The 57,671-nt window shown below is 73.8% G+C and carries 45 protein-coding genes, 1 tRNA gene, 1 pseudogene and 1 CRISPR repeat array (1 of these 48 running past the window's edge); of the genes and pseudogenes, 37 read left to right on the top strand and 10 right to left on the bottom strand.

The window, feature by feature from the left end; translation table 11 throughout:
• On the bottom strand, positions 1-244 hold the 5' end (the start) of the coding sequence (locus DNL40_RS11485; RefSeq protein WP_111251459.1) for a zinc-dependent alcohol dehydrogenase. Its footprint begins 902 nt before the window's first position; the window shows 244 of its 1,146 coding nt (coding positions 1-244); it begins with the start codon at positions 242-244; its stop codon lies off the left edge, out of view.
• 248 nt (positions 245-492) lie between these two features.
• Here DNL40_RS11485 and DNL40_RS11480 point away from each other — a divergent pair, with 248 nt between their 5' ends.
• Together DNL40_RS11480 and DNL40_RS11475 are read left to right on the top strand one after the other, a co-directional pair.
• The gene (locus DNL40_RS11480) at positions 493-738 is read left to right on the top strand and encodes an acyl carrier protein (RefSeq protein ID WP_111251399.1); all 246 of its coding nucleotides are present in this window, start codon (positions 493-495) and stop codon (positions 736-738) included.
• Positions 739-899: 161 nt separating this feature from the next.
• Complete coding sequence (locus DNL40_RS11475; RefSeq protein WP_111251458.1) at positions 900-1,868, top strand: hypothetical protein; 969 nt, start codon at positions 900-902, stop codon at positions 1,866-1,868.
• Positions 1,869-1,939: 71 nt separating this feature from the next.
• Positions 1,940-4,108: direct repeats of the CRISPR family, unit length 29 nt; unit sequence GTGCTCCCCGCGTAAGCGGGGGTGATCCC.
• Positions 4,109-4,683: 575 nt separating this feature from the next.
• On the opposite strand, the gene DNL40_RS11470 is transcribed toward DNL40_RS11475, so the two are convergent.
• Positions 4,684-4,768 (bottom strand) — tRNA-Leu (locus DNL40_RS11470).
• Positions 4,769-4,941: 173 nt separating this feature from the next.
• Here DNL40_RS11470 and DNL40_RS11465 point away from each other — a divergent pair.
• From DNL40_RS11465 to DNL40_RS11440, 6 genes are all read left to right on the top strand, one after another.
• Complete coding sequence (locus DNL40_RS11465; RefSeq protein WP_425450778.1) at positions 4,942-6,171, top strand: AI-2E family transporter; 1,230 nt, start codon at positions 4,942-4,944, stop codon at positions 6,169-6,171.
• Between the two features lie 86 nt (positions 6,172-6,257).
• On the top strand, positions 6,258-6,896 hold the full coding sequence (locus DNL40_RS11460) for a GNAT family N-acetyltransferase (protein WP_111251398.1): 639 nt from the start codon (positions 6,258-6,260) through the stop codon (positions 6,894-6,896).
• A 234-nt stretch (positions 6,897-7,130) separates the two neighbouring features.
• On the top strand, positions 7,131-8,690 hold the full coding sequence (locus tag DNL40_RS11455; protein WP_111251397.1) for an ABC-F family ATP-binding cassette domain-containing protein: 1,560 nt from the start codon (positions 7,131-7,133) through the stop codon (positions 8,688-8,690).
• Between the two features lie 9 nt (positions 8,691-8,699).
• Complete coding sequence (locus DNL40_RS11450; RefSeq protein WP_111251396.1) at positions 8,700-10,799, top strand: M3 family metallopeptidase; 2,100 nt, start codon at positions 8,700-8,702, stop codon at positions 10,797-10,799.
• Complete coding sequence (locus tag DNL40_RS11445) at positions 10,796-12,133, top strand: M20/M25/M40 family metallo-hydrolase (RefSeq protein WP_111251395.1); 1,338 nt, start codon at positions 10,796-10,798, stop codon at positions 12,131-12,133. Before DNL40_RS11450 ends, DNL40_RS11445 begins: the two co-directional genes overlap by 4 nt.
• 97 nt (positions 12,134-12,230) lie before the next feature.
• Complete coding sequence (locus DNL40_RS11440) at positions 12,231-13,874, top strand: RecQ family ATP-dependent DNA helicase (RefSeq protein ID WP_111251394.1); 1,644 nt, start codon at positions 12,231-12,233, stop codon at positions 13,872-13,874.
• On the opposite strand, the gene DNL40_RS11435 is transcribed toward DNL40_RS11440, so the two are convergent.
• Complete coding sequence (locus tag DNL40_RS11435; protein WP_111251393.1) at positions 13,871-14,695, bottom strand: fructosamine kinase family protein; 825 nt, start codon at positions 14,693-14,695, stop codon at positions 13,871-13,873. The genes DNL40_RS11440 and DNL40_RS11435 overlap by 4 nt on opposite strands.
• Before the next feature lie 7 nt (positions 14,696-14,702).
• Positions 14,703-14,930: a DUF5703 family protein gene (locus tag DNL40_RS11430; protein WP_111251392.1), complete on the bottom strand. Its 228-nt coding sequence runs from the start codon at positions 14,928-14,930 to the stop codon at positions 14,703-14,705.
• Between the two features lie 76 nt (positions 14,931-15,006).
• On the opposite strand from DNL40_RS11430, the gene DNL40_RS11425 reads away from it, so the two are divergent.
• A complete protein-coding gene (locus DNL40_RS11425; RefSeq protein ID WP_111251391.1) occupies positions 15,007-15,300 on the top strand; it encodes a primosomal protein in 294 nt (97 codons plus the stop codon).
• 75 nt (positions 15,301-15,375) lie between these two features.
• On the opposite strand, the gene DNL40_RS11420 is transcribed toward DNL40_RS11425, so the two are convergent.
• A complete protein-coding gene (locus DNL40_RS11420) occupies positions 15,376-16,308 on the bottom strand; it encodes an aldo/keto reductase (protein WP_111251390.1) in 933 nt (310 codons plus the stop codon).
• 26 nt (positions 16,309-16,334) lie between these two features.
• On the opposite strand from DNL40_RS11420, the gene DNL40_RS11415 reads away from it, so the two are divergent.
• Together DNL40_RS11415 and mshC are read left to right on the top strand one after the other, a co-directional pair.
• Positions 16,335-17,204, top strand: coding sequence for an undecaprenyl-diphosphate phosphatase (locus tag DNL40_RS11415; RefSeq protein WP_111251389.1), 870 nt, complete (start codon positions 16,335-16,337; stop codon positions 17,202-17,204).
• Between the two features lie 34 nt (positions 17,205-17,238).
• Positions 17,239-18,522, top strand: a complete 1,284-nt coding sequence (gene mshC / locus DNL40_RS11410) for a cysteine--1-D-myo-inosityl 2-amino-2-deoxy-alpha-D-glucopyranoside ligase (protein ID WP_111251388.1) — start codon at positions 17,239-17,241, stop codon at positions 18,520-18,522.
• 103 nt (positions 18,523-18,625) lie between these two features.
• On the opposite strand, the gene DNL40_RS11405 is transcribed toward mshC, so the two are convergent.
• From DNL40_RS11405 to DNL40_RS11395, 3 genes are all read right to left on the bottom strand, one after another.
• Positions 18,626-19,540 carry a PAC2 family protein gene (locus DNL40_RS11405; protein ID WP_111251387.1) on the bottom strand — a complete coding sequence of 305 codons (915 nt, stop codon included), beginning with the start codon at positions 19,538-19,540 and terminating at the stop codon, positions 18,626-18,628.
• Positions 19,541-19,601: 61 nt separating this feature from the next.
• Positions 19,602-20,390 carry a 5'/3'-nucleotidase SurE gene (surE, locus tag DNL40_RS11400; RefSeq protein ID WP_111251386.1) on the bottom strand — a complete coding sequence of 263 codons (789 nt, stop codon included), beginning with the start codon at positions 20,388-20,390 and terminating at the stop codon, positions 19,602-19,604.
• Between the two features lie 47 nt (positions 20,391-20,437).
• Complete coding sequence (locus tag DNL40_RS11395; RefSeq protein ID WP_111251385.1) at positions 20,438-21,391, bottom strand: PfkB family carbohydrate kinase; 954 nt, start codon at positions 21,389-21,391, stop codon at positions 20,438-20,440.
• Between the two features lie 108 nt (positions 21,392-21,499).
• On the opposite strand from DNL40_RS11395, the gene DNL40_RS11390 reads away from it, so the two are divergent.
• A complete protein-coding gene (locus DNL40_RS11390) occupies positions 21,500-22,237 on the top strand; it encodes an HAD family hydrolase (protein WP_245885863.1) in 738 nt (245 codons plus the stop codon).
• A gap of 51 nt (positions 22,238-22,288) precedes the next feature.
• Here DNL40_RS11390 and DNL40_RS11385 read toward each other — a convergent pair whose 3' ends face one another.
• A complete protein-coding gene (locus DNL40_RS11385) occupies positions 22,289-23,989 on the bottom strand; it encodes an alpha/beta fold hydrolase (protein WP_179951054.1) in 1,701 nt (566 codons plus the stop codon).
• A 127-nt stretch (positions 23,990-24,116) separates the two neighbouring features.
• Positions 24,117-25,103: a RecB family exonuclease gene (locus tag DNL40_RS11380; RefSeq protein ID WP_111251383.1), complete on the bottom strand. Its 987-nt coding sequence runs from the start codon at positions 25,101-25,103 to the stop codon at positions 24,117-24,119.
• A 69-nt stretch (positions 25,104-25,172) separates the two neighbouring features.
• Here DNL40_RS11380 and DNL40_RS11375 point away from each other — a divergent pair, with 69 nt between their 5' ends.
• The 25 genes and pseudogenes from DNL40_RS11375 to DNL40_RS11255 form a co-directional block, all read left to right on the top strand.
• Positions 25,173-26,306 carry a site-2 protease family protein gene (locus DNL40_RS11375; protein WP_245885862.1) on the top strand — a complete coding sequence of 378 codons (1,134 nt, stop codon included), beginning with the start codon at positions 25,173-25,175 and terminating at the stop codon, positions 26,304-26,306.
• An 11-nt stretch (positions 26,307-26,317) separates the two neighbouring features.
• The gene (locus DNL40_RS11370; RefSeq protein ID WP_111251381.1) at positions 26,318-27,520 is read left to right on the top strand and encodes a tRNA (adenine-N1)-methyltransferase; all 1,203 of its coding nucleotides are present in this window, start codon (positions 26,318-26,320) and stop codon (positions 27,518-27,520) included.
• Positions 27,521-27,687: 167 nt separating this feature from the next.
• Positions 27,688-29,364 carry a proteasome ATPase gene (gene arc / locus DNL40_RS11365; RefSeq protein WP_245885861.1) on the top strand — a complete coding sequence of 559 codons (1,677 nt, stop codon included), beginning with the start codon at positions 27,688-27,690 and terminating at the stop codon, positions 29,362-29,364.
• Positions 29,365-29,392: 28 nt separating this feature from the next.
• The gene (dop, locus tag DNL40_RS11360; RefSeq protein WP_111251454.1) at positions 29,393-31,081 is read left to right on the top strand and encodes a depupylase/deamidase Dop; all 1,689 of its coding nucleotides are present in this window, start codon (positions 29,393-29,395) and stop codon (positions 31,079-31,081) included.
• A 93-nt stretch (positions 31,082-31,174) separates the two neighbouring features.
• Positions 31,175-31,375 (top strand): ubiquitin-like protein Pup, encoded by a 201-nt coding sequence (locus DNL40_RS11355; RefSeq protein WP_111251380.1) that lies wholly within the window; start codon positions 31,175-31,177, stop codon positions 31,373-31,375.
• A 73-nt stretch (positions 31,376-31,448) separates the two neighbouring features.
• Positions 31,449-32,285, top strand: a complete 837-nt coding sequence (gene prcB / locus DNL40_RS11350) for a proteasome subunit beta (RefSeq protein WP_111251379.1) — start codon at positions 31,449-31,451, stop codon at positions 32,283-32,285.
• Complete coding sequence (prcA, locus tag DNL40_RS11345; RefSeq protein WP_111251378.1) at positions 32,282-33,004, top strand: proteasome subunit alpha; 723 nt, start codon at positions 32,282-32,284, stop codon at positions 33,002-33,004. Before prcB ends, prcA begins: the two co-directional genes overlap by 4 nt.
• Before the next feature lie 28 nt (positions 33,005-33,032).
• The gene (gene pafA, locus DNL40_RS11340) at positions 33,033-34,394 is read left to right on the top strand and encodes a Pup--protein ligase (protein ID WP_111251377.1); all 1,362 of its coding nucleotides are present in this window, start codon (positions 33,033-33,035) and stop codon (positions 34,392-34,394) included.
• Positions 34,395-34,407: 13 nt separating this feature from the next.
• A complete protein-coding gene (locus DNL40_RS11335) occupies positions 34,408-35,328 on the top strand; it encodes an FKBP-type peptidyl-prolyl cis-trans isomerase (RefSeq protein WP_111251376.1) in 921 nt (306 codons plus the stop codon).
• On the top strand, positions 35,325-36,095 hold the full coding sequence (gene hisF / locus DNL40_RS11330; protein WP_111251375.1) for an imidazole glycerol phosphate synthase subunit HisF: 771 nt from the start codon (positions 35,325-35,327) through the stop codon (positions 36,093-36,095). Before DNL40_RS11335 ends, hisF begins: the two co-directional genes overlap by 4 nt.
• A gap of 85 nt (positions 36,096-36,180) precedes the next feature.
• The gene (locus DNL40_RS11325) at positions 36,181-38,109 is read left to right on the top strand and encodes an ABC transporter ATP-binding protein (protein WP_111251374.1); all 1,929 of its coding nucleotides are present in this window, start codon (positions 36,181-36,183) and stop codon (positions 38,107-38,109) included.
• A complete protein-coding gene (locus tag DNL40_RS11320; protein WP_111251373.1) occupies positions 38,106-39,917 on the top strand; it encodes an ABC transporter ATP-binding protein in 1,812 nt (603 codons plus the stop codon). Before DNL40_RS11325 ends, DNL40_RS11320 begins: the two co-directional genes overlap by 4 nt.
• Positions 39,918-40,034: 117 nt before the next feature.
• Positions 40,035-40,418, top strand: coding sequence for a phosphoribosyl-AMP cyclohydrolase (hisI, locus tag DNL40_RS11315; RefSeq protein ID WP_218926049.1), 384 nt, complete (start codon positions 40,035-40,037; stop codon positions 40,416-40,418).
• Positions 40,415-41,980, top strand: a complete 1,566-nt coding sequence (locus tag DNL40_RS11310; protein WP_111251372.1) for an anthranilate synthase component I — start codon at positions 40,415-40,417, stop codon at positions 41,978-41,980. The genes hisI and DNL40_RS11310 overlap by 4 nt, the downstream gene beginning before the upstream one ends.
• On the top strand, positions 41,977-42,642 hold the full coding sequence (locus DNL40_RS11305) for a Trp biosynthesis-associated membrane protein (RefSeq protein WP_111251371.1): 666 nt from the start codon (positions 41,977-41,979) through the stop codon (positions 42,640-42,642). Before DNL40_RS11310 ends, DNL40_RS11305 begins: the two co-directional genes overlap by 4 nt.
• 48 nt (positions 42,643-42,690) lie before the next feature.
• A complete protein-coding gene (locus DNL40_RS11300) occupies positions 42,691-42,966 on the top strand; it encodes an HGxxPAAW family protein (protein WP_111251370.1) in 276 nt (91 codons plus the stop codon).
• A 166-nt stretch (positions 42,967-43,132) separates the two neighbouring features.
• Positions 43,133-43,957: an indole-3-glycerol phosphate synthase TrpC gene (gene trpC, locus DNL40_RS11295; protein ID WP_111251369.1), complete on the top strand. Its 825-nt coding sequence runs from the start codon at positions 43,133-43,135 to the stop codon at positions 43,955-43,957.
• 73 nt (positions 43,958-44,030) lie between these two features.
• Positions 44,031-45,323 carry a tryptophan synthase subunit beta gene (gene trpB / locus DNL40_RS11290; protein WP_111251452.1) on the top strand — a complete coding sequence of 431 codons (1,293 nt, stop codon included), beginning with the start codon at positions 44,031-44,033 and terminating at the stop codon, positions 45,321-45,323.
• On the top strand, positions 45,320-46,147 hold the full coding sequence (gene trpA / locus DNL40_RS11285) for a tryptophan synthase subunit alpha (protein ID WP_425450777.1): 828 nt from the start codon (positions 45,320-45,322) through the stop codon (positions 46,145-46,147). The genes trpB and trpA overlap by 4 nt, the downstream gene beginning before the upstream one ends.
• A complete protein-coding gene (lgt, locus tag DNL40_RS11280; RefSeq protein ID WP_111251368.1) occupies positions 46,147-47,121 on the top strand; it encodes a prolipoprotein diacylglyceryl transferase in 975 nt (324 codons plus the stop codon). The genes trpA and lgt overlap by 1 nt, the downstream gene beginning before the upstream one ends.
• 115 nt (positions 47,122-47,236) lie before the next feature.
• Positions 47,237-51,811, top strand: a complete 4,575-nt coding sequence (gene gltB, locus DNL40_RS11275) for a glutamate synthase large subunit (protein ID WP_111251367.1) — start codon at positions 47,237-47,239, stop codon at positions 51,809-51,811.
• Positions 51,804-53,270: a glutamate synthase subunit beta gene (locus DNL40_RS11270; RefSeq protein WP_111251366.1), complete on the top strand. Its 1,467-nt coding sequence runs from the start codon at positions 51,804-51,806 to the stop codon at positions 53,268-53,270. Before gltB ends, DNL40_RS11270 begins: the two co-directional genes overlap by 8 nt.
• A gap of 174 nt (positions 53,271-53,444) precedes the next feature.
• Positions 53,445-54,875 carry a pyruvate kinase gene (gene pyk, locus DNL40_RS11265; RefSeq protein ID WP_111251365.1) on the top strand — a complete coding sequence of 477 codons (1,431 nt, stop codon included), beginning with the start codon at positions 53,445-53,447 and terminating at the stop codon, positions 54,873-54,875.
• A gap of 387 nt (positions 54,876-55,262) precedes the next feature.
• Entirely contained in the window at positions 55,263-56,900 is a 1,638-nt protein-coding gene (locus DNL40_RS11260; RefSeq protein WP_111251364.1) for a glycosyltransferase family 2 protein, read from the top strand.
• Positions 56,893-57,671 (top strand): annotated as a pseudogene (locus tag DNL40_RS11255) (hypothetical protein); the annotation flags it as partial. The gene DNL40_RS11260 and the pseudogene DNL40_RS11255, both read left to right, overlap by 8 nt.

The raw sequence follows: 57,671 nt of genomic DNA, 5'->3' as shown, positions 1-57,671 counted from the left end.
CGCGGTCGCCCACCGAGAGGTTGCGCACCGACGGCCCCACCTCCTCGACCACGCCGATGAACTCGTGGCCGAACGTGTGACCCACCCGTGTGTCGGGCATCAGGCCGTGGTAGAGGTGCAGGTCCGAGCCGCAGATCGCGGCGAGCTGCACACGCACGATCGCGTCGTTCGGGTGCTCGATCCGCGGCGGGGCCTTCTCCTCCACGCGGACCCGGTAGGGCCCGCGGTACACCATGGCTCGCATCGCTGCTCCCTCGCTCGTGTCGTCGATCCCGGTCAGCGTGGCACCGGCCCCGGTGGCTCGCACACGGCCGGGAAGGACCGCCGAGCCCCGCCCGGACCGTCGCCGAGAAGGGGCGCCCTGACGGGTGGTGAGTGGCCGCACACCGTCCGACGGTGAAGGGGCGCGCCCGTCGTCGAGCGTCGGCGGGCGCGTCCATCGGCCCGCGCCGCACGGGCGGCGGGCACCGAGCAAGGACGGAGGTGACCGGTATGGCCACCGGTGAGACCGGATTCGACGACGTGACGTTCGACCTGATCTCCGTGCAGTACCACTCGCTCAAGGCTGGCCACGACTACGGCCAGTACGTGCGTGACGCCCGCAACGCAGGCCAGGAAGAGATCGCCCAGTTCTTCGAGCAGGTCATGGCGGAGGACTCCCAGCGGGCGCAGCGCTGTCACGAGTTCCTCAAGCAGCTCGGCGGCACCGACAACACGACGCCGCCTCCGGGGACCTGATCGACGGGACCTGACCCACCTGAGCCCTGACGTGCAGGCCCTGGACCGGACCCCCGGCCCAGGGCCTGTGCTGTGCCCCCGGGTGCCCGCCCGCTCCCGCCTCGGCGGTGCCGGTTGCCCGCCCGCGGCGTGGCCGCCGCCGTCGTGCCAGGGTGGGCAGCGTGAGCGAGACCGACACCGACGCCCTGGTGGATGCTCTCTACGCGGGCCCGCTCGAGGAGTTCGTCGCCGCACGCGACGCCGCCGCCAAGCAGGTGGCCGCCGGCGGCGACCGCGTCGGGGCCGCCCGCGTCAAGAAGCTCCGGCGGCCCACCGTGGCCGCCTGGGTGGTCAACCAGGTGGCCCGCCGGCACCCCGACGAGGTGGCGGCGCTCGCCTCGCTCGGAGACGAGCTGCGCGCCGCGACGGCCGACCGCGACCGCGGACGGATCACCGCCCTCGACCGTCTGCGACGCGAACGGACCGACGCGCTCGTGGGGCAGGTGCGTGAAGCAGGGGATATCGACGGGCGGCCCGTGTCCACCGACGCCCTGGACCGACTCGCCGAGACCCTGACGGCGGCGGTCATGGACCCCGACGCCGCAGCCGCAGTACGCGGCGGTCGGCTCGCCCAGGCGCTCCAGCACGTCGGCTTCGGCATCGTGGACGAGGGCGGCGACACGGCCGACGTCGTCGCCCTGCGCCGCGAGGCGGGGGACCCACCGCCCACCGAGCCGGGCGGCGGAGCCAAGCCGGCGACCAGGCCCGAGCCCGAGGCAGGTCCCGAGCGGGAGGCGGACACCGTGCCCGAGCCGCCGGCCGAGGCGCTCGCGGACGCCGAGCGGGCGGTGCAGGAGACGGCCGACGGGGTGGACCGGCTGGAGGCCCGGCGCGACGACCTCGACCAGGCGTTCCAGGCGGCGCAGGCTCAGGTGCGGCAGCGCGAGGCCGAGGTGGGCCGTCTGGAGGAAGAGATGCAGCGTCTCCTGACGGCACGCGACGAGGCGCGCGCCGCGCTGCGGGAGGCTCAGGCGGCGCAGGAGGAGAGCCGTGCCGCGCTGGACGCCGTGGACGCCGAGCTCGACGCCGCCGAGGGGCGTGCTGCGGCCGCGCGGAGACGACGTCGGGATGCGCGCCGCACGGACACGTGACCGAGGTCGGCCGAACGCTCGGACTGAACGCGAATGGGAGATCGGCTGGGTATCGTTGCTGGTCAGGAAGTGTGCTCCCCGCGTAAGCGGGGGTGATCCGGCGCAGGCAGGCCGCCTCGGCAACCGGCTCGGGTGCTCCCCGCGTAAGCGGGGGTGATCCCTTCGCCAGCAGTGACGCCACCTGCGCCTCGTGGTGCTCCCCGCGTAAGCGGGGGTGATCCCTCGCCGCCTGTGTGCGCCTGCGTGAGCTGCACGTGCTCCCCGCGTAAGCGGGGGTGATCCCCACACCGCCGTCCTCGACTGGATCGACCTGTGGTGCTCCCCGCGTAAGCGGGGGTGATCCCGCTCAGGTGCGGGCGAGCGCCTGCGCGGCCCGGTGCTCCCCGCGTAAGCGGGGGTGATCCCCCTCGTGGCCGTACCCACGCAGGCCACCTCGTGTGCTCCCCGCGTAAGCGGGGGTGATCCCCAGCGGCCCGTCGCCGGGTCGACCACCTCAAGGTGCTCCCCGCGTAAGCGGGGGTGATCCCTCGAGGCGGGGTAGAACGTCTGGTTGATCGGAGTGCTCCCCGCGTAAGCGGGGGTGATCCGCTCGCCATGGCAGGGAGGCCAACGCGATGACCGTGCTCCCCGCGTAAGCGGGGGTGATCCCCTCGTGGACTTCCGTCAGGTGCAGGAGTCCACGTGCTCCCCGCGTAAGCGGGGGTGATCCGGAGACCCACCATGGCAACGCTGACCACCGGGGGTGCTCCCCGCGTAAGCGGGGGTGATCCGAACGGCAAGTCCACGCTCTCGGGCGGGATCGCGTGCTCCCCGCGTAAGCGGGGGTGATCCCGAGGCGACGATGCGGGCGACCTTGATGCCGACGTGCTCCCCGCGTAAGCGGGGGTGATCCCACCCCGCCGTAGTCGGGGTGCTCGAGCACGCGGTGCTCCCCGCGTAAGCGGGGGTGATCCCGGCCGGTACCAGCCGCGCAGACGCAGGTCGATGTGCTCCCCGCGTAAGCGGGGGTGATCCCTCGATCATGTCGACCGGCACCAGAGCGATGCGGTGCTCCCCGCGTAAGCGGGGGTGATCCCAAGGTCAAGGCCCTGTCGGGCAAGATCGCCCAGTGCTCCCCGCGTAAGCGGGGGTGATCCCGCAGCGAGGGCAGCCTCTGCCCTCAGCGCAGCCGTGCTCCCCGCGTAAGCGGGGGTGATCCGTTCCCGTTCGCGGTCATGCCGCGGCGGGAGTTGTGCTCCCCGCGTAAGCGGGGGTGATCCGGACTACAAGGCCAACAACCGCACCACTTCGCCGTGCTCCCCGCGTAAGCGGGGGTGATCCGTGTCGGCGGCGCTCATCGGTCGCCTCCCGCTTGTGCTCCCCGCGTAAGCGGGGGTGATCCTCCCGCACGCCCCGATGTCGCGGAAACGCTCTTGTGCTCCCCGCGTAAGCGGGGGTGATCCCGTCGACGACCTCGAGACCAAGGCGCGCCAGGCGTGCTCCCCGCGTAAGCGGGGGTGATCCCTTCGACAGCGGCCTGTTCGCCTGGCTCGGCGCGTGCTCCCCGCGTAAGCGGGGGTGATCCCTGCGCGGTCCCACCGCTGTTGCGGCGGACGAGGTGCTCCCCGCGTAAGCGGGGGTGATCCCGTGTAACGGGACGGTCGCAGGTTCAAGTCCTGGTGCTCCCCGCGTAAGCGGGGGTGATCCCGGCGCCGCGTCGAAGATCGCTCTCGACTACGTGTGCTCCCCGCGTAAGCGGGGGTGATCCGTGCCATGTGCGGGCGACGCGCACGCCGGGGGTGTGCTCCCCGCGTAAGCGGGGGTGATCCCCGTGTGGTGGTGAACAACACGGAGTACGCGGGGTGCTCCCCGCGTAGGCGGGGGTGATCCGTCGCACCCGTACCTGTCCCTGCTGCTGCCTCAGTGCTCCCCGCGTAAGCGGGGGTGATCCCCCGTAGTCGCGGGGGTCCAGGGCGCCCAGATTGTGCTCCCCGCGTAAGCGGGGGTGATCCCACGATGTCGCGGTTGAACTCGGTGACCTTCTTGTGCTCCCCGCGTAAGCGGGGGTGATCCCGACAGCGGCCCCCGCCTCCTGATGGAGGCAGGGTGCTCCCCGCGTAAGCGGGGGTGATCCCCTCGTCCGTCACGCCCTGGACCAGGCCGGGGTGTGCTCCCCGCGTAAGCGGGGGTGATCCCACCCGGGTCGGCGGTCATCAGCCGTACACCGTCACGGTGCTCCCCGCGTAAGCGGGGGTGATCCCCGGCTTGTCCCGAGGTCAACGGCTCAGGACGCGTGCTCCCCGCGTAAGCAGGGTGATCCCGCTCTCGTGCAGTTGAGGCGGCGCGACGTCGTGGTGCTCCCCGCGTAAGCGGAGGTGATCCTCCCCATATGGGCCTCTCGACCACGCTCAGGCCGTGCTCCCCGCGTAAGCGGGGGTGATCCCGCCCGCTTGGCGGCGCGTACTGCCGTAGCGGGGTGCTCCCCGCGTAAGCGGGGGCCATGCGAACGGGTCGAAGTCGGCTCAGGTGAAGGCCGGAGCCCTTCTTTCGAGGCTCAATCGCCTCGCGGTCGCCCCTTCGCGCGGCAAGGTGCGGCGTACATCTGCTCCCAGAGCAAAGGTCCGCGCGAACGAGGGCTCAGGGCGCACCGTGGGGGCGGCAGCAGTGCACGGGCCCCTCGTGAGTTCGAGCTCTACTACGACGTGTGAGCACAGTCTCGCGTGCCGGAGAGCAGGGGCGCATGGGTGCTCGCTGGGTGCCGCGGGGCCGGGGTGAGGGTACGAAAAAAGCCCCTGGTTGTGGACCCAGGGGCTTCGTTCGTCGCTGTCTCAACGAGTGTCCGGAGGGGGACTTGAACCCCCACGCCCGATAAAGGGCACTAGCACCTCAAGCTAGCGCGTCTGCCATTCCGCCACCCGGACAGGTGACCCGTTCCGGCGTTTCCGCCGTCTCGGTGCGGGGAAGAACATAGCACGTCACGGGGGTCGGCCTGAAATCCGCTGCGGCCTGGTGCCGGGCGGCGGCGCAGGGTGCAGACTGAGGCGCACCAGGCGCCAGACGGGCGTGCGCGACCGCATCGGTGGAGGTGACAGCGTTGACCGAGGGGGACCGGCCCACGCTGAGCCCGGAGGCGCGCCGGGTGGTCCAGGCTCGCCGCGAGGGCGGCGAGGTGGCGGCGAGCACGGAGAACGTGCCGGTCTGGTTGCGCACCGCAGCCGGGTGGTCGTGGCGGTTCGTGGCCGTCGTGGTGGCGGTGTCGCTGATCGTCTATGCCACGGTGCACGTGCAGCTGGTGTTCGTGGCGGTCTTCCTGGCTCTGGTGCTGACGTCGGTGCTCAAGCCGGTCACGGACTTCTACGCCCGGGTGATGCCTCGACCGCTGGCGGTGGCGTTGGCGTTCCTGAGCGCGTTCCTGGTGTTCGGGGGCTTGCTGACGTACGTCGTGGCATCGGTGGCGGGGCAGTGGGAGCGGCTGGCGGACCAGTTCACGCGTGGCATCGACCAGATCGTCGACTGGTTGCAGCACGGGCCGCTGCCGGTGGACGTGTCGTGGGACCAGATCAACGAGGCGATCGACGCGGGGCGGCGCTGGGTGACCGACAACAGCGGTGACCTGGCGAGCCAGGCGGTGGCGAGCGCAGGGACGGTGGCCGAGGGCTTCGCCGTGATCGCGCTGGCGATCTTCTGCACGGTGTTCTTCCTGGTATCGGGCGGCTCGATGTGGCAGTGGTTCCTGCTGCAGGTGCCGGAGCGTCACCGGGAGCGCTGGAGCGCCGCGGCGGGGGCGGGCTGGTACAGCTTCTCGGGATATGCGCGGGGCACGGTGATCATCGCGATCATCGACGGGATCCTCGCGGGGGTGTTCCTGACCGTGCTGGGGATCCCGTTGGCGGCGCCGCTGGCGGTGCTCGTGTTCATCGGGGCGTTCATCCCGCTCGTCGGTGCGCCGGCCGCGATGATCGTGGCCGCGGTCGTGGCCCTGGCCGCGGAGGGGCCGGTCCAGGCGCTGGTGGTGATGATCGGCATCGCGCTCATCGGGCAGATCGAGGGTCACCTGCTGCAGCCGCTCATCATGGGCAAGCAGGTGTCCCTGCACCCGGTGGTCATCGCTCTCGGTGTGACGGGCGGCACGGTGCTGGCGGGCATCCTGGGCGCCGTCGTCGCTGTGCCGGTGCTCGCCGTCGCCTGGACCGTCTACGCCACGCTGCGGCGTGGCTCGCCGGTGCCCGACGACGCGGCGCCGGTGGTGCAGGGGGCGTCCGACGACGGCGAGGGCGGCGAGGGCGACGAGGCCCCGCCGGTCCCGGTGACCGAGGGCCGCTGAGCGAGGACGCTGACCGGCCCGGGGCCGGTGCGCGGTCCGGCGAAAAGGTGCGGCGGCCCGGGCCCGGGCCCTGGCATGCTGCGGTCATGAAGCCGTTCGTCCTGGCCAACGAGCACGTCCGCCTCTCCGCGCCGACCGAGGCGGACGTCGACGCGATCACCGAGATCTGTCAGGACGCGGAGATCCAGCGCTGGACCACCGTTCCCAGCCCGTACCTGCGCGAGCACGCGGAGGGGTTCGTCCGGGAGTACTCGGACGGCGGTTGGGCGGACGAGAGCGCGCTCACCTGGGCGGTGCGGGTACCGGGGGACGTGCTGCCGGGCGAGCCGGAGCCGCCCGTGCTGGGCATGGTCGGCCTGACCCTGGACCGTGCTCCCGAGGGGCAGCGTTCCGGCGAGATCGGCTACTGGGCGGCACCGGACGCGCGGGGGCGCGGGCTGCTCACCGAGGCGGTGCGCCTGGTGGTGGACTACGGGCTCGACCCGGAGGGCCTGGGCCTCGCACGGGTCGAGTGGCGTGCTCAGGTGGGCAACTGGCCGTCACGGCGTGTGGCCTGGAAGACGGGGTTCCGCCTCGAGGCGCAGGTGCGGGGCCTGCTGCTGCAGCGCGGTGAGCGCGTCGACGGCTGGATCGGCACCCTGCTGCCCGGGGACCGGCGCGAGCCGGGCGAGCCGTGGCCCGCCGACGTCGCGCCCGTGCCGGGCCCCCGGCCGGTGCGCGTCTAGCACGGGCGCCCGGGGGCGTGGCGTGCCAATACCGTTGCACGCCGCCAGCGCCGCGTGAGACGCTCGCAGGCGTCCCCGTGGCTGCCGCCGCGTGTGAGAGGGGACGGCCGCCGAGCTGCGAAGGACTGAGGGATGACGGGTTTCCGGGCCGCCGCCTGACCGCGCGCCGCGAGGGCTCCCCGCTGTGACGGGTCGAGCCGTCGGCGCACCAGCCGACACCCCGGAGACTCCCGCATGCCTTCCGTCGTCCTGAACGACCTCACTTTCGCCTGGCCCGACGGGGCCACCCCGATCGACCACGTGTCGGGCGCGTTCGGCCGTGGCCGCACCGGCCTGGTCGGCGCCAACGGCGCTGGCAAGTCGACCTTGCTGCGCCTGGTCGCGGGCCTGCTGCACCCGACGTCGGGCAGCGTGACCGTCGACGGCGTCGTCGACCACCTGCCCCAGCGCCTCACTCTCGACGTCGAGCTGACGGTCGCCGACCTGCTCGGCGTGCGTGCCGTCGTCGATGCGGTGCGAGCCATCGAGTCGGGGGACGTGCGGCCCGAGCTGTTCGACGTCGTCGGCGACGCCTGGGACGCCGAGGAGCGAGCGGTCGCGGCGCTCGCCGCGACCGACCTGCCTCACGATCTCGACCGGCGGGTGGGGACGCTGTCGGGCGGCGAAGCGGTGCTCACCGCGGTCACGGGCATCCGCCTGCGCGGCGCCGACGTCGCGCTGCTGGACGAGCCCACCAACAACCTCGACGGTGGTGCCCGTGAACGCCTGCACGAGCTCGTGCGGACCTGGCGGGGCGCGCTCGTCGTCGTCTCCCACGACCGTGCGCTGCTGGAGCTGGTCGACGAGACGGCCGAGCTGCGGGCCGGCGCGCTGACCACGTATGGCGGCACCTACTCCGTCTACGAGCAGCACCTGGCCGCTCAGCAGGAGGCGGCGCAGCGGGCGCTGCGCGACGCGGAGGCCGTGCTGCGCCGCGAGAAGGCGGAGCGCATCAAGACGGAGGAGCGCATCGCGCACTCCGAGCGGCGCGGCCGCAAGGACGTCGCCGAGGCCCGCTACGTCAAGGGGGCGATCAACGAGCGGCGCAACGCCGCCGAGAAGGCGCAGGGTGCGCGCCGAGGGCAGGCGGCAGGCAAGGAGGACGCGGCACGGGCCGCGGTCGAGGCCGCGGAGCGGGCGGTGCGCGACGACGACCGCATCGTGGTGGACCTGCCCGACCCGGCCGTGCCGGCCGGGCGCCGCCTGGCCGTGCTGCGCGGCAGCGGCGGGGGAGAGCACGTGGTGCAGGGCCCCGAGCGGCTCGCCCTGACCGGGCCCAACGGCGCCGGCAAGACGACGCTGCTGGAACGGCTCGTGGCGGGTGACGGGCTGCTGACCGACCGGGTGGGATACCTGCCGCAGCGGCTCGACCTGCTCGACGACGCGGCGACGGTGCTCGACGCGGTGCGGGCCGGTGCCCCCGACGTCCCGCCCGGTGCGCTGCGCGGACGTCTCGCACGGTTCCTGGTGCGGGGCGACGCCGTCGACCGGCCGGTGGCCACGCTCTCGGGCGGCGAGCGGTTCCGGGTGACCCTGGCCCGCCTCCTGCTGGCGGACCCCCCGGCCCAGCTGCTGGTGCTGGACGAACCGACGAACAACCTCGACATCGCGAGCGTCGACCGGCTGGTCGAGGCGCTCGGCGCCTACCGGGGAGCGCTGCTCGTGGTGAGCCACGACCAGGTGTTCCTCGCCCGGCTGGGCCTGGACGCCGAGCTCGCTCTCGACCGGCACGGCAGCCTCGGACGGGTGCGCTGAGGGTGTTGGATGTCACGCATGACCACGCCGTTCGACGCGCCGTCGACCCTGCCCTACGAGCTGCCCGACTACACCGCGATCCGCCCCGAGCACTACGAACCGGCGATCGTGGCGGGCATGGCCGCCCAGCGCGAGGAGGTAGAGGCGATCGCAGCCGACACCACCGCGCCGACGGTGGAGAGCACGCTCGAGGCCCTCGAACGCTCGGGTCGCCTGCTGCACCGTGCTCTGACCGCGTTCTTCAACCAGCTCAGCGCTGACGCCACCCCGTTCCTGGAGGACGTCCACGAGCGGCTGGCGCCGCAGCTGGCGGCGCACCACGACGCGCTGACGATGGACGGCCGGTTGTACGAGCGGCTGCGGGCGCTGCAGCAGCGTGCGGAGGCGGGGGAGGTGGAGCTCGCCCCGGACGCTGCTTGGCTGCTGCGCCGCCGGCTGGCCGAGGCCCGCCGGGCCGGCGTCGAGCTGGACTCCGGCGCCCAGGCTGCGCTGCGTGACCTCAACGCGCGGCTGACCACCCTGGAGGCGCAGTTCGGCCGCCGGCTGCTCGCCGGGGCCAACGCCGCCGCAGTGCTGGTGACCGACGAGGCCGAGCTCGACGGCCTGCCGGACGACGCACGCGCCGGTGCCCGTGCGGCGGCCGAGGCCCGCGGGCAGGAAGGCTGGCTGATCGAGCTCCAGCTCCCCACGCACCAGGGCCTGCTCTCCTCCCTGACGAACCGTGACCTGCGCGAGCGGGTCCAGCAGGCGTCGGAGTCGCGCGGCGCGGACGGTTCCGAGCACGACACCCGGTCGGTGCTCCTGGAGATCGTGCGCCTGCGCGCGGAGCGGGCCCGTCTGCTCGGCTACCCGCACCACGCCGCGTACGTGGCGGAGGACGCCACGGCGCGCACCCCCGAGGCGGTGGCCGACATGCTGGGCCGCCTGGCCCCCGCGGCGGTCGCCAACGCGCGCGCCGAGGCAGCCGACCTGGAGGTGGCGCTGCGGGCCGAGCACGGCCCCGACGCCGTGCTGCGGGCCAGCGACTGGGCGTTCTACGCCGAGCGGGTGCGCCAGGAGCGCTACGCCCTGGACGACGCCGCCCTGCGGCCGTACCTGGAGCTGGAGCGGGTGGTGCACGACGGCGTCTTCAAGGCCGCCCACCTGCTCTTCGGGCTGTCGTTCGCCGAGCGGCCGGACCTGACCGGCTACCACCCGGACGTGCGCGTGTTCGAGGTGTTCGACTCTCCTGAGCCCGGCCGCCCGGACGAGGGTCTCGGCCTGTTCCTGGCCGACTGGTACACGCGCGAGTCCAAGCGTGGCGGCGCGTGGATGAACAACCTCGTGGACCAGAACCACCTGCTCGGCCAGCGGCCCGTGGTGGTCAACAACCTCAACATCGTCAAGCCGCCGGCCGGCAGCCCCACGCTCCTGTCGTGGGACGAGGTGATCACCCTCTTCCACGAGTTCGGGCACGCGCTGCACGGGCTGCTCTCGGACGTACGTTACCCGTCGCAGTCGGGCACCGAGGTGCCGCGCGACTTCGTGGAGTACCCGTCCCAGGTGAACGAGATGTGGGCGTGGGAGCCGCAGATCCTGCGCTCGTTCGCCGTCCACCACGTCACCGGGGAGCCGATGCCCGAGGAGTGGGTGGCCACGATGCTGGCCTCGCGCCGCTACGGCGAGGGCTTCGCGACGACGGAGTACCTGGCCGCGGCTCTCCTCGACCAGGCGTGGCACCGCCTGACGCCCGAGGACGTGCCGGCCTCGGTCGAGGATGTGGTCCCGTTCGAGCGGGCCGCGCTCGAGCGGGCGGGCGTGGCGTTCGACCCGGTGCCGCCGCGCTACCGCACCACGTACTTCAACCACGTGTTCGGCTCCGGGTACTCGGCCGGGTACTACTCCTACATCTGGTCCGAGGTGCTCGACGCCGACACGGTGGGCTGGTACGTGGAGAACGGCGGGTTGACGCGCGAGAACGGCGACACGTTCCGCCGCCGTCTGCTGGCTCGGGGCGGTTCCCAGGACCCGATGGACTCGTTCCGCGACCTGCGTGGCGCCGACCCCGAGATCGGGCCGCTCCTGGCCCGCCGGGGCCTGGACACCACGATCGGTACGGTGGACGCATGACGGACACCACCGCCCCCGCGCCCGCCCCTGTGACCGCGCAGGACGAGGTCGCCCGCATCTGCCAGGACCTGCTGCGGATCGACACCTCCAACTACGGCGACGGGACCGGGCCCGGCGAGCGTCTCGCCGCCGAGCACGTCGCAGGCCTGCTGACGGAGGTGGGGCTCGACGTCGAGGTGTTCGAGGCGAGCCCCGGCCGCACGTCCGTGGTGACCCGCATCGAGGGCGCGGACCCGTCGCGGCCGGCGCTGGTGCTGCACGGGCACACCGACGTGGTCCCGGCGCGAGCCGAGGACTGGAGCGTCGACCCCTTCGGCGGCGAGGAGATCGACGGCCTGCTGTGGGGCCGCGGCGCCGTCGACATGAAGGACATGGACGCGATGATCGTCGCGGTCGTGCGACAGCTCGTCCGCGAGGGACGCAAGCCCGCGCGCGACGTCGTCGTGGCGATGTTCGCCGACGAGGAGGCCGGCGGTGTGCACGGCGCACAGTGGGCCGTGGCGAACCGCCCCGACCTGTTCGAGGGCGCCACCGAGGCGATCAGCGAGGTGGGCGGGTTCTCCGTCGAGGTGGGCGGTCGGCGCGCGTACCTGCTGCAGACGGCGGAGAAGGGCCTGGCGTGGCTCCGCCTGGTCGCCGACGGCCGCGCCGGCCACGGCTCGGCGGTGAACCTGGACAACGCGGTGACGGCGCTGGCCGAGGCCGTCGCCCGCATCGGCCGTCACGCCTGGCCGTACACGCTGACCCCCACGGTGGAGCAGCTGCTGCGCGGCGTCGCCGACCTCACCGGCCTGCCGTTCGACGCGCAGGACCCGGCCGCGGTCGACGCCCTGGTGCGTGCCCTGGGCCCGGCGGCACCGTTCGTGGGCGCCACCGTGCGGCACACCTCCAACCCCACCGGGCTGAGCGCGGGGTACAAGGCGAACGTCATCCCGGGCCGTGCCGAGGCGACGCTCGACGTGCGCCTGCTGCCGGGGCTGGAGGAGGAGGGCATGGCCACGCTGCGCGAGCTGGCCGGCCCGCAGGTGCGCATCGAGACGATCCACCAGGACGTCTCGCTCGAGGTGCCGTTCTCCGGCTCCCTGGTGGACGCGATGGTCGACGCCGTCACCGCGGAGGACCCGGGCGCGGCCGTGCTGCCGTACACGCTCTCCGGCGGCACCGACAACAAGTCGCTGTCGCGCCTGGGCATCACCGGGTACGGGTTCGCGCCGCTGCGCCTGCCCGCCGACCTCGACTTCGTGGGCATGTTCCACGGCGTCGACGAGCGCGTGCCCGTCGATGCCCTCCGGTTCGGCACACGGGTGCTGGACCGCCTGCTGATGAGCTGCTGAGGCACGCCGCCGCGTGGAGGCACCCGCCCCGCGGGTGAACGGACGGGGCCTGGACCATGATGGCCAGGCCTCGTCCCCGTCCCACAGGAGCCGTCGTATGTCCCAGCCCGTCGCCACCCTCCGAGACGTGCGCCGCACGGCCCGAGACGTCTTCGGCTGGGATCACCTGAGGCCCGGGCAGGCCGAGGCGATCAGGGCTGTGCTCGACGGTCACGACGTGCTGCTCGTGCTGCCTACCGGTGCCGGCAAGTCGGCGGTGTACCAGCTGCCCGGCATCGAGCTCGAGGGGCCGACCGTGGTGGTTTCGCCGCTCATCGCCCTGCAGCAGGACCAGGTGCGCTCGTTGCTCGAGCTGGGGGACGAGGACGTCTCGGCGCGGGCCATCAGCTCGGTGGCGGGCGAGCGGGAACGGCGCGAGGCGCTGGACGCCGCCGCCCGCGGCGAGCTGGAGTTCCTCTTCCTGGCGCCCGAGCAGCTCGCGAACGACGAGGTGCTCGACGCCGTGCGGGCCGCCCGTCCCAGCCTGGTGGCCGTGGACGAGGCGCACTGCGTCTCGGTGTGGGGCCACGACTTCCGCCCGGAGTACCTGCGGCTGGGGGAGCGCATCGACTCCCTCGACCCGCGGCCCCGGGTGATCGCGCTGACCGCGACCGCCTCCCCGCCCGTGCGTGACGACGTCGTCCGGCGCCTGCACCTGCGGGACGCCACCGTGCTGGTCCGGGGCTTCGGCCGCTCCAACCTCGCACTGCAGGTGCGCCGCGCGGTCGGCGGGGCGGACAAGGACCGCGCCGTGGTGGAGCACGTGGAGGCCGAGGCGCGGCGGGCCGCAGACGGGAGCGGCCCCGGCGGCAACGGCATCGTCTACGTGGCCACGCGCCGGCGCACCACCGAGCTGGCCGAGGCGCTCGCCGCCCAGGGCCTGAGCACGGCGGCGTACCACGGCGGCATGCGACGGGCAGAGCGCGACGAGGCGCAACGCCGGTTCACCGACGGTGAGGTCGACGTCGTCGTCGCCACCTCCGCCTTCGGCATGGGGATCGACAAGCCTGACGTGCGCTTCGTGGTGCACGCCGACGTGCCGGACTCGCCGGACAGCTACTACCAGGAGGTGGGCAGGGCGGGCCGTGACGGTCACGACGCGACGGCGGTGCTGTTCTACCGGCCGGAGGACCTGGGGCTGCGCCGGTTCTTCGCGACGGGGGTGCCGTCGCGCGACGACGTGCTGGAGGTGGCCCGCGCGCTGCCGCGGGGGCGGCGGGCGCCGTCGGGCCTGCCGCGCCGGCTGGCGCGGCTGCGCTCGCTGGTGGAGGACGCTCGTGCGCTCACCCGGGAGGGAGCGCGGCCGACCACCGTGGCCGACGCCGCCGTCGAGCTCGCCGAGGAACGGCGGCGGGTCGACGAGTCCCGGCTGGAGATGATGCGCGGCTACGCCGAGACGGAGCAGTGCCGCACCCAGTACCTGCTGGCCTACCTGGGCGAGGAGCTGGACGGCCCGTGCGGGCGGTGCGACACCTGCCGGTCCGGCAGCGCCGCCGAGCACGACGTCGCCGAGGCCGACCGCCCGTTCGACGTGGGGGCCGCCGTGCAGCACCCGGAGTTCGGCCACGGCACGGTGATGGGGTACGAGGCGGACGACCGGGTCACCGTGCTGTTCGACGCCCACGGGTACCGCACCCTGGAGCTGGCCACGGTGCTCGACCACGGCCTCCTGGAGGAAGCGGGCGAGGAAGAGGCGGGCTAGGAGCCGGCGAGCCGGCGCAGCAGGGTGCGGGTCTGGTCCACGTAGCCGCCGCCGAAGAGGACGGCGTGCACCGCCAGCGGGTAGAGCTGGTGCAGGCGCACCCGGTGCTGCCAGCCCGGGGTGAGCGGGTGGGTCTCGGCGTACCCGGAGAGCACCTCGTCCAGGTGGGGAGCGCCGAAGAGGGCGAGCATGGCGAGGTCGGCCTCGCGGTGCCCGCCGTGCGCCGCAGGGTCGATGAGCACGGCCTCGACGCCGTCGCAGCTCCCTGGGCTCGCAGAGCGCTCGGCACCCTCGGCGGTGGTCCACATGACGTTCCCGGACCACAGGTCGCCGTGCAGCCGTGCGGGCCGGTCGTCGCCGGCCGGTCCGATCAGGTCGGGCAGCCGTGCGGCGACCGACTCCACGAGCCGGGCGTCGGCACCGTCGAGGACGCCGCGCTGCCGGCCCTGCTCCAGCAGGGGCCGCAGGCGCCCCTCGCCGTAGAACGTGGGCCAGTCCGGCCAGGTGCCGCCCGGCATGGGCAGCGGGTCGTCCAGGGGCCCGAAGAACCCGCTGCCGTCACCGTACGACGGTGGCAGCGCGCCCCAGGTGGGCGCCCCGGCGTCGTGCAGCGCGGCCAGCGCCCGGCCGAGCGCGCGGGCCGCCGACGGCGTGGGCCGGGCGGGGGAGAGCCGCTCGAGGTCGAGGTGGTCGGAGCCGACGCCGAGGACCCGCACCACCCGCGGGCCGCCCGGTGCTGCGGCGAGCCACGCCAGGCCCGCCGCCTCGCAGGCGAAGAACCCGGGCGGCGCACCGGCACGGGACTTGCGGAAGACGGGCACGGGGACCTCAGAGGGTCGAGGCGACCTTGATGATCTTGCGCCGCAGCCACACCTTGCGCTCGCCGCCCACGTAGAGCCGGGTGCGCGCGAGCTCCCAGCGGCCGTACTCGGCCTCCTCGGTGAGCATGCGGCGGGCGTCGGGGACGCTCGTGGCCCGGTCGATCGTCACGACCCGGTACTCGTACTGCCCGTGGGTGCGCCAGGCCGACACCGGGGCCGACGTGCTCCTCGCCATGGTCACCGTCCTCTCGGGGGCTCCTGTCGGGTGTTTCGCCTGCCCATTGTGCCCCTGTCGGCGGTAGCGTCGGACCATGACCGCAGACCCGCGTGCCGCGCTGGACCGCCTGATCGCCGCTCTCGAGGCCCACTACACCGCGGTCTCGACCCGCCGGTCCGACGAAGACCCCCGTGTCGACGACGCGTACGACGTGCTCGCCGACGCTTTCGAGGTGTACGACGACGCCCTGGCGCGGGTCTACGGCGAGGTCACGCCGTTCGTCCTCGAGGAGGAGGACGACGAGGACGATGATGACGACGACGAGGACGAGGACCTCGACGACGAGGACGCCGACCACGCGGACGAGCTCGACGCGCAGCGCGGCTGACCCCTCAGGCGGCGTCGCCCCGGACGCGGTGCCCGCGCCGACGCGGGCTCCGGTGCGGTGACGACCCGCCGGCCGCTACCACCGTTCGGGGTAGCCGACCTCGATCGCCGAGACGTCGTCGAGGGCCGCGTGCACCTCGGCGGGCAGCTCGAGGTCCGCCGCGGCCACGCTCGTGCGCAGCTGTGCCGAGGTGCGGGCGCCCACGACGGCGGCCGCGACCTCGTCGCGCGCCAGCAGCCATGCCAGCGCCACCTCCGCGGGGCTGCGGCCCAGGCCGTCGGCGGCCGTGGCGACCGCCTCGACGACGGCGGCCGAGCGGGCGTCGAGGTACGGCTCCACGAACCCCGCCAGGTGCGGGGATGCGGCGCGGGAGTCGGCAGGCACCGTACGCCGGTACTTGCCCGTCAGCACGCCACGCCCCAGCGGGGACCACGCCAGCAGCCCCATGCCGAGCGCCGACGCCGCGGGCTGCACCTCGCGCTCGACGCCGCGCTGCAGCAACGAGTACTCCACCTCCAGGGCGGTGAGGCCCACGTCGTCCAGGAGGGACGCCGCCCGCGCGCTCGCCCACGCCGGGTGGTTCGACAGGCCCACGTAGCGGGCGCGCCCGGACGTCACCGCGAGCCGCAGCGCCGACGCGGTCTCTGCCAGCGGCACCGACGGGTCGGGGCAGGCGACCAGGAACAGGTCGACGTGGTCGGTGCCGAGCCGCTCGAGAGACCCGTCGAGGTCGGAGAGCAGGTCGCCGCGCGCCGCGGACCGCCCGCTCTTGGTGCACAGCACCACCTCGTCGCGCGAGACCTTGCCGCGCAGGAGGGAGCCCACGAGCCGCTCGGCGTCACCGCCGCCGTACGTCGCCGCGGTGTCGAGCAGCGTGCCGCCGGCGTCCAGGAACTCGCGCAGCTGGTCGCCCGCGTCGAGCTCGTCGGTGTCCCGGCCCCAGGTCATCGTGCCGAGGCCCAGCGCCGAGACGCGCAGACCTGAGGTGCCGACGCGTCGCTCCTGCATGACCGCAGGCTATAGGGTCTCGGCTCGTGAGTGCGTGGGAAGCGATCCTCCTCGGCCTGGTGCAGGGACTCACCGAGTTCCTGCCGATCTCCTCCAGCGCGCACCTGCGCATCGTGGGTGAGCTGCTCGGCTCCTCCGACCCTGGTGCCGCCTTCACGGCGATCACGCAGATCGGCACGGAGGCGGCCGTGATCCTGTACTACCGCCGCACCATCAGGGACATCTGCGTGGACTGGTGGCAGGCGCTGCGGGGAGACGACGGCACCGACCGTGCCGCCCGCCTCGGCGCGCACCGCGAGAACGCGCGCATGGCCTGGTACATCGCGCTGGGCTCGGTCCCGATCGTCGTGTTCGGCCTGCTGTTCCAGGACTGGATCGAGACGTCGCTGCGCAACCTCTGGATCACCGTGACGATGCTGGTGGTGTTCGCCCTGATCCTGGGCTGGGCGGACAAGCACGGTGCGCGCCGGCGCACCCTGGGCGAGCTGACGCCGCGGCGGGCGGTGCTGTTCGGTCTGGCCCAGTCCCTCGCGCTGGTACCGGGCGTGTCCCGCTCCGGCGGCACGATCACGGCCGGCCTGCTCATGGGCTTCACGCGCAAGGCGGCCGCCGACTACTCGTTCCTCCTGGCGATCCCCGCGGTGCTGGGCTCGGGCTTCTACCAGCTCGGCAAGTCGATCGGTCAGCCGGTCCCGGGCGGCCCGGGCGCGATGGCCACGTTCATCGCCACGCTCGTGGCCTTCGTGGTGGGCTACGTGGTGATCATCGGGTTCCTCAAGGTGGTCTCGACGTACTCCTACCGGCCGTTCGTGCTCTACCGGCTCGGCCTGGCCGCCGTCGTGGTGATCCTGCTGCTGACGGGTGTGCTCTCGGCCACCGGCGGCATCGTCGTCTGACGTCGGGGCCCCGGCCGGCCGGTATCGTGGGCGCGTGCGCACCTGGCAGGCCCCCGACGTCCCGCAGCTCCCTCGACCGGCCGTCGCGGTGCCCGTCCGGGTGCACGACAGCACCACGCGGGAGCTGGTCGAGGCGGCTCCCGGCCCCACGGCCCGGCTGTACGTGTGCGGCATCACGCCCTACGACGCCACCCACCTGGGGCACGCGAACACCTACCTCGCGTTCGACCTGCTGCAGCGGGCCTGGCTCGACGCCGGCAAGCAGGTGGTGCACACCTCGAACGTGACCGACGTCGACGACCCGCTGCTGGAGCGGGCCGCCGCGACCGGCGTCGACTGGCGCGACCTGGCCGCCGAGCAGACCGAGCTGTTCCGCACGGACATGACCGCGCTGCGCATGCTGCCGCCCGCCACGTGGACCGGGGCCGTGGAGTCCGTGCCCGCGGTGGTCGAGGCCGTCGAGCGGCTCCTGGCCGCCGGCGCCGCCTACCGCGTGCCCGTCGAGGCCGGCGAGCTGGCCGAGGAGGCGCAGGGCACGGCGGACCTCGGAGACGTCTACGCCGACCTGTCCGCCGACGCGTCGTTCGGGCAGGTGTCACGCCTCGACGAGGCCACCATGGCCGAGCTCTTCGCCGAACGGGGCGGCGACCCCGGCCGGGCGGGCAAGAAGCACCCGCTCGACCCGTTGCTCTGGCGCCGCGCGCGCGTCGGCGAGCCCGCATGGGACGGCGGCACGCTCGGCAGCGGACGGCCCGGCTGGCACATCGAGTGCGCCGTCATCGCCCGGGACGGGCTAGGACTGCCGTTCGACGTCCAGGGCGGGGGAGCGGACCTGCTGTTCCCGCACCACGAGATGTCCACCTCCCACGACCGGCTGCTCGCGCCCGACGGCGCGCACGGCGCACCCCGTGTCCACGTCCACGCGGGCCTGGTGGCCTACGACGGGGCCAAGATGAGCAAGTCGCGCGGCAACCTGGTGCTCGTCTCGCGCCTCCGGGAGTCCGGCGTCGACCCGATGGCCCTGCGCCTGGCGCTGCTCGCGCACCACTACCGCGACGAGTGGGAGTGGACCGACGCCGACCTCGAGAGCGCCGCCGAGCGGCTGGCGCGGTGGCGTGCCGCCGTCGGGCAGCTGGCCGGGGCCGCTCCCGTCGCGGAGCCCGGAGCGGTGCTGGCAGGGGTCCGTGCCGCCCTGGCCGACGACCTCGACGCCCCTGCGGCGCTCGCCGTCGTGGACGCCTGGGCCGCCGACCCGGCGAGCGACGACACCGCGCTCGTCACCGCCGCGCTCGACGCGCTGCTCGGCGTGCGCCTCTAGCGCCGCCGACGGGGATCGGCCCGCGCCCGGAGCGCCGGCAGGCCCCTGAGACGCAGGACGCCGCGGGCCCTCCGGCCCGCGGCGTCCCGCGTCCCCGACCCGCTCACGGCTTGTCGGGCGGGCTCCCGTCCGGCTTGCCCGTGTCGCGCCGGCGCAGCCAGCGCTCGAACTCCCGCGCGATGGCCTCGCCGGACGCCTCGGGGAGGTCGGCGGTGTCCTTCGCCTCCTCGAGCTGCTGCACGTACTCCTGGATCTCGGCGTCCTCGCTCGCCAGCTCGTCCACCCCGTGCTGCCACGCCTCGGCGTCCTCCGGCAGGTCACCGAGCGGCACCGGCTCGCCCAGCAGCTCCTCCACCCGCGCGAGGATCGCGAGCGTCGCCTTGGGCGAGGGCGGGTTGGCCACGTAGTGTGGCACCGCCGCCCACAGCGACACCGACTGCAGGCCACGGTCGGCCGCCGCGTGCTGCAGCACGCCGACGATGCCGGTGGGGCCCTCGTACGTGTTGGGCTCGACGTCGAGGACGGCCCGAAGCCCGTCGCTGTCGCTCGTGGCCGTCATCGGGATGGGACGCGTGTGCGGCACGTCGGCCAGCAGCGCGCCGAGCGTCACCACGGTGCGGACCTCGCTCTCCTCCGCGATGTCGAGCAGCTCGTTGCAGTAGCTGCGCCAGCGCATCGACGGCTCGATGCCGTGCACCAGCAGCACGGTGCGGTGCGGCAGCTCGGCCACCCACACGGAGGTGGTGGGCCAGGTGATCCGCCGCACGCCGTCGGTGTCGGTGCTCACGATCGGGCGGTTGACCTGGAAGTCGTGGTACTCCTCCGGGTCCAGGTCGTGGATCTTGCGCGCGCCCCACACGTCCGCGAGGTGCTGCAGGGCGGCCGTCGCCGCCCCGCCGGCGTCGTTCCACCCCTCGAACGCCGCCACGAGGACCGTGTGGCGCACGGGGCTCTGCGCGGTGTGGCGGCCGACGGGCGACGGCTCGGGCACGGTGGCGTCCGGGTCCGGGGTACTCATCTCCCCAGCCTATGACCTGGGTGCGGGCGCCCGCCGGATCACCGGGCGCGTGCGGCCGGGGTCACAGGGGAGGGACCTCGAGCGACGTGTCGGCGTACGGCGCCAGGAGGAGGGTCGCGGTGGCCCAGCCCGCCTGCAGCAACCCGGCGTCGGACTCGGGCTCCGTCTGCCTCTCGGTGCCCTCGTAGCGCAGCACCACGGACTGGTCGTCACGGTCGTGGTCCCCGCTGCCCGTGCTGCTGCCCTCGTCGGCGGGCGCGATGCGGGCGTGGACGGCACCGAAGCTCGCCAGCGGGGCCTGGCGCAGGCCCCGCAGCTCACCCGCCGGCACGTCCGGGACGTTGATGTTCAGGGTGCGCTGCCCGGCGTCGACCCCCTGGAACCACGCCAGCGCGTGCGCGGCGACGAGCTCCGCCGTCTCCCAGTGGCGCGGCTCCGCGGCGTCGAGCGACACCGCGACGGACCGGATGCCCAGCGCCGTCGCCGACAGCGCGGCGCCGACCGTGCCCGAGTGCAGGATGGCGTTGCCCACGTTCGGGCCGCGGTTGACGCCCGAGAGCACGACGTCGGGCCGGTCGCCGAAGGCGCCGTAGGCGGCCGAGAACGCGATGAGCGCGGGGTCGGCAGCCACGGCCAGGACGCGCACGCCGTCGGGCACGCCGGGCAGGTCGCGAGGCTCCACCACCAGGCGCCCGTCCACCTCGGCGCCGTGGAGCGCCGCCGAGGCACCGGACGACTCCTCGGCCGGTGCTGCGACGACGACGTCGTACCCGGCCGCGTGGGCGACCCGTGCCAGGACGCCGAGACCCGGCGATCCGATCCCGTCGTCGTTGGTCACCAGCGCCAGCATGGGGTCCTCCTCGGTGTGTCGTGTCGGTGCGGGGGTGAGTGCCGGGCTCAGTCGAGCTCGGCGACGGTCACGCGGCGGGCGAACGCCTCGATCTGCTCCCGGCGGCCGGTGCCCAGACCGTGCCGGGTCACGTTGAGCGCACCGGCCGCGGCCCCCAGCCCTACGGCGTCGGGAAGGTCGAGCCCCCGTGCCACGCCGACGGCGATCCCGGCCGTCATCGAGTCGCCCGCACCGCGGTGCTCCACGGTGGTGATGGGCGGGGTGGTCACCGTGTAGGCACGCCCGGCGGTGACCAGGAGCGTGGGCTGGTCGGCCCGTGAGACGACGACGGCACGCGGCCCCGAGGAGACGATCCGCTCGGCGGCACGGCGCAGCTCCTCCACGGAGTCGTCGTCCGCCAGCCGGCCCTCCACCATCTCCTCGTGGCTGATCTTGAGCACGGCGCCCTGCTCCTCGGCGAACGCGGCGGCGGCCTCCCCGGACAGGTCGGCCACCACGTCCACGCCGCCGGCGGCCAGGTCGTGCGTGAGGCGCGCGTAGAAGTCCGCGGGCAGGGCCAGCTCGTGCCGGGCACCGGTGAGCACCGCCACGCCCGTGTCCAGCGCCGTGACGAGCGTCGTCCCGTACAGGTCGTCCACGGCGTGGCGGTCCAGGGCGCGCGGCGGCATGGTCGCGATCTCCTCCGGGCCGCCCTGGCGGCGGTCCTGCACGCGCACGCCGCCCCCGGTGCTCGACGTCGGTCGCAGCTCCAGCCCTTCCTCCCGAGCCAGGTGCGCGGCCACCAGGCCCGACTCGCCGCCGAACGGACCGCACACCACCACGCGGGTGCCCAGCGAGCGCGCCATCTGAGCCATCCAGAGCCCCTGGCCGCCCAGGTGCAGGTGGATCTCTGCCGCGTCGCTCTCCCCCTGGGGGTCGCGCAGGCGGTCGATCTCGACCTCGACGGACAGCAGGGGCTCAGGGGCGAGGACGCACAAGGAGGCGGTCGTGTCGGCAGCCATGCGGCGACCCTAGGTACGGTCCGCGTCACTCACCCGACGAGGGCGCCCGGTACGCTCCTGGCGGACCCCTGCCCGTGCCCCCGCCCCTGGGAGAGACTGCTGAACACCGTGACGAGCGATCTGCCCGAAGCACGTCCCGCGACCTCCGAGGCCACGACCTCCGAGGCCACGGCCGAGGAGGTGCTGCCCGCCGCCGTCCTGTGGGACATGGACGGCACCCTGGTGGACACCGAGCCGTACTGGATCGAGGCCGAGCACGCCCTGGTCGAGGCCCACGGCGGCACCTGGTCCCACGAGCAGGCCATGCAGCTGGTGGGCAGCGCCCTTCCGGCCAGCGCACGGATCCTCCAGCAGGCCGGGGTCGACCTTCCCGTCGACGAGATCATCGACAACCTTCTGACGACGGTGGTCGCGCGCACCCAGGAGCACGTGCCGTGGCAGCCGGGAGCCCGCGAGCTGCTGAGCGCGCTCGCTGATGCCGGGGTGCCGTGCGCGCTGGTGACGATGTCCTACCGCCGCCTGGCCCGGGTGGTCGCCGAGCAGACCGGCGGCGCGTTCGTCACCGTCGTCGCCGGCGACGACGTCGCTCGGGGCAAGCCTGACCCGGAGGCCTACCTCACCGCGGCCGAGCGTCTCGGGGTGGCCGTCGAGCGGTGCGTCGCCATCGAGGACTCGCCCACCGGCATCGCCGCGGCCCTGGCCTCCGGCGCCCGCACGCTGGGCGTCGAGTCGGTGCTGCCCGTCGCACCCGCGCCCGGCCTCAGCCGGGCGTCGTCGCTGACCGACGTCGGCGTGAGCACGATCGTGCGGATCGCCGCTGGTGAGGTGCTCGAGCTCCGGCGCTGAGCCCCACCGGCCGAGCACGCTCGCTCTGCTGCCCGGGCGCTGACCAGAGCGTCACAGCCCCGGCGTCCACGGCACCGCCCCGGGGTGCGGTGCAGGAGCGGTGCGCGACGTCGCCGGCGCGTCCCCGAAGGGCGCGGTGTCCTGCGCGCACACCGCGCCGTCGTCGGCCTCCAGAGCGACCAGGTAGCGGGCCACGGCGGCGTCGGCGCACGAGCTGCCGACGCTCGGCACGGTGTGGCCCCAGCCCTCCAGCGTCAGCAGGCGGGCGTCGGGCCACAGGCCCGCGTACGGGGCCGCGTGCTCGTACACGGTGGCCGGGTCGTACGTGGTCCCGACGACGAGCACCGGTGCCTCGACCTGCTGCTCCCACGGGCCGGTGTAGGCGTCGTCGTCCCGTGCGTGCACGAACTCGCAGTGCACGCCGGTCCAGCCGCGCAGCGTCCCCCAGTGGGGGTGCGCCGCCTCCAGGGCGGCTGCCTGGCGCCGGTAGTCGGCCACGCTTACGTCGGCGGCGTCGTCGGCGCACAGGGTGGCCAGGCTGCTGCCCACCGACCCGGCGTAGTCCTCGGCGCCCAGCAGGCGGCGCAGCAGCTCGCCCGCACCCCGCGGGGCGGCCAGCGTCCGCGGCGCCTGCGGCACGACACCCGCCTCGACGGCGAGCACGGCGAGCAGCGCCGACAGGTCCGTCCAGGCCGCGCTCGAGTACATCGACTGGAAGACCACGGACAGGACCTCGGCGTACCCGACCTCGACCGTCGACCCGTCGCCGGCCGGCAGCTCCACCGGGCCCTCGCGGAGCGCCGCCAGGAGGTCCTCCAGCACGGTGGCCGGGTCGCCGAGCCCTGCGAGCGGGCAGCCCCGCGGCCCCGCCTCCGCACAGAGCCGGGCGAACTCGCCGGACGTGCGCTCGAAGCCCTCGGCCTGCCCCAGCCGGACGCCGATCACCTCGCGACTGCCGACGCCCGACCAGGCCCGCGGGTCGAGCGGGCCGTCGAGCACCATGGCCCGCACCCGGTCCGGGTACAGCGCCGCGTAGGTGGCGCCCAGGATGGTGCCGTAGGAGTAGCCCACGTACGTGAGCTGCTCGTCGCCGAGCGCCTGGCGCAGCAGGTCCATGTCACGGGCCACGTTCGCCGACGAGGCCGAGGCGAGGCGGTCGTGGGAGTACAGGGTGCAGGACGCCCCGAGCACCGCGGCCTCGGCGACCATGCGGCCGGCCTGCCGCTGGTCGGTGGGCAGCGCGACGGTGCGGGCGAGGAAGGCCGCCTCGTCGTCGGGGGTGCGGAAGCAGGTGGCCGGATCGGACAGGCCGACGCCGCGGGGGTCGAACGAGACCAGGTCGAACCGCTCGCGCACCTCCGGCTCGAACAGGTGCTCGCCCGTCGCGTGGAGCGTCGAGACGCCCTCTCCGCCCGGGCCGCCGAAGTTCACGAGCAGGCTGCCCTCGCGCTGCGCGGGGTCGGTGGCCGGCAGGCGGGTGACCGCCACCGCGGTGTGCGGGCCGTGGGGGCGGTCGTGGTCGGTGGGGACGCGCACGGTGGCGCACTCGTACGCGGGCGCCTCGGGGCACGGGAACCAGTCCGGTGCGGGCACCATCGACGGCGCTCTCGTCGAGGTGGTCGGTGGCGGTGTGGCCGCCGCGGCCGAGGCCCCGGTGATGACGTCGGCCGGCGCCAGCACGGGCACCGCACCGGTCAGGAGGACGGTCGCGGCGAGGGCGGCGACCATACGGGCAGGTGTCGTCTTCGTCACCCCGCCAGGCAACCACGGCCCGCTCGATCCGTCCATGCAGATCCGTGCACGTCGGTCGTGCGAGCCGTCCATGCCCGTCGGGGGTGCCGGACGCCGCAGGAGGAGCTGCCCGTCAGGCGGCAGCCGGCTACGCGTCGGGCTCCGAGGAGGCGCCGGCCACCGGCAGGAGCGGCCGGGCAGGTTCCCGGCCCGCAGGGGAGGTCCCCACGTCGACGCCCAGGCGCTCCGCCACCAGCGCCGGGTCCAACGCCGGGGGAGTGCCACCGAACTCCGGGCACACCGCCTGGTGCGCGCACCAGCCGCACAGCCTGCTGCGCCGCGGCGTGAACTCGCCCGTGCGCGCCGCCCGCTCGACCGCCTGCCACACCGACCGGACCTTCTGCTCCGTGACCTCGAGCTCCCTCTCGTGCGGCTCGGCCCGCAGCACCTGCCCGTCCCCGAGGTAGACGAGCTGGAGCATCTTGGGCAGCACCCCACGCTCGCGCCACAGCACCAGCCCGTAGAACCGCATCTGGAACAGCGCCGAGCTCTCGAAGCCCGGTCGTGGCGACTTCCCCGTCTTGTAGTCCACGACGCGCAGGGCGCCGTCCGGTGCGACGTCGAGCCGGTCGACGATGCCGCGCAGCAGCGGGCCCCCGTCGGCCAGCTGGTGCTCCACCCGCAGCTCCCGCGCCTCGGGCTCCAACCGGTTCGGGTCCTCGAGCGTGAAGTACGTGCCCAGCAGGCGCCCCGCCCCGTCCAGCCAGCCCTCCGGCGTGCTGCCGGCAGCGTCCCCGCCCGGGGCGAACAGCTCGCCGTAGCGCGGCTCCGCCTCCAGCAGGCGGTCCCACTCGCCCGGCAGCAGCGCCAGCGCCGCCTCCCGCGTCCGCTGCCCCAGCGGGGCGTCGTAGAGCCTCTCGAGCACCGAGTGCACCAGCGTTCCACGGGCGGCGGCCGAGGACGGCGGTTCCGGCAGGCGGTCCACCACCCGGTAGCGGAACAGCAGCGGGCACTGCATGAAGTCGCCCGCGCGCGACGGCGAGAGCGCGGGCCGGCGAGGGGCGCGCACCGCCCCGAGGTCCGTCACGGACCCCGCCTCGTCGGTCGGCGCCGCCGTCTCCTGCGTGGTGGTCATGCGGGCCACCATAGGCGCCGCCGCCGACACGCCCGGCGCACGCCCAGGGGACGCCGATAGGCTGCCGCGGTGACTCAGCACCCGCCGCGGTCGCGAGGCTGGGTGATCGGCAGGCTGGCCGGCGCCCCCGTGATCGTGACGCCCTCGTGGTTCCTCGCCGCCGTCGTCCTCACCGTCGTCTTCGCCCCGACGGTGCGCAGCTTCGCGCCCGGCCTGGGGGACGGCGGGGTGATGGTGGTCGCCTTCGCCTTCGTGCTCCTGCTCTTCGCGAGCGTGTTCTGCCACGAGGCGGCGCACGCGTTCGTCGCCCGCAACCGCGGGCACCGCGTCACCGAGCTCGCCGTCACGCTCTGGGGCGGGCACACCGCCTACACCGGCCAGGTGCGCCGGCCGCTCGACGGCGCGCTGGTCGCCGTCGTCGGCCCCCTCACCAACCTGGCGCTCGCGGTGGCGTTCTGGGTCGCGTTCCAGCTCACGCCGGGCGCCACCGTGCCCGCGCTGCTGCTGTACGCGGCGTTCTTCTCCAACGTGTTCGTGGGCCTGTTCAACCTGCTGCCGGGCCTGCCGCTCGACGGCGGGCAGATCCTCGAGGCCGTGGTGTGGGCCGTCACCGGGTCGCGGCGGCGGGGCACCCTGGCGGCCGGATGGTTCGGCCGGGCCGTGGCCGTCGCGGTGCTCGGCTGGGCGCTGCTGTGGCCGTTGAGCCAGGGCGTGCCGCCGAGCTGGGTCACGGTCATGTGGTCGGCGCTGGTGGGCGCGTTCCTGTGGTCCGGGGCCAGCGACGCCATGCGGGTGGGAAGGCGCCGCGAGGTCGTCGACGCCCTCGTCGCCGGGTCCCTGGCCGGCCCCGCCGTGCCGGTCGTCACCGGCGCGCCGGTGTCCGACGCCGGCCGGGCCGTCGCAGGCGTCCCGGACGCCGTCGTCGTCGTGACCGACGCCGCGGGCGCCCCGCTCGGGTGGGTGGACCCCGGGGCCGCGGCGGCCGTGCCGCCGGCGGCCGCGGCGACCACGCCGGTCGACGCCGTCGTCGTCCCCTTCCCGCCCGGCTCCGCCGTGGACGCCGCGCTCGCCGGCACCGAACTTCTCGACCACCTCGCCGCCACCTCGGGCGGCGCACGCCTGGTGCCGGTGACGCAGGAGGGCCGCACCACCGGCGTGCTCGACGTCGCGCTGGTGGCCCAGGCCCTGAGAGGCGGCAGGTAGGCTCTTCCGCCGTGACTTCTCCCAGCCCTGCCGGTGCCGACCAGCCCCGCCCCACGGGCGCCGACGTGCGCCGGGGCCTCCTGCGCGTCGGGGACAAGGTGCAGCTGACCGACCCGCGCGGCCGCATGCACACCATCGTCCTCAAGCCCGGGGCGACCTTCCACACCCACAAGGGCTACTTCACGCACGACGAGCTCATCGGGCGCCCCGAGGGCTGGGTCGTGACCAACACCGCCGGCGTGGAGTACCTCGCGCTGCGCCCCCTGCTGAGCGACTACGTCCTGTCCATGCCGCGGGGCGCTGCCGTCGTCTACCCCAAGGACGCCGGTCAGATCGTGCAGATGGCCGACATCTTCCCCGGTGCCCGCGTGGTGGAAGCCGGCGTCGGGTCGGGTGCGCTGACCATGTCGCTGCTGCGTGCCGTGGGCGACGGCGGGGAGCTCCACTCGATCGAGCGCCGCGCCGACTTCGCCGAGGTGGCCCGTGGCAACGTCGAGACGTTCTTCGGCGGCCCGCACCCCGCGTGGCGGCTGAGCGTCGGTGACCTGGCCGACGTCCTGCCCACCGCCGCCGAGCCTGGCTCGGTCGACCGGGTGGTGCTCGACATGCTCGCCCCCTGGGAGAACCTCGACGCCGTCGCCCGCGCGCTCGTGCCGGGCGGTGTCCTCATCGCCTACGTGGCGACCGCCACGCAGCTGTCCCGCCTGGCCGAGGACCTGCGCGCCGACGGGCGCTACGCCGAGCCGTCGGCCTGGGAGTCGATGGTGCGCGGCTGGCACCTCGAGGGCCTCGCCGTGCGCCCGCAGCACCGCATGATCGGTCACACCGGGTTCCTGCTCACCGCGCGCCGTCTGGCCGACGGCGTCGTGCCGCCCGAGCGCAAGCGGCGCCCCGCCAAGGGCAACTACCCGGTGAACGAGGCCCCCGCGGAGGGCGGCCGGGAGACGGCCGAGCCGGCCGAGGCGGTGCCCGCCGAGGCCCACGTCGGCGACGCCTGGAGCGGGGACGCCGAGTGGACCGAGGAGGCGCTGGGCCAGCGTCCCGTCTCGGACAAGAAGATCCGCAAGGTGGTGCGGGGGCTGGCGGCCGATGCCGCGCTGGCGCGGGCCACGGGGCAGGGCGACGGTTCGGGGGCGCCCGACGCGGACGCCCCCGAGGGCTCCGGCGCGGAGGCGGACGGGGGCTCCGCAGGGGCGAGCCGGGCGCAGGGCTGAGTCCGCGCCGCCGCACGCGCCCGCGTGTCGGGCGTGTGTCGAGGCTGTGAACCCTCGGCGCCACGGGCGGCGAAGGCGCGGAATGGGCCCCACGAGCGCGGCGTTCGTGCATAGGGTGCTGTTTCCGGGAGGCTCGTCTCCCGGGGCCCGCACGAGAGGGGATCTACATGGCTGAGAACCCGGCGAACCCTGTGAACCCTGACCGCACCGCACACCCCGAGCCGACCGGTCCGAGCCGCGACGCCCAGGTCGCCCTGCTGGCCGCGAAGAACGAGCGGCTGGCGGAGGCGCTGCGCGCGGCCCGCGACCAGATCGTCGAGCTGAAGAAGCAGATCGACGACCTGGCCAAGCCGCCCGGCACCTACGCCACGTTCCTCGGCGCCCACGAGGACGGCTCGGTGGACATCTCCTCGGGCGGGCGCAAGATGCACGTCGGCGCGAGCCCGAGCCTCGACGTCTCGGGCCTCCAGCCCGGGCAGGAGGTCAAGCTCAACGAGGCCATGACGGTCGTGGAGGCCGGCGGGTTCGAGCGCGTCGGCGAGCTGGTCACCGTCAAGGAGATCCTCGGCGAGGACCGTGTCCTCGTCGTCGGGCGCGCGGACGAGGAGCGCGTGGTGCGCCTGGCCGGCTCGGTGCGCGACCACGCCCTGCGTGCCGGCGACTCCCTGACGGTCGACGTGCGCAGCGGGTTCGTGTTCGAGGTCGTGCCCAAGTCCGAGGTCGAGGAGCTCGTCCTCGAGGAGGTCCCGGACATCCGCTACGAGGACATCGGCGGGCTGGGGCCGCAGATCGAGGCGATCAGGGACGCCGTCGAGCTGCCGTTCGCGCACCCCGGCCTCTTCCGGGAGCACGGGCTGCGCCCGCCCAAGGGCGTGCTGCTGTACGGCCCGCCCGGGTGCGGCAAGACCCTCATCGCCAAGGCCGTCGCGGCGTCGCTCGCGAGCATGGTGGGGCAGGGGGCCGGTGACGGGACCGAGGCCGGCGTGCGCAGCTACTTCCTCAACGTCAAGGGCCCCGAGCTGCTCAACAAGTACGTGGGCGAGACGGAGCGCCACATCCGCCTGATCTTCGCCCGCGCCCGGGAGAAGGCGTCGCAGGGCATGCCCGTCGTGGTGTTCTTCGACGAGATGGAGTCGCTGTTCCGCACCCGCGGCACCGGCCTGTCGTCCGACGTCGAGACCACGATCGTGCCGCAGCTCCTCGCGGAGATCGACGGCGTCGAGCGGCTGGACAACGTCATCGTCATCGGCGCGTCCAACCGTGAGGACATGATCGACCCGGCGATCCTGCGCCCGGGCCGCCTGGACGTGAAGATCAAGATCGAGCGACCCGACGCCGAGGGCGCGCAAGAGATCTTCGCCAAGTACCTCACGCCCGAGCTCCCCATCCACCCGGACGACCTCGCGGAGCACGGCGGCGACCACGCGGCCGCGGTCTCGGCCATGATCCGCTCGGTCGTGGAGCGCATGTACGCGGAGGACGAGGAGAACCAGTTCCTCGAGGTCACCTATGCCTCGGGGGACAAGGAGGTCCTGTACTTCAAGGACTTCAACTCCGGTGCGATGATCCAGAACGTCGTGGACCGCGCGAAGAAGATGGCCATCAAGGACTTCCTGGCCACCGGCCAGCGCGGCATCCGGGTGGACCACCTGCTGACGGCGTGCGTGGACGAGTTCAAGGAGAACGAGGACCTGCCGAACACGACGAACCCGGACGACTGGGCGCGCATCAGCGGCAAGAAGGGCGAGCGCATCGTCTTCATCCGCTCGATCGTCCAGAAGAAGGGCGAGAACGGGGCGCCGCGCTCGATCGAGCAGGTCACCAGCACCGGCCAGTACCTCTAGGGTCGTTGCCGTGACCGTGCGACGCGTGATGGGCATCGAGACCGAGTACGGGGTGCTCCAGCCGGGACGCCCCGCGGCGAACCCCATGCTCATGTCGAGCCAGGTGGTGACCACCTACCGGGCGCTCGTGGCGCGCTCGGGCGGCAGGCCTGCCGCGCGCTGGGACTACGACGACGAGGACCCGCTCGCGGACGCCCGCGGGTTCCACCTCCAGCGCGCGGCGGCCCACCCCTCGCTGCTCACCGACGACCCGTCCCGGCCCGCCCCGGCCGGACCCTCGGCACCGTCAGGGCCGCCGTCGGCGCTGGTGGGCGGCAGCGGCACGCCCGCGGGTCGCCGTGCGCGCCAGACGCAGCCGCAAGAGGTGGCGCGCCCGGAGGTCGAGGAGTACGACGACCCGTCGGCCGCCAACTGCATCCTGACCAACGGGGCGCGGCTGTACGTGGACCACGCACACCCGGAGTACTCCTCACCCGAGGTGACGGGGCCGCGCGACGCGGTGCTGTGGGACGTGGCGGGCGAGCGCGTCATGCTCGCTGCCTCCCGGGAGCTCGCCGCCCTGCCGGGGGCCGACGGCGGGGGCGTGGTGCTCTACAAGAACAACGTGGACGGCAAGGGGGCGAGCTACGGCACGCACGAGAACTACCTCGTGGACCGGGCGCTGCCGTTCACGGTGCTGGCCGACCTGATCACGCCGTTCCTGGTGACCCGGCAGGTGTTCGCCGGGTCGGGGCGGGTGGGCCTGGGCCCGACCGGGGACCGGCCGGGGTTCCAGATGTCGCAGCGCGCCGACTACATCGAGGCCGAGGTGGGCCTGGAGACGACGCTGCGCCGCCCGATCGTCAACACCCGGGACGAGCCGCACGCTGACCGCACGCGGTGGCGGCGCCTGCACCTGATCATCGGGGACGCGAACCTGTTCGAGGTCGCCACGTTCCTCAAGCTGGGCACCACCTCTCTCGTGCTGTGGGTGCTCGAGCGGCTCGACGAGCTCGAGGAGGCTGGTGTCGCGGCCCGCGACGAGCTGGCGGCGCTGCGGCTGGCCGACCCGGTCGGGGACACGCAGCGCGTCTCGCGCGACCTCGACCTGGTGGCCAAGCTGGAGCTGGCCGACGGGCGCACGATGACGGCCCTGCAGGTGCAGGAGGCCTACGCCGACCTGGTCGGGCGGGCGCTCGGCGCCGCGGGCCCGGCGGCCGAGGACGACGCGGAGACGTACCAGGTGCTCGACCGGTGGCGCTCGGTGCTCTCGCGGCTCGCGGACGACCCGGCGTCCTGCGCCCGTGAGGTCGAGTGGGTGGCCAAGCGCCGCCTGCTCGAGGGGTTGCGTCGCCGCGACGGGCTGGACTGGGACCACCCGCGCCTGCACGCCCTCGACCTGCAGTGGTCTGACGTGCGGCCGGAGCGGGGCGTCTACCACCGGCTCCTGGCGGGTGACGCCGTCGAGCGGCTCGTGGACGAGCGCGCCGTGGCGCACGCCGTCCACCACCCGCCGGCGGACACGCGGGCGTACTTCCGCGGGGAGGTCATGGCGCGGTACGCCACCGAGGTCTCGGCGGCGAGCTGGGACTCGGTGATCTTCGACGTCGAGGGCGCGGCAGCGCTGCAGCGGGTGCCGATGCTCGACCCGCTGCGGGGCACCGAGGGGCACATCGGGGCGCTGCTCGAGGCGAGCCCGGACGCGGCGGCGCTGCTGAGAGGGCTGCGCGGAGAGTGAAACGCCCACCCCGTGACGCACGGCACGCCGCCGTGAGCATAGGGTGACGAGTGGGCCACCACGGTGGCGCGACGACGGATCTGGGAGGCGATCATGGCCGGTCAGGAACGCATCAACCCGCAGCACGAGGACCGCACGCCGGACGACGACGGCGAGCAGGCGCCTGCGCCCGCCGCGGCGGACGCCTCCGAGCGCGACGCCGAGGTCGACGCGCTGCTGGAGGAGATCGACGACGTGCTGGAGTCGAACGCAGAGCAGTTCGTGCGCGGCTTCGTCCAGAAGGGCGGCCAGTGAGGGAGCGGGCTGGGCGCGGGCTGCGGCGAGGGACCTGCGCCGCCGCCGTGCGGGCAGCGAAGCGGGTACGGGCATGAGCGCCTCCGGACGGCTGCCGGACGCGTTCCTGCGCCCCGGGTCCTCGTCGTTCGTGGAGTTCCTCGGCGAGCACGCGCCCGAGCTGCTGCCGGGCCGCCGTCAGGCGCACGGCACGACGGCCTCGGGGGGCACGGGCGCGGCGGGCCTGGCCCCGCACGCCACCACCATCGTCGCGCTCGTGTTCGAGGGCGGCGTGGTCATGGCGGGGGACCGGCGCGCCACGGCGGGGTCGATGATCGCCAGCCGTGAGATCGAGAAGGTGTTCCCGGCCGACGAGTACTCGGCGGTCGGCATCTCGGGCTCTGCCGGCATCGGCGTGGACCTGGCGCGGCTGTTCCAGCTGGAGCTGGAGCACTACGAGAAGATCGAGGGCTCGCTGCTGTCGCTGGACGGCAAGGCGAACCGGCTGGGCACGCTGCTGCGCGCCAACCTCCCGCTCGCCATGCAGGGGCTGGTGGTGGTTCCGCTGTTCGCGGGCTACGACCTGGACCGTGGCGTGGGCCGGATCTTCTCCTACGACCCGACGGGCGGGCGCTACGAGGAGCGCGACCACCACGGCACGGGGTCGGGCTCGATCTTCGCCCGTGGCTCGCTGAAGAAGCTGTGGAAGCCGGGTCTGGTCGCCCACGACGCGGTGCGCGTGGCGGTCGAGGCGCTGTACGACGCGGCGGACGACGACAGCGCGACGGGCGGCCCGGACACGGTGCGGCGGATCTGGCCGGTCGTGGCGACCGTGACGGCCGACGGCTACCACCGGGTGCCGGACGCGGAGCTGGAGCCGGTGGTCGAGGCGCTGGTCGCCGCACGCCGGGAGGAGGGGGCGCGCCGATGAGCATGCCGTTCTACGTCTCGCCCGAGCAGCTGATGAAGGACCGGGCCGACTTCGCCCGCAAGGGCATCGCCCGCGGCCGGTCCGTCGTCGTGCTGGCCTACGAGGGCGGCATCCTGTTCGCGACCGAGAACCCGTCGCGCGCGCTGCACAAGATCTCGGAGATCTACGACCGCATCGCGTTCGCGGCGGTGGGCAAGTACAACGAGTTCGAGAACCTGCGCGTGGCCGGGGTGCGGTACGCCGACCTGCGCGGCTACAGCTACGACCGCGCCGACGTGACGGCGCGCGGTCTGGCGAACGCCTACGCCCAGACGCTGGGCACGGTGTTCACCACGGAGTCCAAGCCGCTCGAGGTCGAGCTGGTCGTCGCGGAGGTGGGTGCGACGCCCGCGGACGACCAGGTGTACCGGCTCAGCTATGACGGGTCGGTGGCCGACGAGCGCGGGTACGTCGTCATGGGCGGCCAGGCGGACCAGCTGGGCGCGCGCCTGGCGAGCGGGTGGCGTGAGGGCATGCCGCTGCGCGAGGTGCTGACCCTGGCGACCCGGACGCTCGGTGCTGTCGGCGGCGACGGGCAGGTGCTGGCCGAGGGGGCCGAGCGCGCTCTCGAGCCGGCACAGCTGGAGGTCGCGGTGCTCGACCGGTCCCGGCCGCGACGGGCGTTCCGTCGGCTGCAGGGTGCTGCGCTGGGCGAGCTGCTCGGGGCGTCCGAGGGCTGACCGAGGAAGTCTGACGGGAGGAGCCGCCATGGAGCGCAGGATCTTCGGCCTCGAGACCGAGTACGGCGTCACGTGCGCCGCGCCGGACGGGCGGGGGCTGTCGGCGGACGAGGTGGCGCGCTACCTCTTCCGCAAGGTCGTCGCGTGGGGGCGGTCCTCGAACGTGTTCCTGCGCAACGGCTCGCGGCTGTACCTGGACGTGGGCTCGCACCCGGAGTACGCGACCGCCGAGTGCGACGACGTGCGCCAGCTCGTCACCTACGACAAGGGCGGCGAGCGCATCCTCGAGGGCCTGGTGGCCGACGCGCAGCAGCGGCTGGTCCACGAGGGGCTGCCCGGCACGGTGCACCTGTTCAAGAACAACACGGACTCGGCGGGCAACTCCTACGGCTGCCACGAGAACTACCTGGTGCGCCGGCAGGGTGACTTCTCGCGGCTGTCGGAGATCCTGGTGCCGTTCCTCATCACCAGGCAGATCTTGGTGGGGGCGGGCAAGGTGCTCGCCACGCCGCGGGGGGCGGTCTACTGCCTGTCCCAGCGGGCCGACCACATCTGGGAGGCCGTCTCCTCGGCCACGACGCGCTCCCGGCCCATCATCAACACCCGCGACGAGCCGCACGCCGACGCCGAGGCGTACCGCCGCCTGCACGTCATCGTGGGCGACTCCTCGATGGCCGAGCCCACCACGATGCTCAAGGTGGGGGCCACGGACCTGGTGCTGCGGCTGGTCGAGGCCGGCGTGATCATGCGGGACCTGACGCTGGAGAACCCGATCCGGGCCATCCGGGAGATCAGCCACGACCGCACGGGCACCCACCCGGTGCAGCTCGCCGACGGGCGCACGATGTCCGCCGTCGACATCCAGGCGGAGTACTTCCAGCGGGTGCGCGACCACGTGGACTCGCACCTGGACCCGTCGCCCACCACGAAGCAGGTCCTGGACCTGTGGGAGCGCGGGCTGCGCGCCCTGTCCTCGGGCGACCTGACGCTCGTGGAGCGTGAGCTCGACTGGGTCATCAAGCTGCGGCTGATCGAGCGGTACCAGGCCAAGCACGGGCTGTCGCTGGACGACCCCCGCATCGCGCGTCTCGACCTCGCCTACCACGACATCTCCCGCACGGAGGGCCTGTACAACCTGCTGGCCGCGCGCGGGATGGTCGAGCGGGTCACGACGGACCTGGAGATCTTCGAGTCGACGGCGGTGCCGCCGCAGACGACGCGGGCGAAGCTGCGCGGCGACTTCGTGCGGGCGGCCCAGGAGGCGCGGCGCGACTACACGGTGGACTGGGTGCATCTGAAGCTCAACGACCAGGCCCAGCGGACGGTGCTGTGCAAGGACCCCTTCCGCAGCGTGGACGAGAGGGTGGACAGGCTCGTCGAGAGCATGTGATTCACTCGTCCGCGTGCTTCGCCTGCGTCTGCTCGCCCTGCTGCTGGTCCCGCTCCTGGTCGTGACGGCGTGCTCCCCCGGGGGGCGTGGAGCGCCGTCCCCGGGCCCGGAGCAGGCGGAGGTCCAGGTGTCCGGCGAGGCGGGCCAGCCGCCCGTCCTGGACTACCCGCGGCCGTTCTCGATCACGCAGCCCGGCTCGCGCCTGGTGTGGCCGGGGACGGGGCTGGCGCTCGAGGACGGCGGACCCGTCCTGCTGAACCTCTACGCGGAGGACGGCCGCGACGGGTCGGTGGTGCAGTCGACGTACCTGGACGCCCCGGCCTGGTACACGATGAGCGTCGCGTCCCTGGGCCGGCACCTGTACGACGCGCTGTCCGGGCAGCGCGTGGGGGCACGCCTGCTGTTCCTCGAGGAGGACCAGGGGGTGCCGCTGGTGCTGGTCGTGGACGTGCTGCCGACGCGTGCGTCGGGTGACGAGGTGACGCCGGCCGAGGGCCTGCCGCAGGTCGAGCGGGACTCCGCGGGCCGCCCGCACGTCCGGGTGCCGCGGGACACCCCTCCGCCGGACGACCTGGTGGTGCAGCCGCTCGTGCGGGGTACGGGGTCCCAGGTCGAGGTGGGCGAGGTGGTGACCGTACGGTTCACCGGCGTGCGGTGGAGCGACGGAGAGGTGTTCGACACCACCTGGGACTCGGACGACACCCCCGAGGCGGTCCAGGCGGTCATGATCGGCATCGGCCAGGTGGTGGAGGGCTGGGACCAGGGGCTGCTGGAGCAGACGGTGGGGTCCCAGGTGATGCTCGTGGTGCCCCCGTCGCTCGGATACGGTGGGACGTCGAGCCCGCTGCAGGAGGAGACCCTGGTCTACGTCGTCGACATCCTCGACGCGCACTTCCAGGTGACCGAGGAGAACCAGGGAGAGGAAGAGGGATGAGCGTCGCCGTCAGGGTGATCCCGTGCCTCGACGTCGATGCCGGCCGCGTCGTCAAGGGGGTCAACTTCGCGGACCTGCGGGACGCGGGCGACCCTGTCGAGCTCGCCGGCCGCTACGACGCGGAGGGCGCCGACGAGGTGACCTTCCTGGACGTCTCGGCGTCGTCGGGGGAGCGCGAGACGATGATCGACGTGGTGCGCCGCACGGCGGACCAGGTCTTCGTGCCGCTGACGGTGGGTGGCGGCGTCCGGACCGCCGAGGACGTGGACCGTCTGCTGCGGGCCGGGGCCGACAAGGTGGGTGTCAACACGGCGGCGATCGCCCGCCCGGAGCTGGTCAGCGAGATCGCCGACCGCTTCGGGTCGCAGGTGCTGGTGTTGTCCGTGGACGCCCGGCGGACGACGGGTGACGTGCGCACGGAGTCGGGGTACGAGGTCACGACGCACGGGGGGCGCCGGGGCACCGGGATCGACGCCGTCGAGTGGGCGGAGCGTGCGGCCGCCCTGGGGGCGGGGGAGATCCTCCTGAACTCGATGGACGCCGACGGCACCGAGTCGGGCTTCGACCTGGAGATGCTGGCTGCGGTCCGTGGCCGGGTCCGGGTGCCGCTGATCGCGTCGGGGGGCGCGGGCAAGCCGGAGCACTTCGTCGAGGCGGCACGGGCGGGGGCGGACGCCGTGCTGGCCGCGAGCGTGTTCCACTTCGGGCAGCTGACGGTGGGGCAGGTCAAGGACGCGATGCGTGAGGCGGGCGTGCAGGTCCGCTGACACGCCGTCCGGCGCGCGCCGGGCGCACCCGCTGCGCGCGGGTACGATCGAATCGATTCACGACTTCCCGAGGAGACCCTTCCGCATGCCGCCCGGCGCCACCCCGGAACCCCCTGATCGCCCGACAGCCCTCACCGGGTCGCGCCTGCGCCGCTCGCTGCAGCTCATGGGGCGCGGCATGGCCGCCTCTCCGCGCACCTACGTGCTGGCGGTGCTCGCCTCCGCTCTCTTCGGAGCGGCCACGGTCGCCGTGAGCCGCGCGGTGGGCTGGGCGACGGACACCGTCGTCGTCCCCGCGGTGGCGGGCGACACGGCGGCCCGCGGCCGGATCGGCGAGGCGGGCCTGGTGCTCGCGGCCGTGGCCGCGACGCTCGCCTTCTCCGTGTGGGGCCGGCGCGTGTGGGCGGGCTGGGGGTACGTGAACGTCGGTGCGCGGCACCGGCGCCGCCTGGCCTCGGCGTACCTGCGCCTGCCCATGTCGTGGCACCGCGCGCACCCGGCGGGCCAGCTCCTGGCGCACGCGTCGTCCGACGTCGAGGCTGCCACGGGCGTGTTCAACCCGCTGCCTTTCGCCCTCGGCGTGCTGGTGATGATCGCCGTGGCCACGGTCATGCTGCTGCTCACCGACCCGTGGCTCGCCCTGGCGGCCCTCGTGGTCATCCCGCTGACCATCGTCGCCAACATCGTCTTCCAGCGGTACATGACGCCCGCGGTGACCCGGGCGCAGCAGCTGCGCGGCGAGGTCGCCGACGTCGCCCACGAGAGCTTCGAGGCCGCTCTGCTCGTGAAGTCGCTGGGCACCGCGGGACGCGAGGAGGAGCGGTTCGCGCGCAGCACTGACGCCCTGCGCGCGGCGAACGTGCGGGTGGGCACCGTCCGCGCGCTCTTCGACCCGGTGATCGACCTGCTGCCCAACCTCGGCACCCTGCTGGTGCTGGCCGTGGGTGCCTGGCGCGCCTCGACCGGAGCCGTGGGACCCGGCGACGTGGTGACGGCGGGCTACCTCCTGACCGTGATGGCCGTGCCCGTGCGTGCGTTCGGCTGGGTGCTCGGGGAGCTGCCCCGCGGCCTGGTCGGCTATGAGCGCATCGCCCGCGTCGTCGACCAGCGGGCGGCGCTCGAGCCTGGGACGCAGCGGCTGCCGCAGGGAGAGGGCGGCCTGGCGGTGCGTCTGGAGGGCGTGGGCCTGGACGTGCCCGGGGCGACCTCGCAGGACGCGGGCCGGCAGGTCACGCTCCTGGACGACGTCACCCTCGACGTCGCGCCCGGTTCGACCGTGGCGGTCGTGGGCACCACGGGCGCCGGCAAGACGACGCTCGTCTCGCTGCTGTCGCGGCTCTCGGACCCGTCGCGCGGCCGCGTGCTGCTCGACGGCGTGGACGCCCGCTCCCTGGCGGCGGGCGAGCTGCCCGCCCAGGTCGCGCTCGTCACCCAGGCCACCTTCGTGTTCGAGGACACGGTGCGCGGCAACGTCACCCTGGCCGAGCCGGGGGACACCACGTTCAGCGACGAGGAGGTCTGGGAGGCGCTGCGTGTCGCCCGCCTGGACGAGGTCGTCCGGGCGCTGCCCGAGGGGCTCGACGCCCCGCTGGGTGAGCGCGGCGCCAACCTGTCCGGCGGCCAGCGCCAGCGCCTCGCCGTCGCCCGCGCGCTGGTGCGCCGTCCGCGCCTGCTGGTGCTCGACGACGCGACCTCCGCCGTGGACCCCCGGGTCGAGCAGGAGATCCTGCGCGGGTTCGAGCACTCGGCGTCGACCACGGTGGTGATGGTCGCCTACCGCATGTCCTCGGTCGCGCTGGCCGACACCGTGGTGCACCTGGCCGGCGGTCGGGTGGTCGACGTCGGCACGCACGAGGAGCTGCTGGCCCGCGACCCGGGCTACCGCGACATCGCCACCGCCTACGAGGTCGAGACGCGGCGGCGCGAGCGCGCCGCCGCCGACGCCCTGGACGACGAGGCGGCCCGCGAGGCGGCCGAGCAGGACGCCGAGGCCGACGAGGAGGCCGTGTCATGAGCGAGTCCGCACGCATCGCCTCCGCCAGCTCGCTGGGCGTGATGGCCACCCTGCGCCGCGGGGTGCAGATCAGCCCGCAGATCGTGCAGGGCATCGGCTGGACGCTGGCGCTGGCGGTGCTCGCGGCGGCCGGCCGCGTCGTCGTGCCCCTGGCCGTGCAGGGCACGGTCGACGACGGGATCCTCGCCGAGGGTGGTCCCGACGCCGGGCGCGTAGCCACCATGGTGGGCCTGGCCGCCGGCGCGCTGGTGCTCGCGGGCCTGTGCTCGGCGCTGGTCAACGTGCGGCTCGTGCAGCGCACCGAGGCCGGCCTGGCCACGCTGCGCGTGCGCGCGTTCCGTCACGTCCACGACCTGGCGACCCTGACGCAGAGCACCGAGCGGCGCGGCGCCCTCGTCTCCCGCGTGACCACCGACGTCGACACGATCTCGCTGTTCGTGCAGTGGGGCGGCATCATGCTGCTCGTCTCGTCGCTGCAGATCCTGGTGGCCACCGCGCTCATGGCCGTCTACTCCTGGCAGCTCACGCTGGTGGTGTGGGCGTGCTTCGTGCCCCTCTACCTGGTGCTGCGCTTCGGGCAGCGTCACGTCAACGCCGCGTTCACGCGGGTGCGCGAGCGCGTGGGCTCGATGCTCGCGGCGATCTCCGAGGCCGTCGTCGGCGCCGAGACGGTGCGCGCGTACGGGGTCGGTGCCCGCACCGGGCGCCGCATCGACGCCGCGATCGAGGACGCCCGCGGCTCCCAGGGCCGCGCCATGCGGCTGGTGGCCACGACGTTCTCCAGCGGCACGCTCATCTCCAACCTGGCGCTGGCCGCGGTCGTCGTGGTGGGCGCGCACCTGGGGGTGGGCGGTGCGCTCACCGCCGGCCAGGTGGTGGCGTTCCTCTTCCTCGTGCAGCTGTTCACCGGCCCGGTGCAGATGGCCACCGAGATCCTCAACGAGCTGCAGAACGCGGTGGCCGGCTGGCGCCGCGTGCTGGCCGTGGTCGAGACCCCCGTCGAGGTGGCGGACGCCGAGGACGCCGTGACCTCCCCGCGCGGCCCGGCGCAGGTGTCCCTGCGCGGGGTGCGGTTCGCGTACCCGGGCGGCCCGGAGGTGCTGCACGGCGTCGACCTCGACCTCCCGGCGCAGTCCAAGGTGGCCGTGGTGGGCCAGACCGGCTCGGGCAAGACGACGGTGGCCAAGCTGGTGGCGCGCCTGATGGACCCGACGGCGGGCGAGGTGCTGCTCGACGGCACCGACCTGCGAGCCGTCTCGCTCGCCTCGCTGCGCGAGCGCGTGGTGCTGGTCCCGCAGGAGGGTTTCCTGTTCGACGGCACGGTGCTGCAGAACGCGGCGTACGGGCTCCGCGACCTCGAGAGCCTCGGGGGCGCGCAGGACCCGCGCGTGCGTGAGCGGGTCGCGGGGGCGTTCGAGGTCCTGGGGCTGACCGACTGGGTCGACGACCTCGGGCAGGGCCTCGACACGCCGGTGGGCCAGCGCGGCGAGGCGCTCAGCGCGGGGGAGCGGCAGCTCGTCGCCATCGCCCGCGCCTACCTCGCCGAGCCCGACCTGCTGGTGCTCGACGAGGCGACGTCGGCCGTGGACCCGGCGACGGAGGTGCGGATCGCCCGCGCCCTCGACTCGCTGACCACGGGGCGCACCACGATCACGATCGCCCACCGCCTGTCCACCGCCGAGGCGAGCGACCTGGTGGTCGTGGTCGACGCGGGGCACGTCGTGGAGCTCGGCAGCCACGAGGAGCTGGCGCGCGCCGGGGGCGTGTACGCGAGGATGCACGCGAGCTGGGTGGCGCAGACCCGCTGACGGCGAGGCCTCGGACCTGTCACGACCGTGGGGCGGAGGCCGTGCGGTCGGTGCCGTCCGTCCGTGCGGGGGCGGGCAGGGCCGCGGGACACGCTCGGCGCGTGGAAGGATGGGAGGGTGTCTGACTCCCTGACCCTCGACCCGCAGGTCGCCGCCCGGCTCAAGCGCGACGAGCACGGCCTGGTCGCCGCGATCGTGCAGCAGCACGACACCCGCGAGGTGCTGATGCTCGGCTGGATGGACGACGAGGCGCTGCGCCGCACGCTCACCAGCGGCCGCGTGACCTTCTGGTCCCGGTCCCGCGGCGAGTACTGGCGCAAGGGCGACACGTCGGGGCACCACCAGCACGTCAAGGCCGTCTCGATCGACTGCGACGGCGACGCGCTGCTCGTCGAGGTCGACCAGGTGGGCGCGGCCTGCCACACCGGGGCGCGCACGTGCTTCGAGGCCGGCGGTCCGCTGCCCGCCGTGGTCGGGTCGCGCGCGGAGGCGGGCTCGTGACGTCGCTCTCGCCCCGCCCGGAGGACCTGGTCTGGGGCGCCACGTGGCCTGCGCTGGAGACGTTCCGCGAGCTGGCGAAGGAACGTCGTGTCGTCCCGGTGGTGCGGCGCGTGCTGGTCGACGACGCCACCCCGGTGGGCCTGTACCGGACGCTGGCGCACGGCCGCTCGGGCAGCTTCGTCCTGGAGTCGGCCGACGCGAGCGGTGCGTGGGCGCGCTGGTCGTTCGTGGGCGTGGCGTCGCGCGCGCAGCTGACGGCCCAGGCCGGCCAGGCCGTGTGGACGGGGGACGTGCCCGCGGGCATCCCGACGTCGGGTGACGTGGTCGACGTGCTCGGGGCGACGCTCGAGGCGCTGCGCACGCCGCCGATCGAGGGTCTGCCTCCGTTCACGGGTGGAATGGCAGGTGCCCTGGGGTGGGACGTGGTGCGCCACTGGGAGCCCACGCTCCCCGCGACGGCGCCGGACGAGCTCGGGGCCCCCGAGGTGGCGCTGTGCCTGGCCACCGACCTGGTGGCCGTCGACCACCACTCGGGTGCCGTGTGGCTCGTGGCCAACGCGATCAACATGGACGACACCGACGAGCGGGTCGACGAGGCGCACGCGGACGCGGTGGCACGGCTCGACGCGCTCCAGGAGCGCCTGGCGGGCCCGGCGTCGCGCGTGGCGACGGTGGTGGACCCGCAGGCGCCGGAGCCGGAGCTGGAGTTCCGCTCCTCGCGGGAGGAGTTCGAGGCGGCGGTGGACGCCGGCAAGGAGGCCATCCGGGACGGGGAGGTGTTCCAGGTGGTGCTCTCGCAGCGCCTGGACCTGGACAGCCCTGCCGACCCGCTGGACATCTACCGGGCGCTGCGGACCATCAACCCGAGCCCGTACATGTACTACTTCCACCTCAACGACCCGCGCGGCCGCGACTTCCAGGTGGTGGGGTCGAGCCCCGAGACGCTGGTGAAGGTCGACGCGGGCCACGTGACGACCTACCCGATCGCCGGCTCGCGGCCGCGGGGGGCGAGCGTGGAGCAGGACGTCGCGCTCGGCGAGGAGCTGGCCGCCGACCCCAAGGAGCGTGCCGAGCACCTGATGCTGGTGGACCTGTCGCGCAACGACCTGGTGAAGGTCTGCGAGCCGACGTCGGTCGAGGTCGTCGAGTTCATGGTGCTGCGGCGCTTCAGCCACATCATGCACCTGTGCTCGACCGTCGTGGGGAGGCTGCGACCGGGACGCACCGCGCTGGACGCCCTGCGGGCCACGTTCCCCGCGGGCACCCTGTCGGGGGCGCCCAAGCCCCGCGCGATCGCGCTGATCGACGAGCTGGAGCCGGCCTCGCGCGGCATCTACGGGGGTACGGTCGGGTACCTCGACTTCGGCGGCAACATGGACATGGCGATCGCGATCCGCACGGCCTTCGTGCGCGAGGGGCGGGCGTCGGTCCAGGCGGGCGCGGGGATCGTCGCAGACTCCGTCCCGGCGCTGGAGTACGCCGAGTCCCGGGACAAGGCTGCTGCGGCCGTGCGGGCCGTCCAGCTCGCCGCACGCTTCCGCCGGCTGGGGGAGGGCGCATGAGCGGCGGGGCCCGTGCGGGGCTGACCCGAGCCCGCGCCACCTGGTCGGTGATCCTGGTGGGAGCCCTCGTGCTCGCTACGGCCGCACCCGTGTGGGTGCGATCGCAGGTGGACACCGCCCTCGAGGCGGCCGTGCCGGTCGAGGTGTCGGGCGGGTCGGCCGCGCCCGCGGTGAACGCCGCGGGCCTCGTGCTCGTCGCGGCCGGACTGGCGCTCGCGCTCGGCGGGCGGGTCGCACGGTGGGTCGTGCTCGCCGTGGTGGCGGCGTCCGGGGCGCTGGTCGCGGGCTCGGCGTACACCGTGGTGGCCGGGCCCTCCGACGTCGCCACGACCGGGGCGGCCGACGCCGCCGGGGTGACCGAGCTCACCGCGCCGGTCACGGTGACGGCGTGGCCGTGGCTGTGCGCGGCGCTCGGCGTGCTCGCGATCGTGCTCGCTGTGCTGGTCGCCGTCGCCTCGCGCGCGTGGCCGGCGGCCTCCGGGCGTCACGAGCGGGCGGGCGCTCCCGCGGGCGCCCCGGCCGCCGGCGTGGCGACCGGTGCCCCGGCGGGGCCGGTGGCGGACCTCGACGACGACTCGCCGGTCGACTCTCACGACGCCTGGGACGCCCTGACACGCGGCACGGACCCGACCGGGAGCGGACCGGGCGCCGACGACCGATAGGCTGGACCTGCCGTCATCCGCCTGAACCACGAGAGGCACACCACCACCATGGCCGAGAACCCCAACGCCGAGATCGCCTACCTGCCCGAGGCCGCGCCGTTCCACAACGAGGGCAAGACCGTGGCCTCGTGGGTCGCGATGGCGGGGGTGACGCTGGGCGCGGTCGTCGCGGCCGTCGCGGTGGCCCTCGCGTCGCTGTGGCTCTTCGTCGCAGGCTTCGGCGTGATCGCGCTGGCCCTGGTCGTGGGCCTGGTGCTGCGCAACATGGGCTACGGCCAGCCGACGCCCGGTACCGGCAAGACGCCGAAGAAGTCGCGCAGCTGAGCGCAGCCGCACGTCGCCGACGGCGTCCGTCCCCGGGCTGGGGGCGGGCGTCGTCGGCGTCTCACGGGTCGGGGCGTGGTCATCGTCACGCCGGGGCGGCCCTACGATGGGTCGGGACGGCGGGCCTCCACGGGTCCGCACGCAGGGACGACGGGGAGGGTCGAGCATGACGGTCCTGCAGGACATCGTCGCGGGGGTCCGCCAGGACCTCGCCGCGCGCCAGGAGGCCACGTCGCTCGACGAGCTCAAGGAGCGCGCCTCGCGTGCCCCGGGCGCGCTCGAGGTCGTCAGCAGGCTGCGTGCCCAGGACGCCGTGGCGGTGATCGCGGAGGTGAAGCGCTCCAGCCCCAGCAAGGGCGCGCTCGCCCCGATCACGGACCCGGCGGCGCTGGCCGCCGAGTACGCCTCGGGCGGTGCGAGCGTCATCTCCGTGCTGACCGAGGAGCGCCGGTTCGGCGGCAGCCTCGCCGACCTGGACTCGGTGCGGGCCGCGGTGGACGTGCCCGTGCTGCGCAAGGACTTCGTCGTCACGCCCTACCAGGTGTGGGAGGCTCGAGCCCACGGCGCCGACGTGGTGCTCCTGATCGTGGCGGCGCTCGAGCAGACCGTGCTGACGTCGCTCGTGGAGCGCGTGCACTCGCTCGGCATGACGGCGCTCGTCGAGGCGCACACCGCCGACGAGGTCCACCGAGCCCTGGACGCCGGAGCCCGGGTGGTGGGCGTCAACGCCCGCGACCTGAAGACGCTCGAGGTGGACCGCACGGTGTTCGCGCGGCTCGCCCCGCTCATCCCGGACGACGTGGTGCGGGTCGCCGAGTCGGGCGTGCGCGGGCCCCACGACGTCATGGACTACGCGCGGGCCGGTGCCCACGCGGTGCTCGTGGGCGAGGCGCTCGTCACGGACGCCGCGCCGCGCCGCTCGGTGGCCGACCTGGTCGCCGCGGGCCAGCACCCCGCGCTGTGGTCGGTGCGTCCTGCCGCCCACTCCTGACCGACCGTCGCAGGAAGCTGCCGTGAACTCTCAGAACCCTGACGCGCCCGTGAGCGAGGCGCTGTCGTCCACCTTGGCCCACCAGGTGCTCGGCCGTCTCGACGACGCCGCCGGTACCCGCCTGGCCGACCAGCAGGGCCCGTACTTCGGGCAGTTCGGCGGGCGGTTCGTCCCCGAGGCGCTGGTCGCAGCGCTCGACGAGCTCGAGACGGAGTACCGCAAGGCGCTGGAGGACCCGCAGTTCCGGCAGGAGCTGGCGCGGTTGCAGCGCGAGTACACGGGCCGTCCCTCGCCGCTGACGGAGGTGCCGCGGTTCGCGCAGCACGCGGGCGGCCAGCGGGTGTTCCTCAAGCGCGAGGACCTCAACCACACGGGCTCGCACAAGATCAACAACGTGCTGGGCCAGGCCCTGCTGGTCAAGCGCATGGGCAAGACGCGCGTCATCGCGGAGACCGGTGCGGGGCAGCACGGGGTCGCCACGGCCACGGCCGCAGCCCTGCTGGACCTCGAGTGCGTCGTGTACATGGGCGAGGAGGACACGCGGCGCCAGGCGCTCAACGTGGCCCGCATGCGGCTGCTGGGCGCCACGGTCGTGCCCGTCCAGATCGGTTCGCGCACGCTCAAGGACGCGATCAACGAGGCGCTGCGCGACTGGGTGGCGAACGTCGAGACCACGCACTACCTCCTCGGCACGGTCACCGGGCCCCACCCGTTCCCCGAGATGGTGCGCGAGTTCCACCGGGTCATCGGCGAGGAGGCCCGCGAGCAGGTGCTCGAGCGGGTGGGCCGGCTGCCCGACGTGGTCGCGGCCTGCGTGGGCGGCGGCTCGAACGCGCTCGGCATCTTCAACGCGTTCCTCGACGACCCGGACGTCGCGCTGTACGGCTTCGAGGCCGGCGGCGAGGGCGTGGACTCCGGCCGGCACGCCGCCCGGTTCAGCGGGGGCGCCCCGGGCGTGCTGCACGGCGCGCGCTCGTACCTGCTGCAGGACGAGGACGGGCAGACGCTGCCGAGCCACTCCGTGTCGGCGGGCCTCGACTACCCGAGCGTGGGGCCGGCGCACTCGTGGCTGCACGACCTGGGCCGTGCCACGTACCGGCCCGTGACGGACGACGAGGCGATGGAGGCATTCCGTCTGCTGTGCCGCACGGAGGGCATCATCCCGGCGATCGAGTCGGCGCACGCCCTGGCCGGGGCGATCCAGGTGGGGCGCGAGCTGCGCGAGGCGGGCGAGACGCAGAAGGTCATCGTCGTGAACCTCTCGGGCCGCGGGGACAAGGACGTGGCCACGGCGGCCCGCTGGTTCGACCTGCTCGACGCGCCGGCCGACGACACGGCAGGCGAGACCGCGGAGGGGGACCGGTGATCGCGACGTCGTCCACGGCAGCGCGGCTGTCACAGCTCCGGGACGAGGGGCGGCCTGCCCTCGTCGGATACCTGCCGGTGGGCTTCCCGTCGGTCGAGGCGTCCGTGGAGGCGGTCACCGCGATGGTCGACGCGGGCGTCGACGTGGTCGAGCTGGGCGTGCCCTACACCGACCCCGTCATGGACGGCCCCGTGATCCAGCAGGCCGCCGAGCGCGCCCTGGCCGCGGGGGCCCGCGTGGCCGACGTCTTCCGTGTGGTGGAGGCGCTGCGCTCGCACGCTCCGCACGTGCCCGTGCTGGTGATGAGCTACTGGAACCCCGTGCTGCGCCACGGCGTCGGCATGTTCGCGCGCGACCTGGCCGCGGCCGGGGGCGCGGGGCTCATCACGCCCGACCTCATCCCGGACGAGGCGGCTGCATGGGTCGCGGCCTCGGACGAGCACGGGCTCGACCGGGTGTTCCTCGTGGCGCCCAGCTCCACGACCGAGCGCCTGCGCCTGACGGCGAACGCCTCGCGGGGCTTCGTCTACGCGGCGTCCACGATGGGGGTCACCGGTGCCAGGTCCCAGGTGGGCGCCGCGGCCGAGCGTCTGGTCGCCGACACCCGTGAGGCCGGCGCGGAGCACGTGTGCGTCGGCCTCGGCGTGTCCGACGGCGAGCAGGCTGCCCAGGTGGGGGCCTTCGCCGACGGTGTCATCGTGGGTTCGGCCCTGGTGCGGACGCTGCTCGACGACGCCGTGCCGTGGGTCGCCCGTCTGGACACCCTGCAGACCGTGACCGCCGACCTGGCGGCCGGCGTGGCCCGCGCCCACGAGGAGAGCTGATGCTGCCGACCGTCATCCCGAGCCCGCCCGAGCACACGTGGTACCTCGGGGCGTTCCCGCTGCGCGCCTACGCGCTCGCGATCCTGGCGGGCATCGTCGTGGCCGTCTGGATCGCGGGGCGCCGCTTCGTGCGCCGCACGGCGGGCGGCACGTTCGACGACGTGGTGGAGATCGCGTTCTGGGCGGTGCCGTTCGGCATCGTGGGCGGCCGGCTCTACCACGTGATCAGCACCCCGGGCCCGTACTGGGGCCCGGACGGGGAGCCCGTCCGGGCGCTGTACATCTGGGAGGGCGGCCTGGGCATCTGGGGTGCCGTCGCCCTCGGCGCGCTGGGCGCCTGGATCGGTGCCCGCAGGCAGGGGATCCGGCTCCCGGTGTTCGCCGACGCGCTCGCGCCCGGGCTGCTCGTCGCCCAGGCGGTGGGCCGGCTCGGCAACTGGTTCAACCAGGAGCTGTTCGGCGCCCCTACGGACGCGCCGTGGGGGCTGCGGATCGACGCCCCGTACCTGCCGATCGACCCGGCGACGGGCGCCCGGTACGCGGAAGGGACGCTCTTTCACCCGACGTTCCTGTACGAGCTGTTGTGGAACCTCGCGGCCGCCGCGGTTCTGGTCTGGATCGACAGACGGTACCGACTCGGTCATGGTCGCGTATTCTGGGCGTACGTCGTCCTGTACACCTTGGGGCGCGTCTGGATCGAGCTGCTCCGGATCGACACGGCGGAGCACGTGCTGGGCCTGCGGCTCAACGTGTGGACGTCGCTCGTGGTGGGGCTCGGTGCGCTCGTAGCATTCGTCGTGGTCGGCAGGCTGCGCCCCGGGCGCGAGCCCGATGCGAGGCGTGAGCCGGCGGCACAGGACGACGAGCCGGTCGAGGACCCGGACGGCATGGACGAGGACGGCGGCGCGAGCCGCGACGAGACGAGCGCAGGAGAGGCTGCGGGCCCCTACCCGGGACCAGCAGCACGCGCCTGAGGCGACGGTCTCCGGGAACCACCCGGCGGCCGGTGCCGAGACCGACGGGCCGACGACGTCCCGACCAGCATGACAAGCCGCGCCCGGTGACGGGCGCGGGCGAAGGACGGTGTTGATGACCACGCCGCAGATCCGGGCCGGCGCGCCCGCGGTGGGCCTGTACGACCCTGCCGCCGAGCACGACGCGTGCGGTGTCGCCTTCGTGGCGACGCTGCGCGGCACCCCCGGCCGCGACATCGTCGACGCGGGCCTCACAGCCCTGCTCAACCTCGACCACCGCGGCGCGGTGGGTGCCGAGGAGAGCTCCGGCGACGGTGCCGGGATCCTCACCCAGATCCCGGACGCCTTCGTGCGCGACGTCGTCGCGGCCGAGCTCCCGCCCGCGGGCCGCTACGCCATCGGCATGGCGTTCCTGCCCGCCGACCCGCAGGAGGCCGACGCCGTCGCGCGTCGCTTCGACGCGATCGCGGCCGAGGAGAAGCTCGACGTGCTGGCCTGGCGCGACGTGCCCGTCACCGCCGACCTGGTGGGCCCGACGGCGCGCGCGTCCATGCCGCTCTTCCGGCAGGTCGTGGTCGCGGACCCCTCCCGCGAGCTGTCGGGCCTCGAGCTCGACCGCCGCGCCTACCGGCTGCGCAAGCGCGCCCAGAACGAGCTCGACCTCTACCTGGCGTCGTTGTCGGCCCGCACCATCACCTACAAGGGCATGCTGACGACCGCCCAGCTCGAGCCCTTCTTCCCGGACCTCTCGGACCCGCGGTACGCGTCCGAGATCGCGCTGGTCCACTCGCGCTTCTCGACCAACACGTTCCCGTCGTGGCCGCTCGCACAGCCGTTCCGGCTGATCGCCCACAACGGTGAGATCAACACGGTCCGTGGCAACCGCAACTGGATGGCTGCCCGAGAGGGCACCCTGGAGTCGGAGGCCCTGGGCGAGCTCGCGCCGCTCATGCCGGTCTGCACGGCCGGCGCCAGCGACTCCGCCAGCTTCGACGAGGTGCTCGAGCTGCTGCACCTGGGCGGTCGGTCCCTGCCGCACGCGGTGCTCATGATGGTCCCGGAGGCGTGGGAGAACCACGCGGAGATGGACCCTGCCCGGCGGGCCTTCTACGAGTACCACGCGAACCTCATCGAGCCGTGGGACGGGCCGGCGTGCCTGACCTTCACCGACGGCACGCTCATCGGGGCGGTCCTCGACCGCAACGGGCTGCGCCCGGGGCGCTACTGGGTCACCGAGGACGGGCTCGTGGTGCTCGCCTCCGAGTCGGGCGTCCTCGACCTCGACCCGGCGACGGTGGTGCGCAAGGGCCGCCTGGAGCCGGGCCGGATGTTCCTCGTCGACACGGGTGCCGGGCGCATCGTGGAGGACGACGAGATCAAGGCGCAGCTCGCGGCCCAGCGCCCTTACCAGCAGTGGATCGAGGAGAACTCGATCAGCCTGGAGTCCCTGCCCGAGCGCGAGCACGTGGCGCACAGCCCCGCCTCGGTCCAGCGCCGTCAGCGCACGTTCGGCTACACGGACGAGGAGCTGAAGATCATCCTCGGCCCGATGGCGAACACGGCCGCCGAGCCCCTGGGCGCCATGGGGTCGGACACCCCGGTCGCTGTGCTCTCGAGCCGGCCGCGGCTGCTGTTCGACTACTTCACGCAGATGTTCGCCCAGGTGACCAACCCGCCGCTGGACGCCATCCGCGAGGAGCTGGTGACCTCCCTCGGCGGCGCGATCGGCCCGGAGCCGAACCTGCTGTCGGACACTCCCGAGCACGCGCGCAAGCTCGTGCTGCCGTTCCCCGTGCTGGACAACGACCAGCTCGCCAAGATCCAGCGCGTCGACCGTGACGAGCGGCTCGAGGGCGTCTTCCGGGCCGTGACCGTGCGCGGGCTGTACGAGGTGAACGGCGGCGGCGCAGCGCTGCAGCGCCGGCTCGAGGAGATCTTCGCCGAGATCGACGAGCAGATCGCCGGCGGGGCCACGCACATCGTGCTCTCGGACCGCGACTCGAACGCCGAGCTGGCGCCGATCCCGTCGTTGCTGCTCACCTCGGCGGTGCACCACCACCTGCTGCGAGAGCGCACTCGCACCAAGATCTCGCTCGTCGTCGAGGCCGGCGACGTGCGCGAGGTGCACCACGTGGCCCTCTTGATCGGCTATGGCGCGGCGGCGGTCAACCCGTACCTCGCCATGGAGACGGTCGAGGACATGGCGCTGCGCGGCTACCTGGGCGTCGAGCCGGAGAAGGCGGTCGCGAACCTCATCAAGGCGCTCGGCAAGGGCGTGCTCAAGGTCATGAGCAAGATGGGCATCTCGACGATCATGTCCTATCGCGGGGCTCAGATCTTCGAGGCCGTCGGCCTGTCCCACGAGCTCGTGGACGACTACTTCACGGGGACCACGAGCCGCCTCGGCGGTGTGGGCCTGGACGTCGTGGCCGCCGAGGTGGCGGCGCGGCACGCCGAGGCGTACCCGCGCTCGGGGAACCACAAGCCGCACCAGCGCCTGACCACGGGCGGCGAGTACCAGTGGCGCAGGGACGGCGAGGAGCACCTCTTCGACCCGGAGACGGTGTTCCGCCTCCAGCACGCCACGCGCAGCGGACGGATGGACATCTTCCGCCAGTACACGCGGCGGGTCGACGAGCAGTCGCGCCGCCTCATGACGCTGCGCGGGCTGCTGCGCTTCAATTCGGAGCGGGAGCCGATCCCGGTCGAGGAGGTCGAGCCGGTCAGCGAGATCGTCAAGCGGTTCAACACCGGGGCGATGTCCTACGGCTCCATCTCGGCCGAGGCGCACGAGACGCTCGCGATCGCGATGAACCGGCTGGGCGGCCGCTCGAACACCGGTGAGGGCGGCGAGCACCCGGAGCGCCTCTACGACCCGGAGCGCCGCTCGCGCGTCAAGCAGGTCGCGTCCGGCCGGTTCGGGGTGACGAGCGAGTACCTGACCCAGGCCGACGACATCCAGATCAAGCTCGCCCAGGGTGCCAAGCCGGGCGAGGGCGGCCAGCTGCCGCCGGCCAAGGTGTACCCGTGGGTCGCGGAGGTGCGGCACTCGACGCCGGGCGTCGGGCTCATCTCGCCGCCGCCGCACCACGACATCTACTCGATCGAGGACCTGGCGCAGCTGATCCACGACCTGAAGAACGCCAACCCGAGCGCGCGGATCCACGTCAAGCTCGTGTCGGAGTTCGGCGTCGGCACGGTCGCTGCCGGCGTCTCCAAGGCGCACGCCGACGTCGTCCTGATCTCGGGGCACGACGGCGGCACGGGGGCCTCCCCGCTGACGAGCCTCAAGCACGCGGGCACCCCGTGGGAGATCGGTCTCGCCGAGACCCAGCAGACCCTCGTGCTCAACGACCTGCGCGACCGCATCGTGGTCCAGGTCGACGGGCAGATGAAGACGGGCCGCGACGTGGTCGTGGCGGCGCTCCTGGGTGCCGAGGAGTTCGGCTTCGCGACGGCCCCCATGGTCGTCTCGGGCTGCGTCATGATGCGGGTGTGCCACCTGGACACCTGCCCGGTGGGTGTGGCCACGCAGAACCCGGAGCTGCGCAAGCGGTTCACGGGCAAGCCGGAGTTCGTCGTGAACTTCTTCGAGTTCGTGGCGCAGGAGGTGCGCGAGCACCTCGCGTCGCTCGGCTTCCGCTCGCTCGAGGAGGCCGTCGGCCAGGTGCAGGTGCTCGACACCCGCAAGGCCGTGGACCACTGGAAGGCGCAGGGCCTCGACCTGTCCCCGGTGCTCGAGCAGCCGGTCCCGGCACCGGGCTCGGCGCTGCGCCAGGTCAGGACGCAGGACCACGGGCTCGCCAAGGCGCTCGACAACCAGCTCGTCGAGCTGGCGCGGGAGGCGCTGGAGGACGCGCGTCCGGTGCGCATCGAGCTGCCGGTGCGCAACGTCAACCGGACCGTGGGCACGATGCTGGGCCACGAGGTCACGCGCCGGTACCGCGGGGCGGGGCTGCCGGACGGCACCATCGATGTGACCCTCACGGGTTCCGCGGGCCAGTCGTTCGGCGCGTTCGTGCCGCGGGGCGTCACGCTGCGCCTGCTGGGCGACGCGAACGACTACGTCGGCAAGGGCCTGTCGGGCGGGCGCATCGTCGTCCGGCCGGACAAGGCCGCGGTGCTCGAGGGCGCGGCGAACGTCATCGCCGGCAACGTGATCGGTTACGGCGCGACGGCGGGGGAGATCTTCCTGCGCGGCCGCGTGGGCGAGCGGTTCGCGGTGCGCAACTCGGGCGCGACGCTCGTCGTCGAGGGCGTGGGTGACCACGCCTGCGAGTACATGACGGGCGGGACCGTGCTGGTCCTCGGCCCCACGGGCCGCAACCTGGGCGCCGGCATGTCGGGCGGTACCGCCTACGTGCTGGACCTGCGCACGGCTGCGATGAACAAGGAGGCCGTGGCCTCCGGCGAGCTGGGCGTGGACCCGCTGGACGACGCCGACTGGGAGGTCGTCGAGGGGCTGCTGCGCCGGCACGTGGAGGAGACCGGCTCGAACGTGGCCCAGGGCCTGCTGGACGACCCGGGGGCGCGCGAGCGGTTCTCGCGGGTGCTGCCGCGCGGCTGGGCCCGCGTGCGTGCCGCGCTCGCGCAGGCCGAGGCCGAGGGCCGGCCGGTGACGGCCGGTGGCTCGGACGGCGAGTGGGACGAGACCGTCTGGGAGCAGATCATGGAGGTGGCCCGTGGCTGATCCCCGCGGATTCCTGAAGGTCCGGGAGCGTGAGCTGCCGCCGAACCGTCCGGTCGAGGTGCGCCTGCGCGACTGGAAGGACGTGCACGCCCACCGCGAGGAGGGCCAGCCGTTCCTCAAGGAGCAGGCGGGGCGCTGCATGGACTGTGGCATCCCGTTCTGCCACCAGGGGTGCCCGCTGGGCAACCTGATCCCGGAGTGGAACGACCTGGTGTGGCGCGGTCAGTGGGCCGACGCCTCGGAGCGGCTGCACGCGACGAACAACTTCCCGGAGTTCACGGGGCGCGTGTGCCCGGCGCCGTGCGAGAGCTCGTGCGTGCTCGGGATCAACCAGCCGCCGGTGACCATCAAGAACGTCGAGGTCTCGATCATCGACGAGGCGTTCGAGCGCGGTCTGGTGGTGCCGCAGGTGCCGCAGCGGCTGACGGGCACGACGATCGCCGTCGTGGGCTCGGGGCCGGCTGGCCTCGCGGCCGCCCAGCAGCTCACGCGGGCGGGGCACACCGTCGTCGTCTACGAGCGCGACGACGCCATCGGCGGCCTGCTGCGCTACGGCATCCCCGACTTCAAGATGGAGAAGCACCACATCGACCGCCGTCTGGCCCAGATGGAGGCGGAGGGCACGCGGTTCCGGCCCGGGGTGGAGATCGGCAAGGACATCAGCTGGGACGCCCTGCGCCGCCGCTTCGACGCGGTGGTGGTGGCCACCGGTGCCACGCTGCCGCGCGAGCTGGCGGTGCCGGGCCGGGAGCTGGCCGGGGTGCACCCTGCGATGGAGTTCCTGACCCCGGCGAACAAGGCAGCGGCGGGCCGCCCGGTGGACGGTGCGCCGACGGCTGCCGGCAAGCACGTGGTGATCATCGGCGGGGGCGACACGGGCTCCGACTGCCTCGGGACGGCCCTGCGCCAGGGCGCGGCGAGCGTGACGACGCTGGCGATCGGCAAGCAGCCGCCGCTCGAGCGTCCCGCGTCCCAGCCGTGGCCGACCGACCCCATCCTGTTCGAGGTCTCGACCTCGCACGAGGAGGGCGGCGAGCGCCGCTACCTGGCCTCCACGGTGGAGCTGGTGGACGACGGCGAGGGGCGGGTCCGTGCGCTGCGCGTGGCGGAGACCGAGTACCTCCCGGACGGCCGGCGCGTGCCCAAGCCGGGCACGGAGCACGAGATCAGGGCGGACCTGGTGCTGGTCGCGATGGGCTTCACCGGGCCCGAGACCGACGCGCTGGCGGCCCAGACGGGCATCGAGATCACGGGCAAGGGCCTGGTGCGCCGGGGCGACGACTACGCGTCCTCGATCCCCGGCGTGTTCGTGGCCGGCGACGCCGGTCGCGGGCAGTCGTTGATCGTCTGGGCGATCGCCGAGGGCCGCGCGTGCGCTGCCGCCGTCGACGCCTACCTGCAGGGCAGCACCGAGCTGCCCGCTCCGGTAGGCCCCCGGACGGTGGCACTGAGAGGATGACCACAGCGCGTCGATTGGCTGTTTGGCGACGCTGACGAGGAAGATGTCCGATAGAGCGTCTTGGATGGTTCGTGGTGCGTTCGCCCACGGGCGTGACGCGGCACGAACCTGGGCGCGGTCGCCGCGCCTGCAGGCCCCGGCACCGCCGGGGCACCCGATGACAAGGCTGGAGACATGCGCAGAGCGAAGATCGTTTGCACCATCGGCCCCGCGACGTCGAGCCCGGAGAACCTCCGCAAGCTCGTCGACGCCGGTATGGACGTGGCCCGTATCAACCGCAGCCACGGTTCCTTCGAGGAGCACGAGGCCGTCTACAAGGGCGTGCGAGAGGCCGCCAAGGCGGCGGGCCGCAACGTGGCCGTCCTGGTGGACCTCCAGGGCCCGAAGATCCGTCTGGGCAAGTTCGAGGGCGACGAGAAGCACTGGCTCAACGAGGGTGACACCTTCACCATCACGACCGAGGACGTCGTGGGCACCAAGGAGCTGGTGTCGACCACGCACAAGGGTCTGGCCGACGACGCGAAGGTGGGCGACCCCCTCCTGATCGACGACGGCAAGGTGCGCGTGCGCGTCACTGCCGTCGAGGGCCCCCGCGTGGTCACCACCGTCGAGATCCCCGGCCCGGTGTCGAACAACAAGGGCATCAACCTGCCCGGTGCCGCCGTGTCGGTGCCGGCCATGTCGGAGAAGGACGTCGAGGACCTGCGCTGGGCCCTCAAGCTCGGCGCCGACCTCATCGCGCTCTCCTTCGTGCGCAACGCCAAGGACTACGACGACGTCCGCGCGATCATGGAGGAGGAGGGCCGCGTCGTCCCCGTCGTGGCCAAGCTCGAGAAGCCGCAGGCGATCGAGAACCTCGAGGAGGTCATCGCGGCGTTCGACGGCTTCATGGTCGCCCGCGGTGACCTGGCGGTCGAGATGCCGCTGGAGCAGGTGCCGCTGATCCAGAAGCGGATCGTGGAGCTCGCGCGCCGCAACGCCAAGCCCGTCATCGTGGCCACCCAGGTGCTCGAGTCGATGACGAACAGCCCGCGCCCCACGCGTGCCGAGGCGTCGGACTGCGCCAACGCGGTGCTCGACGGTGCGGACGCCGTCATGCTCTCGGGCGAGACGTCGGTCGGCGACTACCCGATCCTCACGGTGCAGACGATGGCGCAGATCATCGAGGCCACGGAGAAGCTCGGTGCCGACCGCATCGCGCCGCTGGGCTCGCAGCCGCACACCCGCAGCGGTGTGATCACGGCCGCCGCCCGCTCCATCGGCGAGACGCTCGACGCCAAGTACTACGTGACCTTCACGCAGTCGGGCGACTCGGCTCGCCGCATGTCGCGCCTGCGCTCGCAGATCCCGCTGCTCGCCTTCACGCCGGAGCCTGCCGTGCGTGCCCAGCTCGCGCTGAGCTGGGGCACCCAGGCGTACGAGGTGCCCAAGGTCGACTCCGTCGACGCGATGGTGTCGCAGGTCGACTCGACCCTCCAGGCCAACGGCCTGGCGGAGCCGGGTGACCGCGTGGTGATCGTCTCCGGCGCCCCGGTGGGCGTGCCGGGCACGACCAACTCGATCCTGGTGCACAAGGTCGGCAGCACGGACACCGGCCGCCAGTGAGGTGAACCGCCCCTGCCGGGGCGGGTGTGCGGACGAGGCCCGCGGAGAGCTGATGCTCTCCGCGGGCCTCGTCGCGTGTCCGGGCGACCGCCAGGACGTTACCGTTCTGTGACACGAGCGGGTGAAGGCACCCGGGTGATGAACGGCGTGTGAAATCTCCCGCACCGCGCTGCACCGGGCCCCAGGCGTGCTTAGCGTCGAACCACAGGGGAAAGACGGGGTGCTCTCCACCGTCCGCAGCGCGCGGCGGACGACAGGCACCGAAGGACTCCGCTCGCACCGCCCGGTGCGACGTCCGGCGGCCGGCGCACCGGCCGCTCATCGAGAGACCCGACGAAGCGTCGTCCCGCCTGCCGTGCGCGACGCCGCCCTCCGCGAGGTGGCCCGATGTTCATCTTCATCCTCCAGGTCCGGCACATGCTGGACTCCCACTCCGAGTTCTACCTGTTCGCCGCGTTCAGCGCGACGGTGTGGGCCCTGTGGCTCATCAAGGTCGTCCTGTCGCGCCGCTACAAGCCGTACACCGGCACGTTCACGGGCACGGCGAGCGTCGTGATCCCCGTGGTCGACGAGCCGGAGGACCTGTTCCGGGACGTGCTGGGCCGGATCGTGGCCCAGCGCCCGCACGAGGTCATCGTGGTGATCAACGGGGCCCGCAACGAGACGCTCGAGCGGGTCTGCGACGAGTTCGCGCCGCACGTGCGCTGGACGCACACGCCGATCCCGGGCAAGCGCAACGCCGTCAAGGTGGGCACCGAGGCGTCGACCGGCGAGATCACCGTCCTCGTCGACTCCGACACCGTGTGGACGCCGGGCACGCTGCCCGAGCTGCTCAGGCCGTTCGCCGACGAGTCGGTCGGCGGGGTCACCACGCGCCAGCGCATCCTGGACCCCGAGCGCAGCTGGATCACCCGGTGGGCCGACTGGCTGGAGAACAACCGGGCGCTGTACTCGATGCCGGCCCAGTCGGTGCTCGGGCAGGTGGGCTGCCTGCCCGGCCGCACCATCGCGTTCCGGCGCAACATCCTGGTGCGCGTCATGGAGAAGTTCATGACCGAGAAGTTCCTGGGGGTGTTCCTCGAGGTCTCGGACGACCGGACCCTGACGAACCTCACCCTCAAGGAGGGGTACAGGACCGTCTACCAGTACACGTCGCTCGTCTACACCGACGCCCCGCTCCAGATCAAGAAGCTCTTCAAGCAGCAGCTGCGCTGGGCGCGCGGCAGCCAGTACAACACCCTGCGGATGCTCCCCTGGATGGTGGCGCACGCCCCCGTGCTGGCGATCTTCTTCGTGACCGACATCCTGCTGCCGTTCATGCTGGTGGGCACCATCGCCGGGTGGGTCTACCGCGCCGTGTCCGGCACGGGAGTCAACCTCTACCAGGCCATCCTCCAGGAGTCCGTCGGCAACAGCGGGTGGCTGCTGGTGATCGGGCTGATGCTCGTCTCCTCCGTCCTGTCGATGGCCGTGCGCCAGCTGCGGCACCTGCAGGAGAAGCCGTCCGACTTCTGGCGGCTGCCGCTGTTCATCGTCGTCTCCTCGCTGTTCCTGATGCCGGTGCGGCTGCTGGGGTTCCTGCGGATGGCGCACGTGGCGGGCTGGGGCACGCGCGCCGGTGCGTACGACCGCAGCACCGACCAGCTCTTCGAGGAGCTGCGTGAGCTGGAGGGCACCCAGGCGCCGGTCGACGTCGTGGACCGTCCGGGCGCACCGGCCGCCCCGCCGCCTGCGGGCGGAGTCGCACCGTCGATGTTCGCGCCGTCGTCGCCCCTCGCACCCCTCGCACCGCCGGGGGTCGGCGGCGCGGCCCCCCTGGGTGGGGAGGAGGTGGCCGGCCAGGCCGGCCAGGCCGTGGCTGCCCCGGCGGTGGCTGCCCCGGCGGTGGCGGTCGACGTGCGGCCGCAGCCGGCACCGGCCGCACGGCGGCCCCGCAAGCGGGTGCGCCGCCGCAACCCCCTCGTGCTCGTCCCGTACGCGATCGCCACGGTGATCCTCGGCCTGGAGGCGCTCCTGTATGTCTGACCAGAACAAGCTCACCGACCTGTGGCGCACGACCGGGTGGCGGGCCCGCCTGGCGGCCGCCAGCCTGGTCCTGGCGCTCGTCGCGGTCAGCGCCTACGTCTGGGCCTCGCCACGGCTCGACGGGCCGGCAGCCCACGCCTCGGAGGCCGACCTGCGCGCAGAGCTGGCACGGGTGCAGGCCGAGCTCGCGGACGCCGAGGCCCTGGCCGAGAAGCGCCGGATCGACGCCAAGGCCGCGTCCGAGCGTGAGCAGGGGCTGCTGTCCGGGCAGGAGAAGGCGCGTGCCGAGCGCGAGGCGGCCGAGGAGCAGCGGCTGGCCCAGCGCAAGGCGGCGGACAAGGAGGCCCAGGAGAAGCTGCGCGCGGCGCAGCAGCGGGCCGGGCGGGCGGAGGCCTCCGCCCGGGGTTCCGGGTCGTCGGGGTCTGCGTCGTCGCGCTCGTCCGGGTCGACGGCGTCAGGCGCTCCCGGTGCCGGGGGCTCAGGCCCGTCCGCAGGCGGTGCCGACGGCGACCTGATCGGCTCCGCCCAGCGGGCCTGGTGGCAGGCGGCGACGGTCCGTTCCGAGGCCGACCGGGCCTGGCAGGCTGCCGAGCGGGGCTGGGCCACCGCCGGCGAGAACGAGAAGGCCGCCGCGAACAGCGCCGCCCAGCTCGCCGAGGCGCGGGCACGGGAGGCCGCGCTGCGCGAGGCGCTCCAGCGCGCCGGGCAGGCGCCGCCCCCGGCACCCGCGCCTCGGCGAGCTGGGCGGCGCTGTTCGCGGCGGCCTTCTCG

Source organism: Xylanimonas oleitrophica (genome assembly GCF_003244315.1).
Classification (GTDB): domain Bacteria; phylum Actinomycetota; class Actinomycetes; order Actinomycetales; family Cellulomonadaceae; genus Xylanimonas_A; species Xylanimonas_A oleitrophica.
The sequence above is the reverse complement of the archived record's forward strand: the minus strand, read 5'-3'. Positions and strand labels throughout refer to the sequence as shown.

What these genes read in the sequence shown, in the direction of transcription:
- DNL40_RS11480 (WP_111251399.1), top strand. Translation starts at nt 493, where the DNA reads ATGGCCACCGGTGAGACCGGATTCGACGACGTGACGTTCGACCTGATC.
- DNL40_RS11460 (WP_111251398.1), top strand. Translation starts at nt 6,258, where the DNA reads ATGAAGCCGTTCGTCCTGGCCAACGAGCACGTCCGCCTCTCCGCGCCG.
- DNL40_RS11455 (WP_111251397.1), top strand. Translation starts at nt 7,131, where the DNA reads ATGCCTTCCGTCGTCCTGAACGACCTCACTTTCGCCTGGCCCGACGGG.
- DNL40_RS11450 (WP_111251396.1), top strand. Translation starts at nt 8,700, where the DNA reads ATGTCACGCATGACCACGCCGTTCGACGCGCCGTCGACCCTGCCCTAC.
- DNL40_RS11445 (WP_111251395.1), top strand. Translation starts at nt 10,796, where the DNA reads ATGACGGACACCACCGCCCCCGCGCCCGCCCCTGTGACCGCGCAGGAC.
- DNL40_RS11440 (WP_111251394.1), top strand. Translation starts at nt 12,231, where the DNA reads ATGTCCCAGCCCGTCGCCACCCTCCGAGACGTGCGCCGCACGGCCCGA.
- DNL40_RS11430 (WP_111251392.1), bottom strand. Translation starts at nt 14,930, where the DNA reads ATGGCGAGGAGCACGTCGGCCCCGGTGTCGGCCTGGCGCACCCACGGG.
- DNL40_RS11425 (WP_111251391.1), top strand. Translation starts at nt 15,007, where the DNA reads ATGACCGCAGACCCGCGTGCCGCGCTGGACCGCCTGATCGCCGCTCTC.
- DNL40_RS11420 (WP_111251390.1), bottom strand. Translation starts at nt 16,308, where the DNA reads ATGCAGGAGCGACGCGTCGGCACCTCAGGTCTGCGCGTCTCGGCGCTG.
- DNL40_RS11405 (WP_111251387.1), bottom strand. Translation starts at nt 19,540, where the DNA reads ATGAGTACCCCGGACCCGGACGCCACCGTGCCCGAGCCGTCGCCCGTC.
- surE (WP_111251386.1), bottom strand. Translation starts at nt 20,390, where the DNA reads ATGCTGGCGCTGGTGACCAACGACGACGGGATCGGATCGCCGGGTCTC.
- DNL40_RS11395 (WP_111251385.1), bottom strand. Translation starts at nt 21,391, where the DNA reads ATGGCTGCCGACACGACCGCCTCCTTGTGCGTCCTCGCCCCTGAGCCC.
- DNL40_RS11380 (WP_111251383.1), bottom strand. Translation starts at nt 25,103, where the DNA reads ATGACCACCACGCAGGAGACGGCGGCGCCGACCGACGAGGCGGGGTCC.
- arc (WP_245885861.1), top strand. Translation starts at nt 27,688, where the DNA reads ATGGCTGAGAACCCGGCGAACCCTGTGAACCCTGACCGCACCGCACAC.
- dop (WP_111251454.1), top strand. Translation starts at nt 29,393, where the DNA reads ATGGGCATCGAGACCGAGTACGGGGTGCTCCAGCCGGGACGCCCCGCG.
- DNL40_RS11355 (WP_111251380.1), top strand. Translation starts at nt 31,175, where the DNA reads ATGGCCGGTCAGGAACGCATCAACCCGCAGCACGAGGACCGCACGCCG.
- prcB (WP_111251379.1), top strand. Translation starts at nt 31,449, where the DNA reads ATGAGCGCCTCCGGACGGCTGCCGGACGCGTTCCTGCGCCCCGGGTCC.
- prcA (WP_111251378.1), top strand. Translation starts at nt 32,282, where the DNA reads ATGAGCATGCCGTTCTACGTCTCGCCCGAGCAGCTGATGAAGGACCGG.
- pafA (WP_111251377.1), top strand. Translation starts at nt 33,033, where the DNA reads ATGGAGCGCAGGATCTTCGGCCTCGAGACCGAGTACGGCGTCACGTGC.
- hisF (WP_111251375.1), top strand. Translation starts at nt 35,325, where the DNA reads ATGAGCGTCGCCGTCAGGGTGATCCCGTGCCTCGACGTCGATGCCGGC.
- DNL40_RS11325 (WP_111251374.1), top strand. Translation starts at nt 36,181, where the DNA reads ATGCCGCCCGGCGCCACCCCGGAACCCCCTGATCGCCCGACAGCCCTC.
- DNL40_RS11320 (WP_111251373.1), top strand. Translation starts at nt 38,106, where the DNA reads ATGAGCGAGTCCGCACGCATCGCCTCCGCCAGCTCGCTGGGCGTGATG.
- DNL40_RS11305 (WP_111251371.1), top strand. Translation starts at nt 41,977, where the DNA reads ATGAGCGGCGGGGCCCGTGCGGGGCTGACCCGAGCCCGCGCCACCTGG.
- DNL40_RS11300 (WP_111251370.1), top strand. Translation starts at nt 42,691, where the DNA reads ATGGCCGAGAACCCCAACGCCGAGATCGCCTACCTGCCCGAGGCCGCG.
- trpC (WP_111251369.1), top strand. Translation starts at nt 43,133, where the DNA reads ATGACGGTCCTGCAGGACATCGTCGCGGGGGTCCGCCAGGACCTCGCC.
- lgt (WP_111251368.1), top strand. Translation starts at nt 46,147, where the DNA reads ATGCTGCCGACCGTCATCCCGAGCCCGCCCGAGCACACGTGGTACCTC.
- gltB (WP_111251367.1), top strand. Translation starts at nt 47,237, where the DNA reads ATGACCACGCCGCAGATCCGGGCCGGCGCGCCCGCGGTGGGCCTGTAC.
- pyk (WP_111251365.1), top strand. Translation starts at nt 53,445, where the DNA reads ATGCGCAGAGCGAAGATCGTTTGCACCATCGGCCCCGCGACGTCGAGC.
- DNL40_RS11260 (WP_111251364.1), top strand. Translation starts at nt 55,263, where the DNA reads ATGTTCATCTTCATCCTCCAGGTCCGGCACATGCTGGACTCCCACTCC.